Source organism: Trinickia dinghuensis, assembly GCF_003367175.1.
GTDB classification, from domain to species: Bacteria; Pseudomonadota; Gammaproteobacteria; order Burkholderiales; family Burkholderiaceae; genus Trinickia; species Trinickia dinghuensis.
Genome location: NZ_QRGA01000016.1, coordinates 115,344 through 172,561 on the forward strand (window position 1 = coordinate 115,344; position 57,218 = coordinate 172,561).

52 protein-coding genes (2 of these 52 cut by a window edge) are annotated in these 57,218 nt (G+C 61.8%); 31 read left to right on the forward strand and 21 right to left on the reverse strand.

The genetic code is table 11. The annotated features are described in order from the left end of the window. The 3 genes from DWV00_RS25495 to DWV00_RS25505 all read right to left on the reverse strand — a co-directional run. A protein-coding gene (locus DWV00_RS25495; protein ID WP_115536398.1) for a nucleotidyl transferase AbiEii/AbiGii toxin family protein crosses the window boundary here: on the reverse strand, positions 1-449 show its 5' portion. 625 nt of this gene lie to the left of the window's left edge; 449 of the gene's 1,074 nt are visible here — the first part of the coding sequence; it begins with the start codon at positions 447-449; its stop codon lies beyond the left edge, outside the window. Continuing rightward, on the reverse strand, positions 418-837 hold the full coding sequence (locus tag DWV00_RS25500; RefSeq protein ID WP_115536399.1) for a DUF6088 family protein: 420 nt from the start codon (positions 835-837) through the stop codon (positions 418-420). Before DWV00_RS25500 ends, DWV00_RS25495 begins: the two co-directional genes overlap by 32 nt. A gap of 130 nt (positions 838-967) precedes the next feature. Next, positions 968-1,834 carry a hydroxymethylpyrimidine/phosphomethylpyrimidine kinase gene (locus tag DWV00_RS25505; RefSeq protein ID WP_115536400.1) on the reverse strand — a complete coding sequence of 289 codons (867 nt, stop codon included), beginning with the start codon at positions 1,832-1,834 and terminating at the stop codon, positions 968-970. A 266-nt stretch (positions 1,835-2,100) separates the two neighbouring features. On the opposite strand from DWV00_RS25505, the gene DWV00_RS25510 reads away from it, so the two are divergent. From DWV00_RS25510 to DWV00_RS25545, 8 genes are all read left to right on the forward strand, one after another. Continuing rightward, positions 2,101-2,271: a rubredoxin gene (locus DWV00_RS25510; protein WP_102648300.1), complete on the forward strand. Its 171-nt coding sequence runs from the start codon at positions 2,101-2,103 to the stop codon at positions 2,269-2,271. 57 nt (positions 2,272-2,328) lie between these two features. Beyond that, complete coding sequence (locus tag DWV00_RS25515; protein WP_115536401.1) at positions 2,329-3,711, forward strand: hypothetical protein; 1,383 nt, start codon at positions 2,329-2,331, stop codon at positions 3,709-3,711. A gap of 304 nt (positions 3,712-4,015) precedes the next feature. Then, positions 4,016-4,594, forward strand: coding sequence for a YqgE/AlgH family protein (locus DWV00_RS25520; RefSeq protein WP_115536402.1), 579 nt, complete (start codon positions 4,016-4,018; stop codon positions 4,592-4,594). Next, entirely contained in the window at positions 4,591-5,025 is a 435-nt protein-coding gene (gene ruvX, locus DWV00_RS25525) for a Holliday junction resolvase RuvX (protein ID WP_115536403.1), read from the forward strand. The genes DWV00_RS25520 and ruvX overlap by 4 nt, the downstream gene beginning before the upstream one ends. Further along, positions 5,012-5,527 carry a bifunctional pyr operon transcriptional regulator/uracil phosphoribosyltransferase PyrR gene (gene pyrR / locus DWV00_RS25530; protein WP_115536404.1) on the forward strand — a complete coding sequence of 172 codons (516 nt, stop codon included), beginning with the start codon at positions 5,012-5,014 and terminating at the stop codon, positions 5,525-5,527. Before ruvX ends, pyrR begins: the two co-directional genes overlap by 14 nt. A 105-nt stretch (positions 5,528-5,632) precedes the next feature. Next, positions 5,633-6,664 (forward strand): aspartate carbamoyltransferase catalytic subunit, encoded by a 1,032-nt coding sequence (locus tag DWV00_RS25535; RefSeq protein WP_115536405.1) that lies wholly within the window; start codon positions 5,633-5,635, stop codon positions 6,662-6,664. A gap of 94 nt (positions 6,665-6,758) precedes the next feature. Continuing rightward, positions 6,759-8,036 carry a dihydroorotase gene (locus tag DWV00_RS25540; RefSeq protein ID WP_115536406.1) on the forward strand — a complete coding sequence of 426 codons (1,278 nt, stop codon included), beginning with the start codon at positions 6,759-6,761 and terminating at the stop codon, positions 8,034-8,036. A 60-nt stretch (positions 8,037-8,096) separates the two neighbouring features. Next, on the forward strand, positions 8,097-8,921 hold the full coding sequence (locus tag DWV00_RS25545) for a lysophospholipid acyltransferase family protein (RefSeq protein ID WP_115536407.1): 825 nt from the start codon (positions 8,097-8,099) through the stop codon (positions 8,919-8,921). On the opposite strand, the gene DWV00_RS25550 is transcribed toward DWV00_RS25545, so the two are convergent. After that, complete coding sequence (locus DWV00_RS25550) at positions 8,829-9,683, reverse strand: symmetrical bis(5'-nucleosyl)-tetraphosphatase (RefSeq protein WP_115536408.1); 855 nt, start codon at positions 9,681-9,683, stop codon at positions 8,829-8,831. The two genes, DWV00_RS25545 and DWV00_RS25550, sit on opposite strands and share 93 nt — an antisense overlap. 192 nt (positions 9,684-9,875) lie before the next feature. Here DWV00_RS25550 and rfbB point away from each other — a divergent pair, with 192 nt between their 5' ends. The 17 genes from rfbB to DWV00_RS25635 all read left to right on the forward strand — a co-directional run bounded on the left by rfbB (position 9,876) and on the right by DWV00_RS25635 (position 30,057). Beyond that, positions 9,876-10,937, forward strand: coding sequence for a dTDP-glucose 4,6-dehydratase (rfbB, locus tag DWV00_RS25555; protein ID WP_115536409.1), 1,062 nt, complete (start codon positions 9,876-9,878; stop codon positions 10,935-10,937). A 12-nt stretch (positions 10,938-10,949) separates the two neighbouring features. After that, positions 10,950-11,831 (forward strand): glucose-1-phosphate thymidylyltransferase RfbA, encoded by an 882-nt coding sequence (gene rfbA / locus DWV00_RS25560; RefSeq protein ID WP_115536410.1) that lies wholly within the window; start codon positions 10,950-10,952, stop codon positions 11,829-11,831. 1 nt (position 11,832) lies between these two features. Then, complete coding sequence (gene rfbC / locus DWV00_RS25565) at positions 11,833-12,381, forward strand: dTDP-4-dehydrorhamnose 3,5-epimerase (protein WP_115536411.1); 549 nt, start codon at positions 11,833-11,835, stop codon at positions 12,379-12,381. Then, entirely contained in the window at positions 12,378-13,292 is a 915-nt protein-coding gene (rfbD, locus tag DWV00_RS25570) for a dTDP-4-dehydrorhamnose reductase (protein WP_115536412.1), read from the forward strand. The genes rfbC and rfbD overlap by 4 nt, the downstream gene beginning before the upstream one ends. A 52-nt stretch (positions 13,293-13,344) precedes the next feature. Next, positions 13,345-13,932 carry an NUDIX hydrolase gene (locus DWV00_RS25575; protein ID WP_115536413.1) on the forward strand — a complete coding sequence of 196 codons (588 nt, stop codon included), beginning with the start codon at positions 13,345-13,347 and terminating at the stop codon, positions 13,930-13,932. A gap of 245 nt (positions 13,933-14,177) precedes the next feature. Beyond that, entirely contained in the window at positions 14,178-15,461 is a 1,284-nt protein-coding gene (locus DWV00_RS25580; RefSeq protein ID WP_115536414.1) for a nucleotide sugar dehydrogenase, read from the forward strand. 10 nt (positions 15,462-15,471) lie between these two features. Further along, positions 15,472-16,518: an SDR family oxidoreductase gene (locus DWV00_RS25585; protein ID WP_115536415.1), complete on the forward strand. Its 1,047-nt coding sequence runs from the start codon at positions 15,472-15,474 to the stop codon at positions 16,516-16,518. Between the two features lie 34 nt (positions 16,519-16,552). After that, on the forward strand, positions 16,553-17,845 hold the full coding sequence (locus tag DWV00_RS25590) for a lipid II flippase MurJ (protein ID WP_115536416.1): 1,293 nt from the start codon (positions 16,553-16,555) through the stop codon (positions 17,843-17,845). After that, complete coding sequence (locus DWV00_RS25595) at positions 17,842-18,894, forward strand: glycosyltransferase family 4 protein (RefSeq protein WP_115536417.1); 1,053 nt, start codon at positions 17,842-17,844, stop codon at positions 18,892-18,894. The genes DWV00_RS25590 and DWV00_RS25595 overlap by 4 nt, the downstream gene beginning before the upstream one ends. A 100-nt stretch (positions 18,895-18,994) precedes the next feature. Then, on the forward strand, positions 18,995-20,257 hold the full coding sequence (locus tag DWV00_RS25600; protein WP_115536418.1) for an O-antigen ligase family protein: 1,263 nt from the start codon (positions 18,995-18,997) through the stop codon (positions 20,255-20,257). An 85-nt stretch (positions 20,258-20,342) separates the two neighbouring features. Further along, the gene (gene asnB, locus DWV00_RS25605) at positions 20,343-22,205 is read left to right on the forward strand and encodes an asparagine synthase (glutamine-hydrolyzing) (protein ID WP_115536419.1); all 1,863 of its coding nucleotides are present in this window, start codon (positions 20,343-20,345) and stop codon (positions 22,203-22,205) included. A gap of 10 nt (positions 22,206-22,215) precedes the next feature. Beyond that, positions 22,216-23,328 carry a glycosyltransferase family 4 protein gene (locus tag DWV00_RS25610; protein ID WP_115536420.1) on the forward strand — a complete coding sequence of 371 codons (1,113 nt, stop codon included), beginning with the start codon at positions 22,216-22,218 and terminating at the stop codon, positions 23,326-23,328. 111 nt (positions 23,329-23,439) lie between these two features. Next, on the forward strand, positions 23,440-24,411 hold the full coding sequence (locus tag DWV00_RS25615; RefSeq protein WP_115536421.1) for a UDP-glucose 4-epimerase family protein: 972 nt from the start codon (positions 23,440-23,442) through the stop codon (positions 24,409-24,411). Positions 24,412-24,529: 118 nt separating this feature from the next. Further along, on the forward strand, positions 24,530-26,464 hold the full coding sequence (locus DWV00_RS25620; RefSeq protein WP_115536422.1) for a polysaccharide biosynthesis protein: 1,935 nt from the start codon (positions 24,530-24,532) through the stop codon (positions 26,462-26,464). 61 nt (positions 26,465-26,525) lie between these two features. Beyond that, entirely contained in the window at positions 26,526-27,398 is an 873-nt protein-coding gene (locus DWV00_RS25625; RefSeq protein ID WP_147297975.1) for a GumC domain-containing protein, read from the forward strand. A 378-nt stretch (positions 27,399-27,776) separates the two neighbouring features. Beyond that, positions 27,777-28,664 carry a GumC domain-containing protein gene (locus DWV00_RS25630; protein WP_115536424.1) on the forward strand — a complete coding sequence of 296 codons (888 nt, stop codon included), beginning with the start codon at positions 27,777-27,779 and terminating at the stop codon, positions 28,662-28,664. Between the two features lie 202 nt (positions 28,665-28,866). After that, entirely contained in the window at positions 28,867-30,057 is a 1,191-nt protein-coding gene (locus DWV00_RS25635; RefSeq protein WP_115536425.1) for an acyltransferase family protein, read from the forward strand. 74 nt (positions 30,058-30,131) lie between these two features. Here DWV00_RS25635 and DWV00_RS25640 read toward each other — a convergent pair whose 3' ends face one another. Genes DWV00_RS25640 through DWV00_RS25660 form a run of 5 tightly spaced genes read right to left on the reverse strand, consistent with a single transcriptional unit; the run spans position 30,132 to position 35,515 of the window. Beyond that, a complete protein-coding gene (locus tag DWV00_RS25640; RefSeq protein ID WP_115536426.1) occupies positions 30,132-31,235 on the reverse strand; it encodes an MraY family glycosyltransferase in 1,104 nt (367 codons plus the stop codon). A gap of 4 nt (positions 31,236-31,239) precedes the next feature. After that, the gene (gene wecB, locus DWV00_RS25645; protein WP_115536427.1) at positions 31,240-32,370 is read right to left on the reverse strand and encodes a non-hydrolyzing UDP-N-acetylglucosamine 2-epimerase; all 1,131 of its coding nucleotides are present in this window, start codon (positions 32,368-32,370) and stop codon (positions 31,240-31,242) included. Continuing rightward, positions 32,363-33,373, reverse strand: coding sequence for a polysaccharide biosynthesis protein (locus DWV00_RS25650; RefSeq protein WP_115536428.1), 1,011 nt, complete (start codon positions 33,371-33,373; stop codon positions 32,363-32,365). Before DWV00_RS25650 ends, wecB begins: the two co-directional genes overlap by 8 nt. A 17-nt stretch (positions 33,374-33,390) precedes the next feature. Next, the gene (locus DWV00_RS25655; RefSeq protein WP_115536429.1) at positions 33,391-34,245 is read right to left on the reverse strand and encodes a dTDP-4-dehydrorhamnose reductase family protein; all 855 of its coding nucleotides are present in this window, start codon (positions 34,243-34,245) and stop codon (positions 33,391-33,393) included. A gap of 52 nt (positions 34,246-34,297) precedes the next feature. Then, entirely contained in the window at positions 34,298-35,515 is a 1,218-nt protein-coding gene (locus tag DWV00_RS25660) for a glycosyltransferase family 4 protein (protein WP_115536430.1), read from the reverse strand. A gap of 447 nt (positions 35,516-35,962) precedes the next feature. On the opposite strand from DWV00_RS25660, the gene DWV00_RS25665 reads away from it, so the two are divergent. Together DWV00_RS25665 and DWV00_RS25670 are read left to right on the forward strand one after the other, a co-directional pair. Further along, on the forward strand, positions 35,963-36,523 hold the full coding sequence (locus tag DWV00_RS25665; RefSeq protein WP_115536431.1) for a sugar transferase: 561 nt from the start codon (positions 35,963-35,965) through the stop codon (positions 36,521-36,523). A gap of 82 nt (positions 36,524-36,605) precedes the next feature. Beyond that, positions 36,606-38,480 (forward strand): polysaccharide biosynthesis protein, encoded by a 1,875-nt coding sequence (locus DWV00_RS25670; RefSeq protein ID WP_115536525.1) that lies wholly within the window; start codon positions 36,606-36,608, stop codon positions 38,478-38,480. A gap of 78 nt (positions 38,481-38,558) precedes the next feature. Here DWV00_RS25670 and DWV00_RS25675 read toward each other — a convergent pair whose 3' ends face one another. From DWV00_RS25675 to DWV00_RS25700, 6 genes are all read right to left on the reverse strand, one after another. After that, complete coding sequence (locus tag DWV00_RS25675; protein ID WP_115536432.1) at positions 38,559-39,701, reverse strand: acyltransferase family protein; 1,143 nt, start codon at positions 39,699-39,701, stop codon at positions 38,559-38,561. Between the two features lie 86 nt (positions 39,702-39,787). Next, positions 39,788-41,539 (reverse strand): hypothetical protein, encoded by a 1,752-nt coding sequence (locus DWV00_RS25680; RefSeq protein WP_147297976.1) that lies wholly within the window; start codon positions 41,537-41,539, stop codon positions 39,788-39,790. A 182-nt stretch (positions 41,540-41,721) separates the two neighbouring features. Continuing rightward, the gene (galE, locus tag DWV00_RS25685) at positions 41,722-42,750 is read right to left on the reverse strand and encodes a UDP-glucose 4-epimerase GalE (RefSeq protein ID WP_115536434.1); all 1,029 of its coding nucleotides are present in this window, start codon (positions 42,748-42,750) and stop codon (positions 41,722-41,724) included. Then, a complete protein-coding gene (locus tag DWV00_RS25690) occupies positions 42,747-43,934 on the reverse strand; it encodes a glycosyltransferase family 4 protein (RefSeq protein ID WP_115536435.1) in 1,188 nt (395 codons plus the stop codon). Before DWV00_RS25690 ends, galE begins: the two co-directional genes overlap by 4 nt. Before the next feature lie 5 nt (positions 43,935-43,939). Continuing rightward, entirely contained in the window at positions 43,940-44,767 is an 828-nt protein-coding gene (locus DWV00_RS25695; protein ID WP_115536526.1) for a glycosyltransferase, read from the reverse strand. A 2-nt stretch (positions 44,768-44,769) separates the two neighbouring features. Continuing rightward, complete coding sequence (locus tag DWV00_RS25700) at positions 44,770-46,026, reverse strand: MATE family efflux transporter (RefSeq protein WP_115536527.1); 1,257 nt, start codon at positions 46,024-46,026, stop codon at positions 44,770-44,772. A gap of 203 nt (positions 46,027-46,229) precedes the next feature. Here DWV00_RS25700 and DWV00_RS25705 point away from each other — a divergent pair, with 203 nt between their 5' ends. Beyond that, a complete protein-coding gene (locus DWV00_RS25705) occupies positions 46,230-47,630 on the forward strand; it encodes a phosphomannomutase/phosphoglucomutase (protein ID WP_115536436.1) in 1,401 nt (466 codons plus the stop codon). A 60-nt stretch (positions 47,631-47,690) separates the two neighbouring features. Here DWV00_RS25705 and DWV00_RS25710 read toward each other — a convergent pair whose 3' ends face one another. Further along, entirely contained in the window at positions 47,691-48,620 is a 930-nt protein-coding gene (locus DWV00_RS25710; RefSeq protein ID WP_115536528.1) for a DUF2242 domain-containing protein, read from the reverse strand. Positions 48,621-48,878: 258 nt separating this feature from the next. On the opposite strand from DWV00_RS25710, the gene waaC reads away from it, so the two are divergent. The 3 genes from waaC (at position 48,879) to waaA (ending at position 52,187) form a co-directional block, all read left to right on the forward strand. Continuing rightward, the gene (waaC, locus tag DWV00_RS25715) at positions 48,879-49,874 is read left to right on the forward strand and encodes a lipopolysaccharide heptosyltransferase I (protein WP_115536529.1); all 996 of its coding nucleotides are present in this window, start codon (positions 48,879-48,881) and stop codon (positions 49,872-49,874) included. A 26-nt stretch (positions 49,875-49,900) separates the two neighbouring features. After that, positions 49,901-50,785: a Kdo hydroxylase KdoO gene (gene kdoO / locus DWV00_RS25720; protein ID WP_115536437.1), complete on the forward strand. Its 885-nt coding sequence runs from the start codon at positions 49,901-49,903 to the stop codon at positions 50,783-50,785. A gap of 88 nt (positions 50,786-50,873) precedes the next feature. Next, on the forward strand, positions 50,874-52,187 hold the full coding sequence (gene waaA / locus DWV00_RS25725; RefSeq protein ID WP_115536438.1) for a lipid IV(A) 3-deoxy-D-manno-octulosonic acid transferase: 1,314 nt from the start codon (positions 50,874-50,876) through the stop codon (positions 52,185-52,187). A gap of 22 nt (positions 52,188-52,209) precedes the next feature. On the opposite strand, the gene DWV00_RS25730 is transcribed toward waaA, so the two are convergent. The 5 genes from DWV00_RS25730 to ureC all read right to left on the reverse strand — a co-directional run. Continuing rightward, a complete protein-coding gene (locus DWV00_RS25730) occupies positions 52,210-53,457 on the reverse strand; it encodes a glycosyltransferase (protein WP_115536439.1) in 1,248 nt (415 codons plus the stop codon). Positions 53,458-53,624: 167 nt separating this feature from the next. Further along, positions 53,625-54,245, reverse strand: a complete 621-nt coding sequence (ureG, locus tag DWV00_RS25735; protein ID WP_115536440.1) for an urease accessory protein UreG — start codon at positions 54,243-54,245, stop codon at positions 53,625-53,627. 46 nt (positions 54,246-54,291) lie between these two features. Further along, complete coding sequence (locus tag DWV00_RS25740) at positions 54,292-54,972, reverse strand: urease accessory protein UreF (RefSeq protein ID WP_115536441.1); 681 nt, start codon at positions 54,970-54,972, stop codon at positions 54,292-54,294. 4 nt (positions 54,973-54,976) lie between these two features. Continuing rightward, entirely contained in the window at positions 54,977-55,642 is a 666-nt protein-coding gene (ureE, locus tag DWV00_RS25745; RefSeq protein WP_115536442.1) for an urease accessory protein UreE, read from the reverse strand. 55 nt (positions 55,643-55,697) lie between these two features. Next, on the reverse strand, positions 55,698-57,218 hold the 3' portion of the coding sequence (gene ureC, locus DWV00_RS25750) for an urease subunit alpha (RefSeq protein WP_115536443.1). It continues 186 nt past the right edge of the window; 1,521 of the gene's 1,707 nt are visible here — the last part of the coding sequence; the start codon falls outside the window, past its right edge; its stop codon occupies positions 55,698-55,700.

Genomic DNA, 57,218 nt, shown 5'->3' on the forward strand with positions numbered 1-57,218 from the left:
TCTCTGCACAAGGGGTTTTCGGAATTTTCGGTTTGCGCGAATTCGAAACCAGCTGATTTGAGGCGGCGCTCGACTTCATCATGAAGATCGCCGAGCCGTTTTCGGTTGGTTTGTCCCTGCGGCAGGGCATAGCCGTCTGGAACCGCATCGAGGACCACCTTGACGTCAATGTCCTCGGACATCCAATCGATCAGACCATGGGCCTTTGAGAGGCATGTCCCGCCAGCGAAGACCAGATGCGTTAGAACTTCGACCCGAGCAAGGCAGCAGTCCCCTCTCGCTCGATCCCGTTGGTGGGCGACATGCGCGAGTCGAACCCGCGAGAGCGGGAACAGCGCATCCGTAATGTGAATATCTTTCTCGGCCGCAGCCGGGGGCAGATTTCCCAGCATTCCTGCATTGGCTGCGTCTTCGATTTCAGCTTTGAGTGTTTCTGAGATGGTTCTCATAAATGACGGTGCGATTGCCGACCGTCACTTTTCGCGTAATGCGGCGACGTCCTGTGTTGACGATCGCACTCATCGGAACCTGCGTGCTGCATCCGTTGTTGAAGTCCGCCACGAGCGCACTCTGACCGACTTTGATCCCGAGCTTATCGAACAGCTCAGCGGAGATCGTTTCCAGCGTGCCGACAGGCGAGGGGCACCCCGTGAACTGATTGATGCGCGTCTTGGCGAACGCTCCTTTGCTCACGCGGACTAGCTTCCCGCTTTCCACAAGCCGAGCGAGCACGCGTCCGACCTGTGAGACGCTACCCATCTTGGCAAGCTCAGCACGCAGGACGACCATGCCCCTACGCTGAGCAATCGAGCGCGAAATGCGGTCTTCCAGGTTCATCGTGTCCTTCCGTGACGGTCAATGTCTCGGGAGAGACTCTATCATAGATATCTCGAAATTATCTTTTAAAACAATCGCTTATGAATCAAAATACAACTCATCGGAGAGCAGTTTTTGCTTATATGGCGAATCAAGCCCGCGACGGCTTGGGCCGCGCCGGATCCACGCCGATTGGCGCGGGGGCGGGTGCCTCTTCATCTTCGCGCGCCCAAAAGAAGCGATCCGGCAAATAGGCGCCCATCCCGGGGCGAAACGCTTGCCGCACCGCCTGATAAAGGTATTCCTGCGCTTCGCGCGCTGCTTCGGCGGGTTCTTGCCCATTCGCGAGCAACGCGGCGACGGCTGCGCCAAGCGTGTCCGTGATGCCCATGAGCCGGTGTTGCGGCCGGTCCCACATGTCTTGCCGAAGCTGGCCTTCCTCGCTAAAGAGCGTGTTGACGAGCCGATGCGTGCCCGTTTGCGTCGACAGCACGTATTCGGCACCCTGCGAGAGCAAGTGAGCGATCGCCCCGTCCAAGCTTGGCGCCTCCGCATCGCCGTCCGGTTGCGCGAGCGCGATGAGCGTCGCTTGATCGGCGATGAGGACGGTCGTTTGCGGGGCGAGCAGATCGGCGATCGATTCGCGCAACTCGTCGGCGGCCAAGACGTGCTCGTCGTCGACGGTGAAATCGGGCGCGAGGATCAGCGGAATATCGTCGTAATCGGATACGACCTCGGCGATCGCGCTGACGACTTCCGCGCGTGTTGCCGCGCCGATTTTGAAGGCGGCGATCGGCATGTCCTCGAGCAGCATGCGCGCTTGCGTGGCGACGACATCGGGGTCCAGCCCCGTTACTTCGTCGCAGCTGACCGAATCGCGCACCGTATAGCCGGTCAGAACCGATACGCCATGACACCCCATGCTGGCCAGCGTAAGCAGGTCGGCCTGCAGGCCGTAGCCGCCGGTGGGGTCGGCCAAGCCGAAAGTCAGGACGATCGGAGGAGCTGCATTTTGCATGGATTGGGACGTGTTCATATAGCCGAGAGTGGCGGGCCGGCCGGCTCGCCTGCGCGGTCAGCCCATTATGCGGCCGAATCCGGTTCGATGGCACTGCCGCGACACGCATTGTCGGCCCTTTCCGGCGTAATGGGGGCGGGGCCGGCGGGCAGCGCGCCGCTGGATGCGATGCCGCATGGGTTCGATTCGGACGCCTAGCCAGGCCCGCCCCAAAAACGGTACCATCATGGCTCTTTGTTCAACGGATCTTTCGACGCGATACCAGAATGGAATATAAACAGTGGATGTGCCTGATTTGCGGCTGGATCTACGACGAAGAGGCCGGTCTGCCTGAAGAAGGTATCGCTCCGGGTACGCGCTGGGAGGACGTTCCGATCAATTGGACGTGCCCGGAATGCGGCGCGCGCAAGGAAGACTTCGAGATGGTTCAGCTCTGATCCCAAGCGCGGCGGTGCGAGCCTGGGCTCTACACCGCCGTGCGTGCCCACGACGCCATGACATCTGTCGATTTGCCGAGCCTCGAGGCCTTGCCGAATCCGCGCGGCGGCGCGGTTCATGAAGCGGAGTCCGCGCTGGCCGAGGCGCGGCAGGCCAGCGAGGCGCGGATGGCCGTCGTCGGGCCGCTGCTGCGCGCGGCGCAGGTGCTGCGCCAGGCCGGCTGGCTCGCGTCGCAGCGTTTCGCCGATGCGCTCGTCCTGGTCTCGCCGTACGCAAACGGCGATTTCTTGCCGCAGTTCAACGGGGCGCTCGCCGATTTTCACGCGGCACTGACACGTCGCAATCTGCGTGAACTGGCTTGTTCGCCCACGCTGTTCGCCCACTATCGCGAGTTGAACGCGCAGGTCGCGCGCCATACGCAAGGCTATGCGATCGGGTTCGAGGATCTCGCCTTGGCGGGGCGGCCGGTCGCGCCGGCCACCTTGCGCGTGGCACCCGCGTCGACGCTGGCTGTCTTGCGTGCGCGCTACGAGCAGGCGCTGCTGCCCGTGTTGAAGGGGCACGAAGATGCAGGCGCGGCGCTCGACGAACTCGACGCGTGCGTTGCCGAACTTGCCGGCACGGATACCTACGACGTATGGCGCTTGGCGGGCGCGTGCGCGCGGGCATTGCGCGCGAACGGCCGGGCGTTAGCGGGCGATCCGGAGGCAAAGCGCTTCTATGCGCGCTGCAATCTGTTGCTGGCGGAGCAAGGACACGGTGAGCAGTTGGCGCCACGCTCGTTCGTGCGCGCAGCGCTTGCGTTGTTATGGCGCGATTACGCGCTGTACGGCGCGGCTGCCGAGGACGCCGACGCGGTGGCGCTGCTCAACGATTATGGGTTGACCGTCGACTGGCACGTCGCGGCGACGCAGGCCTCCGAGGCCGCTTGGGAACACGAGGCGGCGCAGGCCGAAGCTCAGGCGGGCGCCGCCGCCGTCGCGCGCGAACTCGGTGCGGTGTCCGTGAACGTCTATGCGTATGAGGACTTTCTGCAGACGGCCGATGCTTCGATGACGGCGCTCGCAGTGAGCAGCGACGCGGCGTTCGGCTCAGGGGCGCCCGATGCCGGCGCGGGCCATTCGGGGGATCCCTCGGCGGGCGAGCATGCGGCGCAGGCGGCCTACCGGGTCGGAGCCGCCGCGCAGGCGATGGGTCTGGGCCATGTCGCGCTGCTTGCCGATGCGCTCGGCTTGGCCTGGCGCCGGCATGCCTATGCGGTAAGCATCGGGTCGACGCAGTCGTCGCCGGGGCGGCGCCCGATCGAGCAGGCCGCCGAAGCGCTGCGCGCGATGCTGCTGCGCGTCGCGGCCGGCTTTGCTCCGCCCGATTCGGCCGTCCCGCTCGCCTTGCTGACGCAGGCGATCGAGCGTGCCGCTCCCACAGGCGGCGCGGCGTAAGCTGCGTCCGCTTCCTCCCTTTCTTAAGTACTGCAAGACTTCACGTTTTCGCGTTCTCTTCGTGCGTCTAGCCGACACGAATACAGCGACGGCCGCCGAAACGCTTTCGCCGCGCGGGGCCGAGCCCTGGCTCAAACGGCCAAAGCAGCGGGATGCGGCCGGCATGCATGATAGAGTGCGGGGAACATAAGGCCGATTCCGCGGCGGGCGCGAACGATGCTCCGCTTAAGGCTTGCGGCTAGCCTTGCGCGCCGGCGCTCACTCTCGGCGTCCAACGTGCACCGTCTTTGCTAAAATTCGAACTATGCCTAAGAGTAACGATCGCATCAATCTGACTAACCAGTTCCTGATCGCCATGCCCAATATGGCGGATCCCACTTTTTCAGGAACGGTGGTCTACCTTTGCGATCACAGCGAGCGCGGTGCGCTCGGCCTCGTCATCAACCGGCCGACCGATATCGACCTCGAATCGCTTTTCAGCCGCATCGATCTGAAGCTCGAGATCGAGCCGCTGCTCCATGTTCCCGTCTACTTCGGCGGCCCGGTGCAAACCGAGCGCGGCTTCGTGCTGCACGAGCCCGTCGAAGGCAGTGCCTATACGTCGTCCATGGCGGTCACGGGCGGGCTCGAGATGACGACGTCGAAGGACGTGCTCGAGGCCGTCGCGAGCGGCAAGGGGCCGCAGCGCTTCCTGCTCACGCTCGGCCATGCGGGCTGGGGCGCGGGGCAGCTCGAAGACGAAATCTCCCACAACGGCTGGCTGACCGTCGAGGCCGATCCGAAGATCGTGTTCGACGTCCCGGCCGAGAATCGTTTCGAGGCCGCGCTGGCACTGCTCGGCGTCACGCCGTCGATGCTCTCGGGCGACGCGGGTCACGCATGACCAAAGGCGTCGGGCGTGAGGCGACGCTGCTTGCGTTCGACTACGGCGAAAAGCGCATCGGTGTGGCGATCGGCAACGGGTTGACGGGGCAAGCCCGTGCGCTCGTCGTCGTGCCTAATCGCAACCGCGAATTTCGCTTCGAAGCCGTCGGCAAGCTCATCGGCGAGTGGAGACCCGATGCGCTCGTCGTCGGGCTGCCGTGCCACCCTGACGGAACGCCGCACGAAATGACACAGCTGGCCAAGCGCTTCGGCAATCAGTTGAACGGGCGTTTCAATCTGCCCGTCGCGTGGGTCGACGAGCGCTACAGTTCGGTCGCGGCCGATCTCGACATGCGCGAAAGCGGCATGGCCGGCGAGATGCGCGATGCCGAGGCGGCTCGAATCATTCTTCAACAGTACCTGGACGGGCTTTCCGATGAGTTGCATTGACGCCGAAGCGTCCTACGCGACGCTCCTCGCGCAAATCCGCGCGGCCTACGGCTCGTCGTTCGGCACCGCCGACGGCCCCGTTCTCGCGGGCATTCACAGCGGCGGCGCATGGCTGGCCGAGCGACTCGCGCGCGATCTCGGCGCGAACTTCTTTGGCGTCGTGAACGTCGCGCTGCATCGCGACGATTACGCGAAGAAAGGGCTGCACAGTCAAGCGAGCCCGACCTCGCTGCCGTTCGACGTCACCGATCGCCGCATCGTGCTCGTGGACGACGTCCTGCACACGGGCCGCACGATACGGGCTGCCATCAACGAGCTTTACGACTACGGGCGTCCCGCCGCGATCGAGCTTGCCGTGCTCGCCGAGCGCAGCGGCCGCGAGATGCCGATCGAGGCGCGTTTCGTCGGGGCACACGCGGAAGTTGCCGCCGATGCGACGCTCGTGCTCGAGCGCGCCGGCGAGACGCAATTCACGTTCCGTACCGAAGCGCGCGGCGATTGAATCGTGCCGCGCGCCTGCCGTCAATGAGCCATTGCTTTCCGGCGTTTCGTGCGGGTTTCATGCCGGCACGCTTCGCCCACCTACGTTTGAACTAGCAGACCGACCATGAATACCGCCACCCCTGGCCGTGCCGATCACGGCGGCGAGTCCGCCCCCGCCGAGCGTTTCCGCTACGGCTTCCTGAAGGGCAACCCGCAGCTCACGAAGAACGGCGAGCTCAAGCATCTGTTGACGATCGAAGGGCTGCCGCGCTCGATCGTCACGCACATCCTCGATACCGCCGAGCCGTTCGTGAGCGTGACCGATCGTGAGGTGAAGAAGGTGCCGCTTCTGCGCGGCAAATCGGTATTCAATCTCTTCTTCGAAAACTCGACGCGCACGCGCACCACGTTCGAGATCGCGGCCACGCGCTTGTCGGCCGACGTGCTCAATCTGAACATCAACGCGTCGTCCACGAGCAAGGGCGAATCGCTGCTCGACACGATCAACAATTTGTCGGCCATGCATGCCGACATGTTCGTCGTGCGCCATGCATCGAGCGGCGCGCCGTATCTGATCGCCGAGCACTGCGCGCCGCACGTGCACGTGATCAACGCGGGCGACGGGCGCCATGCGCACCCGACGCAGGGCCTGCTCGACATGTACACGATCCGCCACTACAAGCGCGATTTCACGAATCTGCGCGTGGCGATCGTCGGCGACATCCTGCACTCGCGCGTGGCGCGTTCGGATATCCACGCACTGACGACGCTCGGGGTGCCCGAGGTGCGCGCGATCGGCCCGCGCACGCTGCTGCCGGGCGGGCTCGAGGAACTCGGCGTGCGCGTCTATCACGACCTGGACGAAGGGCTGAAGGACGTCGACGTCATCATCATGCTGCGGCTGCAGAACGAGCGCATGAGCGGCGCGCTGCTGCCCTCCGCGCAGGAGTACTTCAAGAGCTGGGGGCTCACGCCCGAGCGGCTCGCGCGCGCCAAGCCCGATGCGATCGTCATGCACCCGGGCCCGATGAACCGCGGCGTGGAAATCGATTCGCAAGTGGCCGACGGCCCGCAATCGGTGATCCTGAATCAGGTGACGTTCGGCATTGCGGTCCGCATGGCCGTGATGAGCATCGTCGCCGGCAACAACGACTGAGACGATTGCGATTGCGACGAGTGAGCGTTCGGCTTGAGGCAAGCCGAACGGCGTCAAGTCAAGAAGAGCGACGGAAAGATACGAAAGGCAGCGCATGAAGATTCATATCGAAGGCGGCACGGCGATCGACCCGCAAGCGGGCACCGAGCAACGGGCGGACGTTTTCATTGCAGACGGCAAGATCGCCGCGATCGGCGCGGCGCCTGCCGAGTTCAAGGCGGATAAGACGATCGACGCGAAGGGGCTTTACGTCGCGCCGGGCTTCGTCGATTTGTCGGCGCGTTTGCGCGAGCCCGGCTACGAGCACAAGGCGACGCTCGAGTCCGAGATGGCGGCGGCTGTGGCCGGCGGCGTGACGACGCTGGCATGTCCCCCCGACACCGACCCGATTCTCGACGAGCCCGGCCTCGTCGAAATGCTCAAATTCCGCGCGAGCAAGCTCAATCGCGCGCATGTGCATCCGCTTGGCGCGCTGACGGTCGGCCTGAAGGGCGCCGTCATCACCGAGATGGTCGGATTGACCGAAGCCGGCTGCATCGGCTTCACGCAGGCCGACGTGCCGATCGTCGATACGCAGGTGCTGCTGCGCGCGCTGCAGTACGCGAGCACCTACGGCTATACGGTGTGGCTGCGGCCGCAAGACGCCTATCTCGCGAAGGGCGGTGTGGCGGCCAGCGGAGCCCTGGCCTCGCGCCTGGGGCTATCGGGCGTGTCGGTCGCGGCCGAGACGATCGCCCTGCATACGATCTTCGAGCTGATGCGCTCCACGGGCGCGCGCGTTCACCTCCAGCATTTGTCGTCGGCCGCGGGCGTGGCGCTCGTGCGCGAGGCGAAGGCCGAAGGGCTACCCGTGTCGTGCGACGTCAGCGCGAATCACATCCATCTGATCGACGTCGACATCGGCTACTTCGATTCGCAATTCCGCCTCGATCCGCCGCTGCGGACGCAGCGCGACCGCGAAGCGATTCGCGCGGGGCTGGCCGACGGCACGATCGACGCCATTTGCTCCGATCACACCCCCGTCGACGACGACGAAAAACTGTTGCCGTTCGCCGAGGCCACGCCCGGTGCGACGGGGCTCGAGTTGCTGCTGTCGCTGACGGTCAAGTGGGCCGACGAAGCGCGGCTTCCGCTCGCGCGCGCGCTCAGCCGCATCACGGCCGAGCCGGCGAAGGTCCTCAAGCTGCCCGTGGGCCGTATCGACGCGGGTGCGGCGGCGGACATCTGCGTCTTCGACCGCAACGCCTATTGGCGCGTCGAGCCGCGTGCGCTCAAGAGCCAAGGCCACAACACGCCGTTCCTCGGCTACGAGCTGCCGGCCCGCGTGCGCGCGACGATCGTGTCGGGGCGCGTGGCGTACGAGCACGGTTGACGACGAGAAACCGACAACCGAGCACCGACGCGCGAACAACGTAGCCAATGACCCACTTCGATGAAGCCTGCTCTCGCCAAATTCCGGCTCGTTGCGCATCTGCTGCATGGGATGTGGATCGTGGCCGTCCATTTTCCGCGCATGTCGGACGCCGCGAAGCTCGAGGCCAACCGGACCTGGTCGATCAAGATGCTGCGGCTTGCGGGCATTCGGCTCGTCGTGCATCACGACGACGAGCGGATCGATCACGGCGCGCTCGTGGTCGGCAATCATATTTCGTGGCTCGATATCTACGTCGTCAACGCATGGCGCCCCACGCCGTTCGTTTCGAAAGCCGAGGTGCGCCGCTGGCCCGTCGTCGGCTGGCTCGCGGAGCAGCTCGGGACGATTTTCATTCATCGCGAGAAGCGCAGGGACGCACATCGGACGATGCACGAGATCGTCGAGCGGTTGTCGTCGGGCGGATTGGTCTGCCTGTTTCCCGAAGGCACGACCTCGGACGGGCTCGAACTGCTGCCGTTCCATGCGAACCTGTTTCAGGCGGCCGTTTCCGCGCAGTGCCCCGTGCAGCCGATCTGCCTGCTCTACGAAGACAGCGAGGGGCGCCAGTCGACGGCGCCCGCTTACATCGGCGACGTGACGCTCGGGCAGTCGCTCGATGCGGTGCTGCGCGGCGGGAAGTTTACCGCGCACTTATACGTCGGCGCGCCGATCGCTCCGATGGCCGACCGGCGTGCGCTGTCGGCGAAGGCGCGGGAGGCGGTGGCGGCGGGGTTGCGCGAATTGCAGGGATCACTCTCCGCGTCCGCTGTCCACACATTCACGGCACTCGACCTGGACGACGGTGCGCTCGCTCGGATTCCCGGCGAGCTTGACGGCCGATAGACGATTTCCCCACACGCAGCCCGAATCGAGCGCGATGAGGTTGTCGCGCAACATGAGGCCAAGGGCCGCCCAGTGGCCGAACACGACGGTGACATCCGAGGTGCGGCGCTCAGGCGCGTCGAACCAAGGTATGTGCCCTGGCGGTGCGGAATCGGGCCCGCCGTTCGCCGCGAATTCCATCGTGCCGTCGGGCGTGCAAAAGCGGATGCGCGTAAAGGCGTTGAACGCGACGCGCATGCGGTCCTTTTTCTTCAGGTCGGGCGACCAGCGGCGCGGCTCGTTGCCGTAGAGGTCCCTTAGTGTTTCTTTCCAATCGGGGCTGCGTAAGCCGCGTTGCAGTTCGTCGGCGAGCTCGAGCGCAAGCTTCAGATCCCATTGCGGCAGCACGCCAGCATGCACCATCAGCATGCCGTTATCGAAATGCGCGAACGGACGGTGGCGGAGCCACACGAGCAGCGGTTCGGCATCGGGCGCTGCGAGGATGTCCGTGAGCGTGTCGCTTTCCTTCATCTTCCGGATGCCGGCGGAGACTGCCAGCAGATGCAGATCGTGATTGCCGAGGACCGCCTGCGCGCGCGTGCCGAATCCGGCCACTTCGCGCAGCGCGGCGAGGGAGTCGGGGCCGCGATTGACGAGATCGCCGGCGAACCACAGGGGCGTGTCGGGCTCGAGCGGGAGCGCGGCGAGCAGGCGTTGGAAGGGGGCGTGGCAGCCTTGCAGGTCGCCGAAGGCGAAGGGGGAAGAAAGACGCAGTGAAGTCATCGCGATAGTTCCGGCTGTGCCGACGTTGGTGCTCGCAGGGGCCGGTATAATTGCACGTTTTGGGCTTGTGTCCCGAACGGGCGCCGGGCTGGGCGCTTGAATGCCGAGATGCCGCTACGGGAAGCGGCTCACGCTTCGTGATTTTACGGAAAGCTGCATCGCGGCCGGCTACAAGTTTTACAAGGGAATTCTATGATCCTCGTTACGGGCGGCGCCGGTTTCATCGGCGCGAACTTCGTCCTCGATTGGCTGCGCGGCTGCGACGAGCCGATTCTCAATGTCGATAAACTCACATACGCGGGCAATCTGCGGACGCTGGAGCCCGTGCTTCACGATCCCAAGCATGTTTTCGCCCGTGTCGACATTTGCGATGCCGCTGCGCTCGATGCCTTGTTCGCCGAGCATCGTCCACGCGCCGTCGTTCATTTTGCCGCCGAAAGTCATGTAGATCGCTCGATCCACGGCCCCGCGGATTTCGTCCAAACGAACGTCGTCGGCACGTTTACGCTGCTCGAGGCCGCACGCGCCTATTGGAGCAAACTCGATGCCGGCGAGCGCGCCGCATTTCGCTTCCTGCATGTGTCCACGGACGAAGTGTTCGGGTCTCTGTCCGCCACGGATCCGCAGTTCTCCGAAACGACCCCTTACGCGCCGAACAGCCCGTATTCGGCAACGAAGGCCGGGTCGGACCATCTGGTGCGCGCTTACCACCACACCTACGGACTACCGACGCTCACGACGAACTGTTCCAATAACTACGGCCCGTATCAGTTTCCCGAGAAGCTGATTCCGCTGGTGATCGCGAATGCGATCGCGGGCAAGTCGCTGCCGGTCTACGGCGATGGCCAGAACGTACGCGATTGGCTTTACGTCGGCGATCATTGCGCGGCGATTCGCGAGGTGCTCGGGTGTGGCGAGCCGGGTGAAACGTACAACATCGGCGGGTGGAACGAGAAAACGAACATCGAGGTCGTGCATACGATTTGTGATCTTCTCGACGCAGCGCGCCCGAAAGCGAACGGCTCCTATCGCGACCAAATTACTTTCGTCAAGGATCGCCCCGGACACGATCGCCGGTATGCCATCGACGCCCGCAAGCTCGAGGGCAAGCTGGGCTGGAAGCCCGCGGAAACGTTCGAAACGGGGCTTGCGAAGACCGTGCGGTGGTATCTGGAGAACCAGGCGTGGGTTGGCGAAGTGGCCTCGGGCGACTATCGAAAATGGGTTGAAACGAACTACACAGAGCGCGGCTGAGGAGACGCAAACATGGCGCGTAAAGGGATTGTTCTCGCAGGCGGCTCGGGCACGCGGCTCTACCCGATCACGCATGTCGTATCGAAGCAGTTGCTGCCAGTCTACGACAAGCCGATGATCTACTACCCGTTGTCGACGTTGATGATTGCGGGCATCCGCGACGTACTGATCATCTCCACGCCCCAAGACACGCCCCGGTTCGCCGCGATGCTCGGCGACGGGAGCCAATGGGGCATGAACATTCAGTATGCCGTGCAGCCTTCGCCGGATGGGCTCGCTCAGGCATTCATCATCGGCCGCGACTTCGTTGCGAACGATCCGTCGGCATTGATCTTGGGCGACAACATTTTCTACGGCCATGATCTTGCCGGCCAGTTGGATCGCGCGAACGCGCGCGACTCCGGGGCGACGGTCTTCGCCTATCACGTGAACGATCCGGAACGGTACGGCGTGGTCGAGTTCGATAGCGCGTTTCGTGCGCTTTCGATCGAAGAGAAGCCGGCGCAACCTCGCTCGAATTACGCCGTGACCGGGCTCTACTTTTACGACAACCGCGTTTGCGACGTCGCGGCCGACATCAAGCCGTCGCCTCGCGGCGAACTCGAAATTACCGACGTCAATTCGCGCTACCTGAACGACGGCGCGTTGAACGTCGAGATCATGGGCCGCGGCTACGCTTGGCTCGATACCGGCACGCACGATTCGCTCATCGAGGCCGCTTCGTTCATTGCGACGCTGCAGAAACGGCAGGGGCTCGTGGTGGCCTGCCCCGAGGAGATCGCATTTCGCCGCAGGTGGATCTCCGCGGAGCAACTGGAGCGCCTCGCCGCGCCGCTCAAAAAGAACGCTTACGGGCAATACCTGCGCAATCTTCTTTCGGATCCCGTTGCCTAACATGAAAGTCATCGCAACCTCGCTGCCCGACGTCAAGATTATCGAACCGCGCGTGTTCGAAGACCCGCGCGGCTTCTTTTACGAAAGCTTCAACGCCCGCAACTTCACCGAGCACGTCGATCCCACCGTGCAGTTCGTGCAGGACAACCACTCCAAGTCGGCAAAGGGCGTGCTGCGCGGCCTTCATTACCAAATACTGCATCCGCAGGGCAAGCTCGTGCGCGTGGTGCACGGCGAGGTGTTCGACGTTGCCGTGGACATTCGGCGCAGTTCGCCGACGTTCGGTCAATGGACGGGCGTGGTGCTTTCGGCAGCGAACAAACGTCAGCTGTGGGTGCCTCCGGGTTTCGCTCACGGCTTTTACGTCACCTCGGAAAGCGCCGAGTTTCTCTACAAGACGACCGATTACTGGTATCAGGAACACGAGCGCAGCCTGCTTTGGAACGATCCCTCACTCGGCATCGAGTGGCCGCTCGACGGTGCCGCGCCTCAGGTCGCCGCGAAAGATGTCGCGGGTCGCGTACTTGCCGACGCCGAGGTGTTCGCATGAGGCTCATGGTGACGGGTTGCCGCGGGCAGGTGGGCTGGGAGTTGACGCGCTCGCTGGCGGTTCTGGGCGAGGTTATCGCCTGCGATCGAAATGAGGCCGATTTGACGCACCCGGCGTCGCTCAAAGCCGTGGTCGACCGCATCCGGCCGGACGTGATCGTCAACGCTGCGGCCTATACCATGGTCGACAAAGCAGAGGACGAGGAGGCGCTCGCCGTCACGATCAACGCCGAAGCAGTGCGCGCGCTGGCGCAAGCCTCGCGTGACGTCGGCGCACTCTTCGTGCATTACTCCACAGAGTATGTGTTTGATGGCATGAAGTCGGGCGCGTACGTCGAAACGGACGCGCCGAATCCTATCAACGCCTATGGAAGAAGCAAATTGACCGGGGAGCAAGCGGTTGCCGATGCCGCCGGCGATTGGCTGGTGTTCCGTACTTCGTGGGTTTATGCGGCCCGAGGCAAAAATTTTTTGCGCACGATGCTGCGTTTGGCGTCGGAACGCGAGACCTTGCGCGTGGTCGCGGATCAGGTCGGGGCGCCGACGTCCGCCAGAATGATCGCGGAGCTTACCGCGCATGCCATCCGTCAGGCGATGGGCGAGCGCGCGAGCGGCCGCTTCGAGTCCGGCCTGTTTCATCTCACAGCAAGTGGCTCGACCACTTGGCGTGGCTTTGCTTCGCGCATCGTCGATGCGGCCCGCGCATTGCTGCCGCCGGATGCCGTCGCAACCCGCGCCATCGAAGCCATCGCGACGAGCGAGTATCCGACGCCGGCGCGGCGGCAAGCCAATTCGGTACTCGACAATGGGAAGTTCGAGCGACGTTTTGGCCTGCGACGCGCGCCGTGGGACGAGTCGATGCAGCGTGTGCTCGAGGAAATCGTCGAGCAGGGCGGGACACGTACATTTTGAGCGCGGCGATGGCTGAGGTTTGTCGCCGAGCGAACTTGACCGAGGGGTGAGCATGCACGGGGACGCACGCATCAATGTCACGCACACGGAGGTGTTATCCGACGATTGGAATCGCCTCGAGAAGGTCTCCTTCGATTACACCCGCGTCGACGGTGCGACACAATCGCTGACGAGAGAGGTATACCACGTCGACGACGGGGCGACCGCACTGCTGTATGACTCGGTGAGGCGCACAGTCGTGCTGGTGCGGCAGTTCCGTCTTCCATCTCATTTGAGGGGCAAGCCCGCGTATCTGCTGGAAGCGCCCGCGGGGCTGCTGGACGGATCGAGTGCCGAGGCGCGAATCAAAGACGAGATCGAGGAGGAGGCGGGCTACCGAGTGAAATCGGTCGAGCGCGTTTTCGAGGCAGTGATGATGCCGGGGTCCACGGGGCATCGCGTGCATTTTTTCGTGGCGCCATACTCCCCAGCCGACAAGGTGTCGGATGGGGGCGGCCTGCGGCATGAGGGAGAGGACATCGAGGTCGTGGAGATGGGCTTCGACGACGCGCTCGCGATGGTGAACCGAGGCGAGATCGTCGATGCAAAGACGATGCTCCTGCTTCAGTACGCGCGGATACACCTGCTGCCGGCTCGATGAATATCGAGCGCTGGAGAAAGTTCCCCTGGCTCGGCGAAAGGGTGTCTCTGAAGAAATATTTCGCGTGCTACAATCTCCGGCTGGCAAAATCTGGCGATGAAAGGAAATAATCTCATTTCTTTTGGCCGGCTTGCCTGCGCGGTTAATCGTGCCGGTTGGCATCTGTCGCTTCGATACCCCCGCTGGGCGGGAGCGCTAGGGAGACAGTCGGTCGTCGCCGCATAAGAGTTTGGGATAGAAGGCTCATGCACGGTAGAAAAATCTCGGTTGTCGGGCTCGGCTATGTCGGGTTGCCGGTCGCTATTGCGTTTGGTAAGCACGCATCCACCATCGGCTTCGATATCAATGAAGAGCGGCTCGCGGAGCTGCGCATCGGGCACGATCGGACAAAAGAGGTCGCGAGTAGTGATCTGTCCGAAGCCAATATCGTTTTCACTTCCGATGTAGCGGAACTTGCTTCTGCCGATTTTCATATCGTTGCGGTTCCGACCCCGGTTGACGATACGCATCAACCCGATCTCACGCCGGTCGTTCGCGCCTCCGAAACGGTCGCCCGCGCCCTGAAGAAGGGCGATATCGTCGTCTATGAGTCGACGGTTTATCCGGGGGTCACCGAGGAGATTTGCGTCCCGATTCTCGAGCGTTTGTCCGGCTTGCGGTTCGGAGACGATTTCGCGGTCGGATACAGCCCTGAACGCATCAATCCGGGCGACAAGGAACATACCTTTACGAAAATTCTGAAGGTCGTGTCCGCGTCGGATCCGCAGGCGCTCGACGTGGTGGCCGCGGTGTACGGCTCGGTCGTGACGGCCGGCGTTCATCGCGCATCGTCGATCAAGGTCGCCGAAGCGGCCAAGGTGATCGAAAACACGCAGCGCGATCTCAATATCGCGTTGATGAACGAATTGTCGATCGTCTTCGATCGTATGAACCTCGATACGCTGGATGTATTGGAAGCGGCGGGCACGAAGTGGAACTTTCTGAAGTTCCGCCCCGGCCTGGTCGGAGGGCATTGCATCGGTGTCGATCCATACTATTTGACGCATAAGGCGGAGAAGCTGGGGTACATCCCCCAGGTCATCTTGTCCGGGCGCCGGATTAACGATGGGATGGGCAGCTTCGTCGCGCAGCGTGCGATCAAGGAAATGATTCGTGCCGGCCATCACGTCGCTACGTCAAAGGTGACCATCCTTGGTTTGACGTTCAAGGAAAACTGTCCGGATCTGCGCAATTCGCGCGTGATCGATGTCATTCGCGAGTTCGAATCTTTCGGCGTCGAAGTTCAAGTCTGCGATCCGGAAGCCGATCGCGACGAGGCCAAGCATGAGTACGGCATCGATCTGGTGCCGCAGGAGGCACTGACGCCGGCCACGGCCGTCGTGGTGGCCGTGGCGCACGAAGCGTTCTGTCACTTCGATGTGCAGGATTATCAGGCTTTGCTCGGCGAAAATCCGGTCGTCATCGACGTCAAGGGCGCGTGCGATCGCGATCGCTTGACGCAGGCGGGCATTCGCGTCTGGCGTCTGTGAGCGATCTTCGATGAGTCAATATCTCTCTGTTCAAACCGTGCTGCGCGGTTCCGCGCGCCGTTGGCTAATTACCGGCGTAGCGGGGTTCATCGGTTCGAACCTGCTCGAAACGCTCTTGAAGCTGGATCAAGAGGTTGTCGGACTCGATAACTTTGCGACGGGCCATCGCAAGAACCTCGAACTCGTCAAGGCACTGGTCACGCCCGAGCAATGGGCTCGCTTCCGGTTCGTCGAAGGTGATATCACGAATCTCGACGCATGCCGTGAAGCCGTTGCCGGTGCGGAGTTCGTGCTTCATCAAGCCGCGCTCGGCAGCGTGCCGCGTTCGCTGGAGAATCCGCTTCGAACGAACGAGACCAACATCACGGGCTTCCTCAATATGCTCGTCGCGAGCCGCGATGCAGGCGTGCGCCGGTTCGTTTACGCAGCATCGAGTTCGACGTACGGCGATCACCCGGGCTTGCCGAAGATCGAGGATCGCATCGGCAAGCCGTTGTCGCCCTATGCAGTGACGAAATACGTCAACGAACTCTACGCGGATGTCTTTGGACGCTGTTACGGTCTTGAGACGATTGGTCTGCGCTATTTCAACGTGTTCGGGCCGCGCCAAGATCCCGACGGCGCGTACGCCGCGGTGATCCCCAAATGGTTCAGCACGCTGTTGCGCGGCGACACGCTGTTCATCAACGGCGACGGCAGCACGAGCCGCGATTTCTGTTTTGTCGCCAATACGGTTCAGGCCAATATTTTGGCGGCGACCGCGGAACGTCCCGATGCCGCCAATCAGGTGTACAACGTGGCGCTCGGCGATCGCACGACGTTGAACGAGTTGTTCGAGCACATTCGCTCGATGGTCGCGCTCGCCAGGCCTGATGCCGCCAATGCGCAACCTGTCTATCGTGACTTCCGCGCCGGCGACGTGCGCCACTCTCAAGCCGACGTTTCGAAGGCGCGCCAGTTACTTGGCTATGAGCCTACGCATCGCGTTCTGGAAGGATTGCGCGTGGCGAGCGACTGGTACGTCAGCCTGAGCCAAAAGGCGGAGCGCGGCGGTTAGCCATGCCTTCGTCTTTCACCCGTAGGTTGCCCCGATGAAGCGCGCGTTCGTCCTGATGGCGATTTCAGGACTCAATATCATCGCGCTGTTCGTCTATCAGTGGTATGTCGTCGTTAGATTGGGCGCAGGTGCGGAAAGTGACGCCGTGTTTGCGAGCATGGTATTGCCGCAGGTCATTCTCAATGTGGTCAGCGGTTCGCTGTCGTACGTTCTGGTACCGATTTTGGCCACGGTCGAGGGCGACGAGTTCGCCACGAATGTATCGAACTGCCTTGGTGCACTGGGCGCGCTTTTCGGCATCATCGGCATCTTGCTTTATCTGACCGTGCATCTGTGGGTGCCGCTGACCGTGCCCGGGTTTTCTCCCAGCGGGAAGGCGCTGACCGAATCGCTTGCCCGTATTCAGATTCTCGGGATGTTCTTCACGGGATGGGGTGCGGTGGGCACGGCCGCCTATCAGGCGCGCCATCAATTCGTCTATTCGGCGGCTGCAACGATGGCCGCTTCGGTGCTCGCACTCGTGTTTCTCGTCGTTGCGCTGCCGCGCATCGGTGTCTCCGCCGCAGCATGGGGTCTATCGCTGAGAGCGCTATTGCAGTTTGCGTTTCAGATTCCGGGCGTATTGCCCGTGCGCTGGCCTAACTGGCGCGACGAGCGATTCCGGCTGGTGCTTGCAAAGCTTCGGCCCCTTATCTTGGGCACGAGCTACTACAAGACCGACCAATTGGTCGATCGTCTGTTGATCTCGCTCGCACCCGCAGGTGAGTTGTCGCTGCTGCATTTGTCGCAGCAAATGTATGCCGCAGCTAACCAAGTTCTCGTGATTGCCATCGCTTCGCCGGCTGTACCGGTCCTCGCCGCGCAAGCGAGCCGGCAGGAATGGCAAGCATTCGAGCGAAAAATGATGCGCACGCTCGGTATTCTGATGGTGCTGGGTGCTGCAATCTACGCGTTGATCGCATTTCCCGGGTACTACGTGCTTTTGTTCGTGTTCGGGCATGGCAAGCTGGCGCACTCGGAAATCCGATTGTTGTGGCTCATCATGCTGGCCTATGTGGGCTTCTGGATGACAGGGTTGTCGGGGCAGATCCTTTCGACCAGTTTCTTCGCCATGCACGACACCAAGACGCCGACGACGATCGGTGTCGTCGGCTTTACGATCGGCGTGGCGCTCAAGATTGGCGGCTTCTTGCTTTACGGCGTTTGGGGCATCGCCATCGGTACCGGGGCGTACATGACGCTCAACTCTGTCGCGATGTATTGGATCCTTCGCAAGCGGCTGCGTGTAGCGATGCCGGTTGCCTGTCCAGACGGATCCCTGTCATGAAGGTCACCGCTTTAACGAGTGGACATAACACGCCATCGGCTCGATTTCGTGTCCGGCAGTATTTGCCGCGTTTGAAATCGCTTGGCATCGACGTCACTGACTATTGTCCGGCTGTGTCGAACAGCGCGCAGTTGCCTGGGCCGCTCAGGAAGATCCGCAGACGGTATCTGCCGCCTATCATGGTTGCCCAATCGCTGCTGAATATCGCGCTGCGCGTACCGGGCGTCTCGGGTAGCCTTCGCGGTGATGTGACGTGGTTGGAGCGTAATTTCGCGCCTGGGTTGGACGACCTTGCATTCGTGTTGAAGCGGCCACTTGTGGTCGATATCGACGACGCGATCTGGCTCTACAATCCATTCGGAGCCGGCATGATACGGCGGCTCGTTTCACGCGCGGACGCTGTGTTCGCGGGAAACCAGTACCTCGCAGATTGGTGCCGTCCGTTTTGCCGCGACATCCATGTCATTCCGACAGCGATCGACACGGAGCGTTTTCGCCCAGTAGCTGCGCCGCGCGAGCATGGTGACCGTTTCGTCGTCGGTTGGACCGGTACTGCGGGGAATTTCCGGTTTTTGCGCAACATCGAGCCTCCGCTCGCCGCATTTTTGCGGAAGAATTCGGACGCCACCTTCTTGGTGGTGGCGGACGAGCGACCGAGTCTACCGTCCTTGCCGCAAGAGCAGCTTCAGTTCGTGCGCTGGACGGCATCGATCGAGCATGAGATTTTGGCGGGGATGGACGTCGGCATCATGCCCATCGACGACTCGGACCTCTCGCGAGGCAAGTGCAGCTTCAAGATGTTGCAATACATGGCGGCAGGCATACCGGTCGTTGTCTCGCCGTATGGGATGAACGCGGAGTTGCTGGCGCTCGATCGCATCGGCGTAGGCGCGGTGTCGTCCGATGATTGGGTCGACGCGCTGCAACTGTTGCACGGCGATCAAGCCTTGCGTGAACGGTTGGGTGCCGCTGGCAGGGCCGTCGCCGAAACTGACTTTTCGACTGCATCGGTCGCGAACAAAATCGCCAAGGCGTTTGGCGCGATGTGAAGCCCGGAGTCGATGGATTCCCGGCCGAATAGGTTAGGTTAATGAACTCATATGAGCAGGCGGTGACGATGCCGGTCCGCTCTCGTTCCGAGGCTGTAAGATGTCGAAATTGGATCTCGAAAAGCTGACCTTATGGTCGCTGGCGCTAGGTTTTGCGCTTTACGTTTACCGACTCGACCTGGCGGGTGTCAACCTGTCCGTGCTGCGCGTCGTAGGCGCGGTGCTCATCGTTCGGTGTGTCCTCGTTGTCGCCATGCGAATCTTCGGCAATTGGGCGCTACGGTGGCCGGCCGTCGTGATGCTCGTCAGCACGTTTTTCGTGTTTGCCTTGAACCTGCTCGACTACGCGCAGCTTGCCCCGCTTCCGGGCCTGCGCACGCCGATCGCGGCGCACTTGTTCAATATCGTCCTGTTCATCGCCGTTTTCGCCTACCTCGATACGGAACGGAAGTTTGTTCTCTCCTTGAAGACTTACGTCTGGGCATCCTGCGCCGCGCTGTTTATCGGCTACTACGCCTATTTTTTCGGCGACATTCCGTTCTCGTTTCTTTTGCACGCGTATGGTTCCTCTTTCGCACGTGACCTGAACTATCTGAACGTCAACGATGGCGTGGTCCGCCTCACGGGACCTTTCTACGATCCCAACTTCTACGGCATCTATCTGCTTTCCGTTGCGATCGCTTGCGCGTGGCTTTACAAACATTTCGAGCGATCCCCGCTGTACGTCGCGGTGATGGTGGTGAGCGTATTTTCGATTTTTTTGACGGAATCGCGAACCGCATTGATGGGGCTCGGCGTCGCGTACCTGTGTTACATCGGTCTCGAATCCAGGAATAAAAGCTTCCACCTGAGGACACTCTATATTCTGGGGTTGATCGGGATCATCGTTTTCGTCTCGGGCGTATCGTCCGGCCGTCTCTTCGATATGGACAGCGTCTCGGATCGTTTTCGCTTCTATGAAACGGCTTGGAGAGCGTTCTCCGACAACGTATTTTTCGGAGGCGGTTCGGCGGCGGTGCTCGAGCAGGAGTCAGGCGTGTCGACCGCACACATGGTTTATTTGTCGTTGTTGGGCAAGTACGGTCTGTTTGGCACGGCGATCTACCTCGTGTTTATCTTTTGCCCGCTTGCCTATGCGTATCTGGTGCGTCACGCGCTGCAGGAGCGCTACCGCAACCTGGTCGTATACCTCTTCGTTCCGCTTGCGGCCATGTACGTTTCATACGACTTCATGACTTTTCTCGAATTCGAATATTTTCTGTTCGCGATCGGATATGCGGCGGTGACGTACGATTTCGCAGCCGCATACGGGACGGCGGCGCCGAGCGTTGCAGTGAGTGGCGAACCGTTCGGTGCGGTGTAGGAAGCGTCGAACGCGATACTTTAGATAGTTGTGCCGCGGCGACCTCGCGGTTCGTCGGTGGTAGTTTTTCACTAAAGGTGAGTCGATGTGTGGAATATGGGGTGTGTTCGGCACGGACCTCCCGTCCGATCGAGGAGAGCGGGCGATGCGCTCGCTCTACAAGCGTGGGCCTGACCTTCAGGCAAGCTACGTCGAGCCGGGGCTGACGCTCGGACATTTGCGGCTCGCGATTATCGACTTGTCTGAAAACGGCTCGCAGCCGATGCATTCGGCCTGCGGTCGCTATGTCATCGTGTACAACGGTGAGGTCTACAATTTCGAAGCGCTGCGCGAGGAGATCGGTGACGCTTACCCCTGGCGATCGCATTCGGATACGGAAGTTATCTTGGCGGCGTATCTTCGGTGGGGGGAGCAGTGCCTCCAACGGTTTCACGGCATGTTCGCCTTTGCGCTTTGGGACAAGCAAACACGGTCGATCTTCGTCGGGAGAGATAGGCTCGGCGTCAAGCCCTTGTTCTTTCACGCGGCGAAGTCGAGCTTTGCTTTCGCGTCGCGGCCGCGAGTACTGTTCGATCTATTGCCCTCGTTACCGAGGGAGCTCGACAGGCAAGCGCTGCGGTACTACTACGAGAGCGGCTACATTCCCGCGCCGTATTCCGTCTATCAATCGGTAAGCAAGCTTGAGCCGGGGCACTATCTGGTCGTCAACGAGCAAGGGGTGACGAAACACCAGTACTGGGATCTTGCTCAAGTGGAAACCGACGAGCGGCTCGAGCGAGCGGACGAGGGAACGTTGCTCGACGAATTGGATGAACTCATCGATCGATCTGTTCGCCGGCGGCTCGTGAGCAATGTGCCGGTCGGCGCCTTTTTGTCGGGCGGGATCGACAGTTCCCTTGTAACGGCCCTGATGGTGCGTCATGCCGGAGGTCCGGTCAAAACGTTTACGATCGGGCTCGGCGGCGACCGTCGTTTCGACGAAAGCCAACACGCGCAGGCAGTTGCGACGCATCTCGGCACCGATCATCGATGCGAGCATTTGGAGCCTGATAATCTGCTCGCCCTCATGCCCGACTATCTCGAGCAATATGACGAGCCGTTTTTCGATTATTCGGCGTTCCCGGTTATGGCGGTATCCCGCATGGCACGACGCGAAGTCAAGGTTTGCTTGTCCGGCGATGGTGGAGATGAGGCGTTCGGTGGCTATCACTACTATCGTTTGGTTCGGGACATCGCGCCGGCCTTCGGTATGCCATCGAGCTTGCGAAGGGGAATCGGGGCGATCTTGCAGCGGGTGCCGAAGCATCAGCTACGCTTGCTCGGTGGTGCGCTGCAGGCGAACGGGCCGATCGGAGCCTTCGCGTTCATGCGCAGCATCGTCAAGGATGCGGTGGATATTCAAAGTCCGGCGCTGCGGGGCTCGACGCGCTCCATGGCGCAACTTTTCGAGGCGTATTCCGAGGCTCTGCCGAGATCGCTCGGAATGGTCGAGCGTTCGATGCGAATCGACAGTGCCTACACGTTACCCGATGACTATTTACAAAAGGTCGACGTCGGAAGCATGGCCTTCTCGATCGAAGCTCGCGATCCGTTGCTCGATCATTCGATTTTCGAATGGGCCGCGAGGTTGCCGTTGAAATGGAAGCTTAGGGGAGGGGTCAACAAGTATCTGTTGCGCAAGCTCGCCTACCGGTACGTGCCGCGCGAGATCCTTGACCGCCCGAAGATGGGGTTCGGCGTGCCGATGGCCCGTTGGCTTCGGACGTCGTTGCGGGAATGGGCAGAGGAGTTGTTGCACGGCAGCGCTGATTTCGACTCGCTGGGCCTTGACCGCACGAAGGTTCACGAACTGTGGGATGCGCACTTGGCCGGCCGTCGTGAGGCACATACTTGTCTATGGTCCGTGCTTGTCATGCTCCAATTTCAGAACGGCATTGCAGTAGGGTGATCGAGAATCCATGAACATTCTTATCAATGCGCATTCGGCTCGCCTTGGGGGCGGGCAGACGTATCTGATCAACCTGCTCAAGCATCTGCCGGACGAGAATGAGTTCAAGCTTTTCGTCTACGCACCGGCTTCCTTGGAATTGCCGGCCGACCCGCGAATCGAGCGTCTGACAACCGCATGGCCTACGACCAACCCGCTGACTCGATTTGTGTGGGAGCGCTTCGTATTGCCCGGTGTTCTGCGCAAGCTCGACATTGACGTCCTGTTCTGCCCGGGCGGAGTCATCGGCACGACACCTCCCACGGGGTGCCGTACCGTCACGATGTTTCGCAACATGATCCCCTTCGACATGCGTGTTCGCCGGGCGGTGCCATATGGTTTGCAGCGCGTTCGCAACTGGCTGCTCGAGCGGGTCATGCTGCGCAGCATGGCCGGTGCGGATCTTGTCATTTTCATATCCGACTTCGCTCGCGGCGTGATCGAATCCCGCATCACCGTGCGGCAGCACGCGACGATTCCTCACGGCGTGCCCGATCTGTTCAAAGCGGGCACGGGTGCGCAACCGCGTCCGTTGTTCGTGCCGCAGGACGAGTATCTCCTTTACGTGTCGCGATTCGACGTCTACAAGCATCACTACGAGGTAGTCAGCGGCTATGCCCGCTTGCCGCAACCGCTACGAGAACGCTACAAATTGGTATTGGTAGGCGAGGCCGATTCACCGGAGGCAGGACGTGTGCAAGCGCTAATCGACACGCTTCAACTGAATGACCGTGTCGTGGTCGCCGGGGCGGCCAAGTATCAGGAGCTACCCGCAGCCTATCGGCACGCGGCGCTGATTTTGTTTGCATCGTCGTGCGAAAATTGCCCGAACATCTTGCTCGAGGCCCTCGGCGCGGGACGCCCAGTCTTGTCCTCATCGGTTGATCCCATGCCGGAGTTCGGCGCCGACGCTGTCGCGTATTTTGATCCGCGCGACCCCGACCAAATCTCTGAAACGATGCAAAAAGTGCTCACTTCTCCCGATAGAGGCGAAGAACTGGGGCGCAAGGCGGCTGCTCGCAGCCGGCGGTACGACTGGAAGGTAACGGCCGCATCGACTTGGCGGCGAATCTTGGCGCTATAAGGGCCGCATTGGGGAGATGAGCGAAATGTACGGGATCACTCACGGGTGTCAAGTCCTCGATAGCTGCGCAACGCCGCGATGCGGCGTGCGGATCGACGCGAGCGTACTGCGATGAAGGTTCTTGTAACCGGAGCGAACGGTTTCGTCGGCAGTGCACTTTGCGACGAGTTGCGGCGGCGTGAAATCGATTGGCGGGGGGCAATGAGGCATCCACAGCCTGGGGCCGATGCACGTGTGGTACAGATGCCGAGCCTCGCGCCCGATGCCGATTGGATGCAGGTGTTGGACGGCGTCGATGTGGTGATCCACACGGCTGCCCGTGTGCACGTCATGCACGACAAGGCTCTTGACCCCATTTCGGAGTTCCGGCGTACCAATACCGAGGGGACGATTGGACTGGCTCGGCAGGCGGCGCGTGCTGGTGTCAGGCGTTTCGTCTTCGTCAGTTCCATTAAAGTGAACGGAGAACAGACCCTGCCGGGGCAGCCCTTTGTACCGGAGGTGACCCGGACGCCGAGCGACCCCTATGGATTGTCGAAATATGAAGCGGAGGAGGGGCTCAAGGCACTAGCGACCGAGACGGGCATCGAAATCGCGATCGTTCGGCCGCCGCTCGTCTATGGGCCGGGCGTCGGTGCGAACTTTCTCAGCATGATGCGCTGGATTGCCCGCGGCGTACCCCTGCCGCTTGGCGCCATCGACAATCGTCGCAGTCTGGTCGCTCTGGACAATCTGGTCGATCTGCTCTTGATGTGCTCTACACATCCGTCTGCCGCAAATCGCGCGTTTCTTGTGTCCGATGGCGAGGACCTTTCGACGACCCATTTGCTACAGCGTCTCGGTAGGGCGATGGGCAAGCCGGCTCGCTTGATTCCCGTCCCAGCCGCGGCGTTGCGCTGGGGAAGCGCCGTGCTGGGGCGCGGTGACATCGGCCGTCGTCTCTGTGGCTCGCTGCAAGTTGATGCAAGCGGAACTTCGCGCGTGCTGGGCTGGAACCCTGTGATTGGCGTCGATGCGGCGCTTGTCAAGGTCGCTTCAGCATTTTTGAGAAATGATCGTAAAAAACAGGAATTCAGCCACTAATTTTCGGTAACATGGCGCGCAGCGTGGCTGTGCCGAGATGCTTCTCAAACTTGCACATGAAACGGCCATTTGAAGTTTCTGTGGGTGCTTATGCTCGCAATCCTTGTAAGAAATTGAAATGTTGAAGCGTATTGCGAATCTGCCGCGTGTCTTCAAAAGCCTTGTGATTTTGGCTGCGGATGCCGTACTGCTGCCGCTGGCACTATGGACTGCCGTTGGTTTGCGTTTGGGCGCGTGGTCGTTTCCGCAGATGCATCCTGGCTGGATCTATCTGTTGTTTCCGCTCATCAGTATTCCGATCTTTATTCGGGTCGGACTCTACCGGGCCGTGATTCGTCATATCGAGGAGCGGGCGCTGATCGCGGTTGCGGTTGCAGTGACCATCTCGGTGTGGCTTTACGCGGGATTGCTCGCGCTGTTGCAGTTGCCTGCCATCCCGCGTGGAGCACTCGTGATCGTTTGGCTCATCGCGGTCATTTATATCGGCGCTAGCCGCTTCCTCGCGCGTGCCGCTTTGCGCAATATCGTGTCTTCGGAATCGCGCCGTAAGATTCCTGTCGTCATCTACGGCGCCGGCAGCGCCGGCCGCGCGTTGGCCGTTGCTTTGCGAGCGGGCCCGCAGTACAGACCCGTGGCTTTCGTCGATGACAATGCAGCTCTGCGCGGCCTCCAGATCCTGGGGCTAAGAGTCTACGAGACCGATCGGCTGCCCGGGCTCATCGACCAATTCGGGGTGCGCGAAGTTTTGCTGGCGATGCCGTCCGTCGGTCGAGGCCGACGTATCGAGATCATCGATCGCTTGGAATCCCTACACGTCGAAGTTCGCGTCATCCCCGGTATGACGGAACTGATCGGCGGAGACGTGAAGATTTCCGACGTGCGTGAGATAGAGATTGACGAACTGCTCGGCCGCGACTCAGTACCGCCGGATCATCAACTGCTGGATGCCGATATCAAGGGCAAGCGCGTCATGATAACCGGGGCCGGCGGTTCGATCGGTTCCGAATTGTGTCGGCAGATTTTGCTTCAGCGGCCGCAGTTGTTGGTGTTGTACGAGCAGTCGGAATTTGCGCTGTATTCGATCGAACAGGAAATTCTGCAAATCGTCCGTGCATTGCCGCATCCGGTGACCGTCCTGCCGGTGCTGGGGTCGGTGCAGGACGAAGCGCGTGCGTTCAGTATCATGGCGCGCTACCGAATCCAGACTGTCTACCATGCGGCTGCCTACAAGCACGTGCCCATCGTCGAGTTCAACATCACCGAGGGCGTGCTGAACAATACGTTCGGCACCTATGCGACAGCGTCGGCGGCAATCAAGGCGGGGGTCGATGCCTTCGTCTTGATTTCCACCGATAAAGCGGTACGCCCGACGAACGTGATGGGTGCGACAAAACGCATGGCGGAACTCGTGCTTCAAGCGTTCGCGCAACGGACGAATGTTCGGACGCGATTTTCGATGGTCCGGTTTGGCAACGTGCTCGGATCGTCGGGGTCCGTCGTTCCGCTGTTCCGTAAACAGATAGCAGCCGGTGGCCCCATCTCCGTTACCCATCCCGACATCACGCGCTACTTCATGACAATTCCGGAGGCGGCCCAGCTTGTCATTCAGGCCGGCGCCATGGGCGGACGCGGCGAAGTATTCGTGCTCGACATGGGAGCGCCGGTGAAAGTACTGGATCTTGCCCGCCGAATGGTGCACTTGAGCGGTTTTAGCGCGCGGGAGGAGGGATTCTCCGACGGCGAGATCGAAATTCGTTTCACTGGATTGCGGCCGGGTGAAAAGCTGTACGAAGAATTGTTGATCGGCGATAACGTTTCAAAGACGCGGCATTCGAAAATCATGATGGCGAACGAAGTCTGTCTGTCGCCGGAGGCGATGGAGATCGAGTTGCAAAAGCTGCGCCGCGCGTGTGCTACGAACGATCATGCCGCCATCCTTCAGGTCCTGGGTGCGAGCGTGTCGGGTTTTTGCCCGGACGATGAAATCAAGGATCATTTGTTTCACGCGCCTGAGCTCAGGGAGTCCCCTGTCGCTCATCCGACACTTCACTGATCGCAGCCGGCCTGGTCGCACGCTCGACACGCGGCGAATCACTTAATAGTTGGAGAAGAAAATGTATCTCGGGGAAGCACGGCAAGCGTTGGGCGCCGACATCGGTCATACGTCATCGTCTTGGGACGTTGCCCGTTTTTTGCGTCAGCAGTATATGTACGTTATTGCTGGCGTAGGACTTGGTGTGATTGCCGGGTTTGGCTTTTCTTACACACAGCCGTTGGTGTGGGAGGCGACGTCGATCGTCGAAATCGGCCAGGTCGACGAAGGCGGTGTCAGGCCCGTCGATCCGCTGGTCCAAGCCGCGCTGCGCGTTCAAACCGAGTCGTTCCGCGATGACGTGCTGCGGAGCCTAAAGCTCCCGCTTGACGACGATGCAAGTGCGCAAACGTCGTTGATTCGGCATTCTCTTCTGGCATCTGGGATTCCCGGAACGAATCTCTTTTCGATGTCGGTTCGTGGCCTCTCGCAGGAAGAAGCGAAGACAACGTTGGAAGTTGCCCAGAACCAGCTTATTGCGACCCATGCCGAAGTTGTAGATGCGGTCCGCGGGCGGTTGCAAAACCAGCTGAAAACCGTCGACACCAATATTTCAAAGCTGCAAGCTGCGCAGGACGCCCAACTGCAAACGCTAAAACGTGTGTCGGCGTCCAAGGACACTGGCAATGGGGCGGTTCAAGCACTGCTCAGCGATATGGTCGACGCAACCACCGTCGCGCAGTTGCAAATGGCACAACAACGTCGAGCTCAACTTGTTGGACAACTCGGGGCGGACCGTACGTACAACACGCGGGTAATCGGTGATACGACGGTCTCGCGCAGGCCGATCACGCCGAAGCGTCCTGTGTTCGCGGGCGTGGGCGCGTTGCTCGGTCTTTTCGCCGGACTTCTGATCGCCGGCCGACGCTATGTCGGGGCAAAGCGAACGGCATAAGACGGATTGGGGGCTGAGCGGATGCGTCGCGCGCCGGCCGCTGGCGGTTCGCCAACCTTGCGCCCTCAACGGAACTGAAGATCTTCCGGCATTCCATCGATCCGATGGGCAAAGCCGATCGGGCAGCGCGGACACCGCAAGTGACGAGTTGACGACGACCGTCCTGGCAGTGACGTCCGCTTACCTTTTGTAACAGAGCAAACGCCCGTCTTTGCCCATAATTCTTGATTAGCTTACGCTCTGCAAGGCCATGTCGTTTGTCGTTTCTCATTATTATTGCGATGCCGACCGGCCCTGCGGGCGGGGTGCAAATTGACTGGGTAGCTTTGTCGGCTTATCCGCTTGCGTGAGCAAACGACGGTCAACGTTGGAGAGCGAATGGCAACTGAGCAGCAAATCGTGGCACAAGGCCGGATGTGGCGTATGGATGGAAAAATCGCGTCGGGCGATGTCGCCTGGTTCATCCGCACCCAATGGTGGCGGGTCGTGGCGTTCACTGCCATAGCAGCAGCTATCGGGGGTGGGCTGTCGTTTTTGCGGCCTCGGGTGTGGGAAGCCACGTCTGTTTTGCAGATCGGGCAAGTGGACGAATCTCAAAGTATGGTTGTGGAGCCACCTGCGCAGGTGGTCACGCGACTCAAGTCCGACTCGTTCGCCAACGGCGTAATGGCCCGCGTTCCTCTTTCCGGCGACAAAGATCAGGCTACGCTGGCCGAACTCGTACGTCGAACGTTGCGCGCTGAAGCGTTCCCCGGCACCGATTTCGTCCAAATCACAGTTCGCGCGTTCTCGCCTAAGGATGCCTCGGCCGTTCTTCAGGAAACCCAGAATCAGCTGATCGCTATTCACAACGGGCTCGAAACGGGCGCGGTGGAGCGCTTGCACGCTCGGCTGGCTGAACTCGATCAGGATATTGCTTCCGCCACGGCCAGGCACGATCGGCTTGATGCGCGCCTGACCTCGATGGCAGGTAGCGCCCAAGGTGGGCAAAAGGTGGTCGATGCGTTGTTGAACGACATGATGTCGTCCACGGCTCGCGAGCAGTTGCTCAAACTCGAGGCCGAACGTTCGGACATCTTGATGCGATTGAGCCCGGACCACACCTACAACACGAAGCCGGTAGGGACAATTATTGTTTCTCACAATCCTGTAGCGCCCAAACGAACGCTATATGTCGTATTCGGCGCGCTCGTGGGGTTGCTGGCGGCGTTGCTGATCGGCGTCCATAACGGGGGAGCGGGCGCGCCGCGCGCCGACGCACGCTAGTACGGCGATTCGTCTCGACGCGAATGGGGGGCGCGTTTGTGGCCGCCCGCGTATGAGGTCCGAAGTTGCGTCAGTTGTGTCGCGGACACGCATCGCGCCCGGGGACGGATGATCCACGAAATAGTCAGCACATACGGGCCATAAAGCAGTTAAGCTTGCGCCTTGCCGGTGCGATACGCCACCGGACCAAGACGTCAACAATATGGACCAACTGCTCCCTTATTTCCTAATTCTTGCCGTCGTTACGGCACTGTTTTCTTTGCCATGCTGGAGCTTCATCGACGACCCGAAGTCCAGTCGCGGCCAGCGTGTTGGGTCGCTCGACGGCATGCGCGGCTATCTGGCGTTGAGCGTCATGTTTCATCACGCTTTCGTTGCCCGGAACTGGCTGGAAACCGGCGTTTGGACCTTGCCCCCCAACCCCTTCTATGCCCAGTTGGGTAGCATGGCGGTCAGTCTCTTTTTCATGATCACCGGCTACTTGTTCTGGGGCAAGCTTGCCGCTAAGGGTGGGCGAGTGAACTGGATTTCGCTCTACGTCGGCCGATTGTTCCGCATTGGGCCTGTCTACCTGCTAGCGCTCAGCGGGCTCCTGCTCGTTGTGATGGTTCGCTCGCAATGGCAGCTTCATGAACCGGCGAACCTCGTTGCGCGGGAATTGATGCCATGGCTGACGCTCGGCCTGTTGACCGGGTCGGATATCAACGGTGTTGCGCATACCGGTCTGATTCTCGCTGGGGTGGTTTGGTCGTTGAGCTTTGAATGGCTGTTCTACATCGCTCTTCTGCCGCTTTCGCTTGTGGCGCGCCGTCGTTGGCATTTGGTCTCCGCCGCCGTGCTCTTGTGCGTATCCATTTTCGAGTCGGTACGGAGCACGCACGCCATTTGGCATTTCGTGTTGCTGTTCTCGGTCGGGATGGTGACGTCTTCACTTCATGCGATGGGCTGGAAGGTCAAAGCGGACGGCATCCTATCGTCGGTCGCTGCGCTTGCCGCTTTGGTTGCTACTTTGGCCATTCACGCCGGGCCGTACACGATTGGGCAGTCGTTGCCCCTCGCGCTATTCTTTTTCCTCGTGTGCAACGGCGCTTCGCTGTTCGGGCTTTTCGGGACGCTACCGGCCATTCGCCTCGGACACGTCAGCTATTCGATCTACCTGCTGCAGGGCTTCGTTTTTTCGATCGGTTTCAATAACGCATCGATGCGTGGCATTTTGACGTCGGGGCACACGCTCTTTTTCTGGTTCGCTACCGCCGCGGGTGCGATTATCCTTTGCACAGTCGCATCGGCCGTCTATGCGCTGCTGGAACGTCCTTGTATCGAACTCGGTCGGCGCGTGGGGGGGAACCTGTCCATGCGCGGTGGCAAATTGATGGCAGTGTTCGGCAGCTAAAGTCGAATTGCCGCGCAGGCGATGTCCGATCTGTCCTGCCGCGCGTTACGCGCGGCAGGAGTGGAGCGCTAGGTTCATTTGTTTCGGGCTCTGCGTACTACCAACCATCGCGGCGATCTGAACCGCACGATGCTCACGTAGAGCCACACGTACGTCACGGCGAATACAACGACAAAGCAAAACAAGTGCAGTGTGTGCTGCCAAAACAAAGTCGCTGGAATGACGCCGATCAAGCAGAGTAACCACAAGTACGGCGAGGTAAACGAGTTTCGCCTCGTGATCTCGCGCGCGGTTTTGGCGCCTACGACCCACCGCATGAGTCGCTTGTACACGAGCATATGCAGGTGGACCCCGTCGGGAATGCCGGGCGACATCCCGCGCACGAACTTCTTGCGATAGATGGAAAAGCAAGTTTCGAAGATCGGATAGACGAACAGCAATACGGGGTACCACGCCGACACTTCGCGGTGCCGCATGACGAGTGCAATTGCGAGTTCACCCAGCATGAAGCCGATGAAGTACGCTCCGCCGTCACCCAAGAAGATGAGGCCGGCCGGAAAATTCCAAATGAAGAAGCCGAGCACCGCACCCATCATGATGAGCGACGTCGAGAGCACGACGGGGTCCGATAGCCGAAACGCGACGTAGGCCAACGATGCGAACATCATCAACGCAACCATCGACGCTAGCCCGTTGAACCCGTCGATGATATTGACGGCGTTGGCCAACGCGGCCACGGCCAGCACGGTGACGATGAACGATATGGCCGCGTACGACAACAGGAAATCGAGCGGCGGCACGCTGATGCGCGTGACGGCGATGCCTATCGCGAAGTAAGCGATTGCCGCAGCGCTCATTGTCGCGACGAGCCTCGCGGACGGTTTGACTCGTTTCGTCAGATCCTCGATTAACCCTGAACCAAAGGCCGGTATGCCACACGCCACGAGAGCGAGAATGCCGCGTGCGACAGCTGGATAGGGGCCGAGCAATTGCACGGTTGCGCCGACAAGTCCGATCACGATCCCGACGCCGCCGATCCTCGGTACCGGGCGAACGTGAAATTTCTGTACGCCCGCTAGATCGCTATCGACCGAGAATTTCTCATGCAAATGCGCATAACGAACGATCAGCAGCGTAACTGAAAGCGATATCAAAAAGCCGAGCGCGAAACTGAGCATGGTTCTATGGAGTCTTTCGCCACACGGTGCGGTTGACGTAGTCGGTGTAACTGAGAACGATGCGCGCGATTTGGGTCGACACATGCGGGTTCTCATAGTCTCCGACCGGCAATACGGGGCGCTCGCCCGTGTCGGATTGGCTCACGACCATGCGCACCGCGTCGATCACACGTTCCTTCTTCAGCCCGCACATGACTAGCGTGCCCACATCCATCCCTTCCGGGCGTTCATGCGCATTGCGGATCGTCACCGCGCGCAGGTTCAGTAGCGACGTCTCCTCCGTGATCGTGCCGCTATCGGATAAGACGCAGAACGCCTCCTTTTGGAGCTTGATGTAGTCGACAAACCCGAAAGGCTTGGCGAACTCGATCCGATCCTCCGGCAGCTTCCGATCGAGAGCCGTCAAGCGCGCCCGCGTACGCGGATGTGTCGAAACCAGAACGCGGTGACCGAACTCGTGCACGAGCGCCTCGAGCGTGTCGAGCAGGTCGTGCAGCGCCTCAGGCGAGTCGACGTTTTCTTCACGATGAGCGCTGACGATGAAATATTCTCGAGGCTTGAGGCCGAGGCGCTCTACGACATTTGCAGCGTTGATCTTCGGTGCGTAGTAATCGAGCACCTCGCGCATGTGCGAGCCGGTACGAAAGATCGTTTCCGGACGAATGCCCTCATCGAGCAGATAACGGCGCGAGTTCTCGGTCAACACGAGATTGATATCGGACAAGTGATCCAGCACTTTCCGATTCAGTTCTTCCGGCACGCGCTCATCGAAGCAGCGATTCCCCGCTTCCATGTGGAAGACCGGTACTTTTCTCCGTTTGGCGGGGATGACGGCGAGGCAAGAGTTCGTATCGCCGTACAGCAACAAAGCATCGGGGCGCTCTGTCTCGATGATCTTGTCGGCGCGCTCGATGACGCGCGCTATCGTTTCGGCGGGCGAGCCAGCAGCGACCTCGAGAAAATGGTCTGGGCGCCGGATTTCCAAGTCGTCGAAGAAGACTTGATTGAGTTCGTAGTCGAAGTTTTGCCCGGTGTGGACCAGCACGTGGTGCGTGTGGCGTTCGAGCTCCGCGATTACGCGGCTCATTTTGATCAATTCGGGCCGCGTGCCGACGATCGTCATCACCTTAAGCACGGAGCGCCTCCTGGACGTAGTCGAGCTTGAGGAGCAGGTCTTTGATCTGCTTCACATCCAGTCGCTCCGTATTGTGCGACGTGTAGTCCTCCGACTGGGAGATGCTTGTTTCTCCCTGGACGAAGTACTTGTTGTAGTTGAGGTCGCGGTCATCGGACGGAATGCGGTAATAGCGGCCCATATCTTCCGCGCGTGCCATTTCCTCTCGCGATACCAACGATTCATACAATTTTTCGCCGTGGCGCGTACCGATCACGCGGACCTTGCTCTTGCCGTCGAACAGCTCCGACAGTGCCTGAGCTAGATCGCCCACGGTCGAGGCTGGCGCCTTCTGCACAAAAATATCCCCCTGTTTGCCGTGCTCGAACGCATGCAGCACCAGGTCTACCGAATCGTCGAGAGACATCAGAAAACGCGTCATCGAAGGATCCGTGACGGTGATGTCCTTGCCTTCCTTGATCTGATTGATGAACAACGGGATCACCGATCCGCGCGATGCCATGACGTTCCCATAGCGCGTGGCCGACATCACGGGGTCGCCCTGCCGCTGAATGCGGGATTTCGCAACCATGAGTTTTTCCATCATCGCTTTGGAGATGCCCATCGCGTTGATCGGATAAACTGCCTTGTCCGTGCTGAGTACGACGACGCGGTCAACTCCGCTCGCGCTTGCCGCGTCGAGCACGTTTTCCGCGCCGATCACGTTGGTGCGAACCGCTTCCATAGGGTAGAACTCGCACGAGGGGACCTGTTTGAGTGCCGCGGCGTGGAATACGTAGTCGACCCCTTTCATCGCATCACGCACGCTGGATGCGTCGCGCACGTCGCCGATATAGAACTTCAGTTTCGGATGGGAGAGCGCGATCCGCATGTCCTCTTGCTTCTTCTCGTCCCGGCTGAAGATGCGAATTTCCTGCACATTGGTGTTGAGAAAACGCTTCAGTACGGCGTTGCCGAACGAACCGGTGCCCCCTGTGATCATCAATACTTTTTCGTCGAACATTACTTACTCCTCAGCATTCATTTGAACTGGTGCATCGTATCGATCAGTGCATGCCATTCCGGTGCTGAATAGCCGGTTGCTTCATGAAAGCGCGTGGCATTCAAGGATCGATCGATTGCGAGCGCGTCATCCGCGACGATTTCGATGGTCTTGCCGTACTCGCGCGCAACCAGCGTCAACAAATCGAACTTGGCGATCGGTTTGGCCGCGACATGATATAGGCCCCGTAGCTCAGGGTGGGGCAAGACAAAATCTTTCATGACGCGTGCCAACTCGACGGTCGGCACGCCCGAAAACACGGCTTTTCGGAAGCCTTTGACGGACTGCGTTTGACTCAGGAACCAATCGACCAGTGCCGTCGTACGCCCGAACTCGTGTCCGATGATCGAGGTGCGAAGCGTGATGGCGTGCGGGTAATCCACCTCGCCGAGCAGCTTGCTGCGTCCGTATAGGTCGGTTGCATCGGGAAGATCGGACTCGAGATAGTTGCCTTGGCGGCCGGAAAACACGCAATCGGTGCTGACGTGAATCATCCGTGCGCCCACGAGCGAGGCCATCCTCGCGACGCGATGGGGCAGCAACGCGTTGATCGGCAATGCTTCAAGCGGGTCGTTCGCGGTTTCCAACTGCTTGATCAGGCCCACGCAATTGACGACCACATCGGGTTTGGCCGACTCGAACGCGCGTGCCAGCCAGTCAGGGTTGAGCACGTCTACGCCGCATAGGAGGTGCCGATGCAGGCGCGGCTCGAAGTGGCGCAGCGCGGCATGCTGCCTGACCGTACCGTACGTCCGATAGTCGGCGTCGCCGGAGAAGTACCGAAAGACGGCGTTTCCGAGCATGCCGGAGGCGCCGAGGACGAGAACGTTCATAGTATGTGCGGTTGTGATGAATGGATTGGGTTGCGTCCAAGAGTGGTCGGACTCAGGGTCGGTTGAGCGCCCCAATGTGTTGGGTCAGCCAGTCATTCAAGACGCTCTGGTCGTAGTGCTTCTTGAAGAAGGCCTTGCCGTTTCTACCGAGCGTGTCGCGCTCCTGCGCCGACATGCGATAAAGCCTCAGGATCCGGTCCGCCAACATCGACGCGTTTTCACTCGGGCAACTCAAACCCGCTTGCGCCGCGTCGACGACGCGCGCGCCTTCGCCGTTCAACGCCGCGATGATGGGGCGTCCGACCGCCAGGTATGCCTGTATCTTGCTTGGTACCGTGTAACGGCCGAGCGCGGCGTCCTTGAGCGTGACCAGCAAGGCCGACGCCCTCGCGAGGATCGCCGGCATTTGCTCGATCGGAAAATGTCCGGCCATGATTACGTTCTTCAGATCCCGACGCACTATCTCTTCTCGCAATTGTTGCGCGAGTGCGCCGGTGCCGACCAGGAAGATCCGCAGATCGGTATGCTCACGCAACAGTTCTGCCGCGTCGAGTACGGTGGGTAAGGCCTGCACTGTGCCCAAGTTGCCGGCGAATACGATGTTGAATCCTTCGTCGAGGCTCGAGATTGGGCATGGGTCGGCCAAGCCGTCGCGTAGAAACACGGCTTCGGCGCTGTTCGGGAACACGGCGATTTTGTCGCGTGGGCAGAGACGGGCAACCGGTTCGACGAAACCGTCCGATTGCACGAGCACGGAATCCGAGAGGCGATAGATATATTTGACGACCACCGCGGTGGCGTCCAGCAGGAACCGATTTTTGACGAAGCCGGTTTCTTTTAGCGCATCAGGCCATAGGTCCTGCACCCAGACGATAAGCTTCGCTCGCTTGATCCATTTGAGCCAAATGGCAGGCAAAGCTTGAAGCAGCGGCGAAATCGCGTAGACGAAGATGGCGTCGAAGCGCTGCCTGCGCAGCATCCAAGGCGCGAAGAGGATGCCGGCTACGACGAAGCTCAGGTAGTTCAACGCAAGATGCACCGCGGCGCCGTTTTTACGCGGATACAGCGGTATGCGAATGATTTCGACGTTGCCGAGTCTTTCACGCCGAAACGACCAGGCGCGATACCCGTCCGCGATTTGCCCGCTCGGGTAGTTCGGTTGGCCCGTCAATACCGTGACGCTGTCGCCGCGCTCGGCGAGGTCTTGGGACAACGTGGTGATCCGGAACGACTCGGGATGGAAGTACTGGCTGACAATGAGAAGCTTCATTGAGTATCGTGTTCGGTAAGCCCGAGTATGTCTGGTGCCCAATCGACCGGCTCCGCTTGGTCGCACACGCCCGAGGTCAGACTCTCAAACAGCCGCATACGGTTTGGCGCGGCGTGCGGACGGCACTCATGGGCCAATTTCCAGTGGCCGAGCGCGGTCTCCGATATCGTTTGTGCTGACAGCCGACGGGCCGCCCTTGCCGTGCGCTGTAGTTCGGGCCCCCGCTTTCTCGCGACGTGAGCCGTTCCGGCGTGTGGGGGGGCATTATACTATGCGCGGTTTCACGGAGGCGCGACGCGACAACTATCATTGATTGCACTGCCCAGCTCTCTCGCCGCGCTCCGCTGTTGCGCTTCGGCCGTCGACGGGACGCGATCGTTGACATGTCGCCTCGCGCGCGGGCTCCGAGGATTTTCCGGGTTCCTTGTTCAAATACGAAACAAATCGATGAAGCGTTTTTTTGACCTCTTGTTGGCTACCGTCGTGGGCGTGATCTTGCTCGTGCCAATCATCGTGGTGGCGCTGGCCGTGCGTTTGACCTCGCCTGGCCCGGCCCTGTATTGGTCCGATCGGGTGGGTAGGAACAACAGGATTTTTCGGATGCCGAAATTTAGGAGTATGCGGGTCGGAACGCCTGCCGTCGCGACGCATCTGCTCTCGAAACCCGACGCTTATCTGACGCCTATCGGTAGCTTTCTGCGAAAGAGCAGCCTTGACGAGCTGCCGCAGCTGTGGAGCATCTTTAAAGGCGACATGAGCTTCGTCGGCCCGAGACCGGCACTCTTCAATCAGTATGACCTAATCGAGCTACGCACGAATGCGGGCGTCGACCGGCTGGTGCCGGGGCTGACAGGTTGGGCGCAAATCAACGGTCGCGACGAGCTGCCCATTCCCGCGAAGGTTGCTCTCGACGTGGAATATTTGCAGCGCTGCTCCGTAGCCTGGGATGTCCGGATCCTGTGGCTAACCTTCGTGAAGGTCGCGAGGCGCGAGGGAGTGACTCACTGACACGCTTGTTGACGGGCGTAGCCTCGCTTCCCTGCTGCCAGTTCGCCAGACAAACCTATGCAACCCGTTCAGGATGATCCCCATGTTTCGACAAAAGGCAGCGTGGCTATCGCTCTGTGCATTCGCGTTCGATTTGTGCGCGGTGGTCGGTACCTGGTTCGCCGCTTATTTGATCAGGTTTAACGGAAGCGTCCCGGCCGATTTTCTAGCGAGTGCATCGCGGTCGCTGGTGTGGCTCCTGCCCATATACGCCGTGATGTTTCGGGCTTTTGGCCTGTATCGGGGCATGTGGGGCTTTGCGAGCTTGCCCGATCTTCTGCGTATTTCGAAGGCGGTGACGGCCGGAGCGCTCCTAGTCGTCGTGGGCGCGGTCATGCTGCGGCCCAGTCCGGTCATTCCGCGCTCGGTGTTGGCAGTCGCGCCTCCTCTCTTGTTTCTCCTCATGGGGGGCGCACGTGCGCTTTATCGCTCCGGGAAGGAGTTCTATCTGTATGGTGCGCTGATCGCTCAGGGAAAACCGGTCATCGTTCTCGGGGCTGGCGGTGCCGGGGCCAGTTTGGCGCGCGAGCTGTCGCGCTCCGGCGAGTGGCGTCTGGTCGGCCTTCTCGATGACGACCCGGCTAAGCAAGGCCGGGAAATCTATGGCTACAAGGTGCTGGGGCCGCTTGGCGAGTTAGGGCATTGGGCAGCGACGCTCGGCGCGGAGCATGCGATCGTCGCGATTCCGTCCGCATCGGCCGAGGCGCAACGCCGCGCCGCGATGCTGTGTGTTCGGGCTGGTGTCAAGTCGATGGTCTTGCCCGCGCTAACGTCGCTGGCGCAAGGAGACGCGTTTCTGTCGCACGTGCGAGAGATCGATCTTGAAGATTTGCTCGGCCGCGAGGCCGTCAAAATCGACATGCCGCACGTCGAGGCACTGTTGCACGGCCGAGTGGTCATGGTGACCGGGGCCGGCGGCTCGATCGGTTCGGAGTTGTGCAGGCAGATTCAGCGGTTTGCTCCGGCCCAGTTGGTCGCAGTGGATTCGTCGGAGTACGCAATGTACCGGCTGATCGAGGAACTTCACGACCGCTTTCCCGAGTTGGCTGTCGTTCCCATCATCGGTGACGTGAAAGACTCGCTTTTGATCGATCAGGTGCTGGCGAAATATACGCCGCATATTCTCTTCCACGCGGCAGCGTACAAGCACGTGCCGCTCATGGAAGAACTCAATGCGTGGCAAGCCCTCCGCAACAACGTGCTCGGTACCTATCGCGTCGCACGGGCGGCGATTCGTCATGACGTGAAACGCTTTGTTCTGGTTTCGACGGATAAGGCAGTGAATCCGACCAATGTGATGGGGGCCAGCAAACGTCTAGCTGAAATGACGTGCCAGGCGCTTCAGCAGACGAGCAACGGCACGCAGTTCGAGACGGTTCGGTTCGGCAACGTGCTAGGTAGCGCGGGGAGCGTGATTCCGAAGTTCGAGCAGCAGATCAAGAAGGGGGGGCCGCTGACTGTCACACATCCGGAAATCACGCGGTTTTTCATGACGATTCCCGAAGCGTCGCAATTGGTTTTGCAGGCGTCGAGCATGGGGCATGGTGGCGAGATTTTCATCCTCGACATGGGGCAGCCCGTCAAGATCGTGGATTTGGCGCGCGATTTGATTCGATTGTACGGCTACACGGAGGATCATATCGGCATCGACTTCACGGGACTGCGTCCGGGGGAAAAGCTCTACGAGGAGTTGCTCGCCGACGACGAAACGACGACGCGCACGCCGCATCCGAAGCTGCGTATAGCACGAGCTCGCGAAGTGTCGAGCCACTTCCTCGACGAATTACTGCCGTGGCTCACTCAGCGTCGGGTGCTCTCCGACGACGAGGTACGCCGTGATTTGAGGCGCTGGGTGCCGGAGTATCAATCTCCTGTCGTGCCGACACTGAAGGCGGTGAAGTCGGAAGCCGCGAGCTGAGGTGCTCTGGTTGTGACCCGCGAGGATGGCACGTTCGGGGGCTGCGCCTCTGCGCTCCCCCGCCGTGTGCGACAACCGTTACTGACTCTCTACGGCCTCAGGCGGCGCGACTGCGGGTTGTTTCTCGATGTACCGCTTCCGGAGGTTGAGGAACGGTTCCTCGATCGTGCTATACGTCAGAGCCGACAGGGCCAGCGTCACGGGCAATAGCAGCACGGCGGTACTGACGATTGCGGATAGCCCAGGACGACCGACGGATATCGTGACGTTATGCTTGACGAGAATAGTCAGCAGGACGAAATGCAGCAAATAGATCGAAAAGCTTCGCTCGCCGATTTTGCAAAGGATCCAGGACACTAGCGCGGGCATGCGCAAACTAGCGCCCACGTAAGATGCCACGAGCAGGGCCCACATCCCGCCCTCGATGGTCGGCCAAACGATTTTCCACGGATCGGCGAGCGGGAAGCCGCCGAGGCGATGAAAGCCGTACAGAATCGCGATGACGGACGCAGCCGCGGGCGCCAGCAGCCAGCGGCATCGCGCAGGTGTCAGTAGACCCTTGCGCAGTGCAAATGCGGCCAGCATGCCGAGCACGAACTGATCGATTCGGCCATTGATGTACGAATAGGAGATGATGTTCGGCCGCCCGCCCGACAAGATGATCAGCATGCGAAACGCGATGGCGACGGCAACGAGTTGAACTAGGAATCCGATCCCGCGCTTTCTCGTAACGAAAATAAGAACGGGAAAAATCAGATAGAACTGAAATTCAACTGAAATCGACCAAAAAATATTCGAGTACTCGTGCACATCCAGCGCACCGGGAAAATTGGCAAACAGGAAAAGCGTTTGCAGTAGACCCAGGAACGAGAAGTTGCTCGGATAGACAACGATTCCGGCAAGAATCAAGGCGACGAAAAGTGGATAAATTCTCAGAACCCGATTGACCAAGAACAATCGAGTCGAGAACGGCGCGTCGTAGGTACCGTAAGTGAAGATAAAACCGGTCAGCACCATGAACAGCGCGACAGCGGTATGCCCTTCGACGATGACCGCAAGCAGTGGGTTTGTCGTGTGGACCCACTGGCTAATGTTCGGATCGGCGTTGTACGCGATTTTGGCGAGGAAGAGCTGGAAGCCATGGAAGAACACGATCAGCACCGCGGCAAGCGCGCGCAAGTGGTCGACCTCGGGCAGGTATTTGATGTTTGCGCTTCGCATGGCAAGGGCGTTTTTGCGACAATACGCCTAAAAAAGGCGTGATTGTAGCATCGCGCTGTGAGCGTTTCGCCTACGGCCGAGGCACTTTAGGGCACGAGCCGAAGCGTACGTGCGTCGCGTATTGCCGAAGCATCGTCCGGCGGCGCGCGAAATGCCGCCTCAGGCGAAACCACCGGGCCGGGCTTCGGGTCGTCCGACCCGCTAACCGTGACGATTTGACGATCGGGGCGCCCGCCCAGCAGGCGGTTGTCTGTCAGCACCCGCAGATACGAGAACCCGTTGCGTACGAAGTCGAAATAAGTCGCCGAACCCGCAATATACTGCTCGTTGTCCCACAGGGGGCCGGTGCGCCCCGGGCCGATGCCTTTCAAGGGGTGAAGATCCGCTCGAGCGCCGCTGCGCGCGAGATCGAGCGCTTCGGCCGGAGCCAGGGGCGAGTCGTGCTGCGAAGCGCGCAGTTCTTCGTTGAACGTTGGGTCGCTGTATACCCATCCCTCGTTGGGAATGAACACGGCGGCGGGGTCATGGCCGTTGACTGAAAGCGCCACGCTCGCAAAACCGGCTGCTGCCCACAACACTTGGAGGACGGCAACCTGATAAGTGCAAAACGGATACTTGAAGGTTCGAATATCGCGTATGCGAAAGCGGCCCGGCTCGATTTGCTCCATCAAACCGTTGTTTTCGCGCCGGCTAGACGCCCGGTCGAGCGTGCCTAGCAGTGCGTCGAGCATTGCATATCCGTCGTAATGGAATTTCTCCCAAAACGTCTGGTCCGCCTCGATCTTGTTCCACGTCAAGATTGCGTTCACATCTTCCCAGGACGTGCTGGCTGGCAAGACCGCTGCGTCTGCGACGCTGCCGTTCGGGTGAAATCGTGACTCCGGATGAACCATCGTGCGCGCAACCCAATCTCGCACCGCTCGAGTTTGCTCGAGCGGTGGCGAATCCGCATCGATGCCGTAGCTCGCGTAGATGCTTGCAATGAGCGGCTTCAACGCGACCAGCTTCGGATCGGTGAGGAGCATGCTCCGCAATTGCGGGCGATACACTTGGAACGCTGCTTTACCTACCTCGCCTGTCAGGTCGGCCGTCAAAATCGTGACCGTGTTCCAACCTGGCGCCAGAGACACGATACCGGCAAAATCGTTGTGCTTGACGTTTAGCGGAGCGGGGGCGGCGTGACCGATGACGCCGGTTGCCGCGTCGAGTCGTCCTCGTCGTGCCGAGCCCCTTACGCGATAATGTCCGTCCGTGTCGATCTGCGTGAAGTCGGCTATGATGCCGGCCGGATCCTTCGAGTCGCGGAAGCGAAGTTGCTGCGGGCTGCTTTGCTGGAAGCCGGCCCCGTCGGATCCTCTTGCAGTTGCCGAACGATCGTCCATGGATTGTGCGGCCGGTGCCGAGCGCTCCTCCAATAGGACCGGCTCTTGAAATCGAGTGCGGCACGAGTGCGGGCCATTACATAGTTCGACTGCAACGACGTTCTTTCCGAAATGTAACGTTACATTTGTTATAAACGTGTCATCGCTTTTAAGCAATAACGGAATATAACTGCTGCCGTTCACGCTGAAATAGAGCTCGGATAGATTGGAGCGTGCCGTTTGGGAAACTTTGCCCGAAAGAGTGTAAACAGGGTCCGCCGTTATAGCGGGTGAAGATAACGAAATAGCGTTTTGAACCGAAGAGGGCGCCCACGGGCCTGCTCGGACGAGCCCACCGGAAGCAAGTGCGAGCGTGCCGGCTGTAATGCCTATAGCCTTCAAGCGGGAGGGGATCGAAAAGATCGGCGATAATTTCTTTGCGTCTCTTTGTTCTGATAATTGCAGGGGCTTTCGCATGCGTCACCGTAGTAACCGGATAATCACCAGCGCGAACCCGTGGTGTTGGATCCGGCACCGGCGATGGCCGATTTACTCTAGCTAGGAGAGCCAGGCGAATCAACGCTACATCATGCGTTATTTCTTTCGATTTATTACTTACTGCTCTGTCGCTGACGACGGTTGACATCTAACTACGCGCTTTACTCGTACCCCTGCGGATTCATCGCCTGCCACCGCCAGTGGTCCTCGCACATCCGTTCGAGCCCATACTGCGCGCGCCAGCCGAGCAAGCGCTCGGCCGCTTGCGTGCTCGCGAAGCACGCGGCGACATCGCCCGTGCGGCGCGCGACGATTTCGTACGGTACGGCACGGCCCGAGGCCGCCTCGAACGCGCGCACGACTTCGAGCACCGAGTAGCCGCGCCCCGTCCCGAGGTTGACGACGAGGCTGCCGTGGGCATCGAGCGCGTCGAGCGCCGCGATATGTCCGCGCGCGAGATCGACTACGTGGATGTAGTCGCGCACGCCCGTGCCGTCGGGGGTATCGTAATCGCCGCCGAAGATGCGCAGCTTCTCGAGTTTGCCGACGGCCACCTGTGCAACATACGGCATCAGATTGTTCGGGATGCCTGCCGGGTCTTCGCCGATGAGCCCGCTCTCGTGCGCGCCCACCGGGTTGAAGTAGCGCAGCGTCGCGATGCGCCAGTTCGGATCGGCGCGTTCGATGTCGCGCAGTATCTGCTCGGCGATGATCTTCGATTGCCCATAGGGGTTCGTCGCCGACAGCGGGAACGATTCGTCGACGGGCGAGCGCTCGGGCATTCCATACACCGTTGCCGACGAGCTGAACACGAGCCGCTTGACGTTGCGCGCGCGCAGCGTGTCGAGCAGCACGAGTAGGCTGTCCACGTTGTTGCGGTAGTACTCGATCGGTTTGGCGACCGACTCGCCGACGGCCTTGAGCGCGGCGAAATGAATGGCCCCCGCAATCGGGTGGTCGTCGAAAACTTTCGCTAGCGAGGCGCCATCGCACGCATCGACTTCATAGAAAGGCACCGGGCGTCCGACGATACGCTCGATGCGGTTCACGGCCTCGCGCTTGCTGTTGACGAGGTTGTCCACGACCACGACGTCATAGCCGCTCGATATCAACTCGACGGCCGTATGCGAACCGATGAAGCCGGCTCCCCCGGTAACGAGTATGGCGCCTCGCGGCGCGTGCGATGTCATCGTTGTACTCCGTATGTACTCTGAAATACGTTCTCGCCGGTCAATGCGTGCAGCGTTTGCCGATAGCGTTCGATGACGAGTGCTTCGTCGAATTCGGCCGCTACTTTGTCTCGTCCGCGCAGCCCCATCTCGCGGCGCGCGGGTTCGTCCATGTTCAAAATCCGCTCGAGTTTGGCCGCCAAACTTTGCGCATTCTTGACTTCGCAGAGCAACCCCGTGACGCCGTCGTCGACGACTTCGCGGCAGCCCGGCACGTCCGTGGCGACGATGGGCCGCCCCATCGCGGAAGCTTCCATCAACGTACGCGGCACCCCTTCCCGGTACGACGGCAGCACGACGCAATCGGCCTGTGCGATGAAGGGGCGCACGTCGTGCGCTTCGCCGAGATACTCGACGAGGCCTTCGCCGGTCCAGCCGTCAATGTCGGCCTGCGCGATGGCGCTCGGATTGTCGACGCCCACCGGACCGAGCAGTTGAAACCTCGCCTGCGGGTGGCGCGCACGGAGGATGCGGGCCGCCTCGACGTACTCGCCGACACCTTTGTCCCAGAGCAGGCGTCCGATCAGCACGAACGTGACGTGCTCGCTTCGCGGCAGCGGCGTCAGGCCGAAATGATCGATGTCCACGCCTTCGCCGTGGAGCAGCTTCGCGCGCTCGGGGTGCGCGAGCAACCGCTCGTCGAGGAATGCCGTGTGATCGTCGCGATTGAGAAACCACACCTCCCTCGGAAAGCGGAACGCAAACCGATAGAGCGCTTTGGCGACGCTCGCGGCCCGGCTCTTTTGAATGAACACGTAGCCTAAACCGGTCGTCACGGCGATCGACGGCACGCGCGCGAGCCAAGCGGCGACGGACCCGTAAATATTAGCTTTGATCGTGTAATGGAACACGACGTCGGGCCGAATTGTCCGATAGTGCCTATAGAGCGCCGCGAGCGTGTGCAGATCGCGGAGCGGATTGGTGCCCTTCGATGCGACCGGCAGGTCGATGCATTGACAACCCATCTGCTCGAGCAAGGCAAACGTGCGGTCGCGCGGCGCGAGCACGATCACGCGCACGCCCTTGGCAACAAGCATGCGAATGACGCCTTGCCGATACGTATAGATCGCAAAGCCCGTATTGCAGACGAGGCAGACGGTCAGCGGCGCGGCTTGCGCGGAAGCGGTGGACGTTGAAGGCTTCATGCGGGTCAGTTTGCGGATGCGGCGAACAGCGCGCGCTTCATCTTTTTCAAAGCCGTATAGGGCGTTACGAAATGGAGCAGGTTTTTTCCGAGCCCGAGCCAGTCGTAGAGATTGGCCGCGTCGAAGTAGCGACATTGCAGTCTCAGCGTCGACACGATTTGCCGGCGCCGTTTCGTCGCGCTGATCCCGCCTTCGTTCAACTCGTAGTAAAGCCCGAGTTCGGGCAGATTCGCGCAGTCGTAGCGCTCCATCAGCCGCAAGAACAGATCGAGATCCTCGGCTGCGCGGTAGGCGACGCGGTAGTTGCCGACTTCGCGCACGGCATCGACGCGCAGCATCATCGCCGGATGGATCAGCGAGGTGCGAAAAAACCGCAGGCGGCGCACGCCGGCGGGCTCGGCCGCCGGACGAAGCACGAACAGCGGCGCACCTTCGCGCGAGACGACTTGCGTCCACATGCCGAGGCCGGCCACGTTGGGATGTGCTTCGAGGTACGCGCGCTGCTTGGCGAGCCGTCCGGGCGCGGCGAGATCTCCGGCATCGATTCTGGCCGCGTAGCGGTAGCCGCGTGCGGCCAGCGCCTCGATGCCCGCTTGCAGCGCGCGCTCGATGCCGCCGTTTTGCGGCATGCGCACGATCTCGACGTCCATGTTCGGCAGCGTCGGCGCGACGATCGGCGGGTTGCTGCCGTCGTCGACGATCAGGACGCGCACGAGCGCGCTTTCGGCGAACGAGGCGAGCGTGCGCTCGACGTCGGCTTGACCGTTGTAGGCCGGCATCAGCACGGCGACGTCGGAAAGCGGGTCCGGCGATGCGGAACTGGAGGAGGGCATCGTCATGGGCGCAACTTGTAGCGGATGTAATAGACGTTGACGGCCACCGCCGCACCGTAGCCGGCGGCCAGCCCGGCGAGCGCGCCGTAGGCGCCGATGCGCGCGATGGCGACGAGGTTCACCGCGAACGCGACGGCCAGCGCGAGCAGCCATTTCGTCAGGAGGACGAACTTTGCCTGGTACTTGAGCAGCACGAGATTGCCGATCGCCTCGATGCCGGCCGGGACCGAGAGCCAGACGCACCAGCGAAAGATCGGGATCGCACCTGCGTAATTCGGGCCGAACACGCGTGTGATAACGAGCGGCGCCAGCGCATCGAGCACGAGTGCGCCCGAGATCATCACTGTCGCAGCGAGCAGCATCAGGCGGATGACGTTGCGCAACACGTGCGCGCGGTCCTGCACACGGTAGACGAATGCCGGCGCGATCGTCTGCGCGAGCATCAGCGCGAGCGCGATCCAGTTCTCGTTGATTTGCTGCGCGGCCGAGTAGCGGCCCAGATCGGCGAACGAAATCGTGTGCTCGAGCATGAGCCGGTCGAGCTTCAAGAACAGGTACATGCAGACGAGCCCGACCCAAAACACCGTACCCGCACTCGCGAAATGGCGCAAAAGGCCGGGTTCGACGCGCCAGCCGAGCTTGCCGCCGTGGCGGTGCGCATAGTAGGCGAGCAGTACGACGCCGATCACGGCGGATTCGAGCGCCCACAGCCACGAGAAGCGCGGCGCGCCGACGGCCATGCGGACGAACGCATAGACGAGCGCGAGCTTGGCGATGGCCGTGGCCATGCTCGTCACGAGCTGCGGCTTGCTGTAGGTCATGCTTTGCAGCCACGAGTTCACGACGCCGATGAACGGCTCGCGAAACAGCATCGTGACGGCGAAGCCCGCGAGCATCGCACCGACGACAGGGTCGAACAGGCCGGCGGCGATGCCTGCCCACGTGCCCGCCAGCGCGAGCGCGGAAACCGAGAAACGTAAGACGAAAGCGCTGCCGAGCACCGTACCGAGGTCGGCTTCGCCGCGGTGCACGATCGTCGGCACCAGAATTTCAGCGCCGCAGACCCATGTAATCGGCGCGAGCACGAGCAGCAGCGTGTTCGCGTATTGCCATTTGCCGAAGACGTCCGGCCCGAAATAACGGGCGAGCAGGCCGGCAATGGCGATGGCCACGACGATCTGCGTCAGTCGCTCGAGGCCGAGCCAAACGATGTTCGCCGCGGCTTTCGCGACGTCCGGGTGGGCAATGCGCCTCAGCATGAGATAAAAGGCAGGAATTTTGCTGGCCGTGCGTGCGCCGGCATGGAAATAGCGCACTTTTCGGCCGTGATCTCGTACGGCAGGTTAGCGAAGGGGCCTATGCGCATTAAAATGGGCGCCACGCGCCGATCGAAAAACCGCAATTATAAGTGGGTTGCCGGCGCCAGCATCTTTCCCATCATAGCCAAAAGAGAGAGCCATCAATGATCTCGCAATCCATCTTCAAGGCGTATGACATCCGAGGTGTCGTCGGCAAAACTCTCGATGAAGACGTCGCACGGCTGATCGGCCGCGCGTTCGGCAGCGAAGTGCGCGCACAAGGCGGCGATGCCGTCGTGGTCGCGCGCGACGGCCGCCTGTCCGGTCCCTCGCTGATCAAAGCGCTGGCCGACGGGCTGCGCGCGGCCGGCGTCGACGTGGTCGACATCGGCATGGTGCCCACGCCGGTCGGCTATTTCGCCGCGAGCGTGCCGCTTGCGCTCGAAGGCGGCGAGCGCCGCGTCGATTCGTGCATCGTCGTGACGGGCAGCCACAATCCGCCCGACTACAACGGTTTCAAGATGGTGCTGCGCGGCGCCGCCATCTACGGCGAGCAGATCCAGGCGCTGTACCACCGCATCCAAAAGGACGACTTCGCGAAAGGCGAAGGCAAGGGCGGCTACGAGCAGTACGACATCGCCGACAAGTACATTGAGCGCATCGTGAGCGACGTGAAGCTCGCACGGCCGATGAAAATCGTCGTCGACGCCGGCAACGGCGTTGCCGGCGAGCTGGGGCCGCGTTTGTTCAAAGCGCTCGGCTGCGAGCTCGTCGAGCTGTTCACCGAAATCGACGGCAATTTCCCGAATCACCATCCCGATCCGGCCCATCCCGAGAACTTGCAGGACGTCATTCGCGCATTGAAGGAGACCGACGCCGAGATCGGCTACGCGTTCGACGGCGACGGCGATCGTCTAGGCGTCGTGACGAAGGACGGGCAGATCATCTATCCCGATCGCCAACTGATGCTGCTCGCGCAGGAAGTGCTGTCGCGCAACCCGGGGGCGCAGATCATCTATGACGTCAAATGCACGCGCAATCTGGCGAAGTGGGTGCGGGCGAAGGGCGGCGATCCGGTCATGTGGAAGACGGGCCACTCGCTCGTCAAGGCGAAGCTGCGCGAGACGGGCGCTCCGCTCGCGGGCGAGATGAGCGGCCACGTGTTCTTCAAGGACCGCTGGTACGGCTTCGACGACGGGCTCTACACGGGCGCGCGCATGCTCGAATTGCTCTCGCGCGAAAAGGATCCGAGCAAGGTGCTCAACGATCTGCCCAACTCGGAATCGACGCCGGAGCTCCAGCTCAAGCTCGAGGAAGGCGAGAATTTCGCGCTGATCGGCCGCCTGCAGAAGGAAGCGAAGTTCACCGGGGCCGACGAGGTCATCACGATCGACGGCTTGCGCGTCGAGTATCCGGACGGCTTCGGGCTCGCGCGCTCGTCGAACACGACGCCCGTTGTCGTGATGCGTTTCGAGGCGGACAACGCCGCTGCGCTCGCGCGCATTCAGAGCGACTTCCGCCGGGTGATCCTGGCGGCCAAGCCGGACGCCAAGCTGCCGTTCTGATCGCGTTCCTGCGCTATAAACGGATTAAGGGCCGCGTGAGCGGCCCTTGAGCGTCATGGGTTACTGCTGCGTAGGCGTGGCCGGGGCCGACGCGCCTTGTGGCGCCGCCGGCGCCGATGTATCGGGCGGCGTGGCATTGGCGGGTTTGGCGCCCTGGGATACCGGTGGCGTAACGGGCGGGGAGAGCGGTGCCGAAGCCGATACGGCCACTGCGGCCGCCGCCGCCGGTGCAACCGGAGCAAGGACCGAGGCCGCCGGCGTCACGATCGAGGTGGGCGCCGGTGCAGCCGGCGCAGCCTGGGACGTGGGCGTGGGCGAGGGCACCGACGAGGCGGCCGGCAGCGATGTCGCCGACGGCGTCGCTGCCGCGGGTGCGATCGGCGGCATCAACACCGGCGCCGGGCTGGAGAGCGTCGTCGACGTCACGGTGCCGGCCGGGACGGGCGCCGTTTTGATCAGCGTGACCACATAGTGGCTGACCGAATCGAAAAAGCCGTTGTAGAAGGCGGTCGATTGGATCGTTTCGCTCGACACCTTCACCATCGCGTCGCTATTGGAGCGGATCGGCAGCGAGACCGATCCGAGCAGGCTCAAGCCGACGCTGGCCGACGTGTCGCTCTTCTTCAGCGCATAGCCGCTTTGAATCGCATTCGCGTACATGATGCTCGAACCGTCGGCGTCCACGCCCGGCGTGCAGACGACGTGAACGTCCACGGAGATGTGCGAGTCGCCGTTCGGCTGGAAATCCTTCGTCGCATCGATGCGATCGGGCTGCGTGAGCGTCGTCAGGTAGCCCTGATTGAGCAGCGCGCGGCGCGCGGCCTCGCACGCATCGGCGCTGCCGACGTTGAACGTGCGTGAGAACGGGCTCGTTCCCGCATCGAACAGCTCTTGCTGGAATTTCGGCTGCGGTGTGCTCGAGCACGCGGCGAAAGCCGTGAATGCCGCGCACGATAAGGCCGCGCGGACTAGGCGGAACGAACTGGGCATGATGCTTGTCAGGTGCTGCGCTCGGCATGCGCGTGATTCGAAGACGAGCATTGTAGTGCCTTCCGGCGATCGGTATGTCGGGGCCAGGGTCGATGATGCGACATGGCGACAGTGCCGCATCGGCTGCTTTGGCCGCACCCCTGCCATCAACGAGGCTCGGGCGCGGTAGAATCCCAGCCCTTCAGGCAGCGCTCGGCGAACGAGGCGTCTCGTGCCCCGCCGCGCCTGCGATGCCGCACCTTTCTTTTTTCTTTCAGCGTGCAAAAGATACTGCTCGTTCGCGTGTCCTCGCTCGGCGACGTCGTTCACAACATGCCGGCCGTCGCGGACATACAGCGCGTCTATCCCGACGCGCAAATCGATTGGCTCGTCGAAGAAAGCTTCGCCGATCTCGTCACGCTCGTGCAGGGCGTGCGCCGCCCGATTCCTTTTTCGCTGCGGCGCTGGCGCAAGCGGCTTTTCTCCGCGTCGACGTGGCGCGAAATCAGGGTATTTCGGCGGGCACTGGCGGCCGAACGCTACGACCTCGTCATCGACTGCCAGGGCCTGATCAAGACGGCCTGGGTCGCGAGCTGGGCGCGCGGGCCGCTCGCCGGGCTTGGCAATCGCACCGACGGGGCGGGCTACGAGTGGCCCGTGCGCTTCTTCTACGATCGGCGCGTGCCGATCGAGCCGCGCACGCACGTGGTCGAGCGCACGCGGCAGCTGGTGGCGCAGGCGATCGGCGCACCGCGGCCCGAACCGACCGACGACATCGAGTTCGGACTCGATACGTCGCGTGCCGCGCGCGCGCTGGCGGAGGTGGGACTGAACCTGCCCGTGCCTTACGTGGTGCTGGTTCACGCCACGTCCCGTGCCGACAAGCAATGGCCCGACGCCGCGTGGATCGAGCTCGGCCGCGGGCTCGTGACTCGTGGCGCCTCGCTGGTGCTGCCGTGGGGAAGCGAAGCCGAGCGAGCCACGAGCGAGCGGCTGGCCAAGGAGTTCGGTGCCGCCGCGATCGTGCCGCCGCGCTTGTCGCTGCCGGCCGTGGTCGGGCTGCTCGATGGGGCGGCCGCGACGGTTGGCGTCGATACCGGCTTGGTGCATATTGCCGCGGCGCTGAAGCGGCCCACGGTCGAGTTGTACAATTTCGCGACCGCATGGCGCACGGGCGGCTATTGGTCGCCTTGCGTCGTCAATCTCGGCACCGCCGGCAGCCCGCCGACGCTGCAGCAGGTCAAGGCGGCGCTGGCCGGATTCGGCCTGCTGTAACCGCTCGCGCTCAGCTCAACCGGACCATGAACGAATCGCAAATCCTCGAAGTGAACTGTACGGACTGGTCGGGCTCCGACCTGTCCGTCACGCGCGATACGCTGCGTGTCGCGCTCGAAACGGGCAAGGTCCTGTATTTTCCGAATCTGCGCTTCGCGATTGAAGGCGGAGAGACGGCGCTGCTCGATCCCGCGCTGGCCGATCCGAAGCGCAAGAACATCAGCCTCGATCCGCGCGGCGGCGCGTTGCACGGCGTGGCGGGCGACGGCGTCACGCAATCGGCCGTGCGGGCGCTCGTCGCACGCTATCAAACGCAGGCGCGCTCGCTCGTCGATCATTTGTTTCCCGAGTACACCGACGCGCTGCGGCCCGCGCCTACGAGCCTGCGCCTCAAGCGCGTGGAAACGCGCCACACGTCCTGGCGCAAGGACGACAGCCGGCTGCACGTCGATGCGTTCCCGTCCCGGCCGAATCGCGGCGAGCGCATCATGCGCGTGTTCGCCAACGTCAATCCGCACGGCGAGCCGCGCGTATGGCGGGTCGGCGAGCCGTTCGAGCAGGCAGCCCGGCGCTTCTTGCCGAAGATCAAGCGGCAGGCTCCCGGCTCGGCCTGGCTGCTCAATGCGCTTCACATCACGAAGTCGCCGCGGAGCGCCTACGATCACTTGATGCTCAACCTGCACGACGGCATGAAGGCGGACCTCGACTATCAAAAGGCTTGCCCGCAACAGACGATTCCTTTTCCGCCGGGCAGCACGTGGATCTGCTTCTCCGATCAGACGTCGCATGCGGCGATGTCCGGGCAGTACATGCTCGAGCAGACGTTTTTCCTGCCGGTGCGCGCGATGGTCCAGCCCGAGTGCGCGCCGCTCGGCATTCTCGAGCGGCTCGAAGGCCGCGCGCTGGTTTGATGCCGATGCGTCGCGGCACATGTGATCCGCGCGCGGGGGGAGCGGCTGCTTCGCGCGGGCGACGTTCGGCATTCGCGGGAGGGCCGGCATGTTGAGGGCCGTCTATCGCGCGCTATGGTGGATCGTCGCGCCGCTGGCCGTCTTGCGCCTGCTGATTCGCTCGCGCCGCGAGCGCGGCTATCGGGAACATATCGGCGAGCGCTTCGGCTTTGCGCGCGGCCGGGTACCCGAGGACGCTGCTCCGTTGATCTGGGTTCACGCCGTGTCCGTCGGCGAGACGCGCGCGGCGCAGCCGCTCATCGCGGCGTTGCTGGAGGCGCGGCCCGATGCGCGCGTGCTTGTCACGCACATGACGCCGAGCGGGCGCGCCACGAGCGTGCAGCTGTTCGGCGATCGCGTTCTGCGCTGCTACTTGCCGTACGACCTGCCGCACACCGTGCGCCGGTTCCTGCGTGCCTGGCGGCCGTCGCTCGGTATCGTCATGGAAACGGAAGTGTGGCCGACGCTGATCGACGAATGCCGCGCGGCTGACGTCCCGCTCGTCCTGACGAACGCGCGCATGTCGGCGCGCTCGTTCAAGCGTGCTGTCCGCTTCGGGGCGGCCGCGCGCGAAGTCTTCGGCGGCTTTACGCGCGTGCTCGCGCAAAGCCCGTCCGATGCGGAGCGGCTCACGGCGCTCGGCGCGCGCAATCTGGCCGTGCTCGGCAATTTGAAATTCGACATGGCGACACCGCCCGAGATCGTCGCCCGCGGACGCGCCTGGCGCGCCGCGATCGGTGCGCGGCCGGTTTGGGTCGCCGCGAGCACGCGCGAGGGCGAGGAAGCGCTCGTGCTCGACGCGTTCGCGGCCTTGGCGCTCGATGACGCGCTGCTGATCCTCGTGCCGCGTCATCCGCAGCGTTTCGATGAGGTTGCGGCGCTCGTTGAGCGGCGAGGATTGCGTGCGATGCGGCGTTCAACCTGGGGTGGGGCGGCGCAGGCCGCGGCCGCGGCGTCTGCCGCCGGCGAGCCGTTGCCCCGCGACGTGAAGGTGCTGCTCGGCGATTCGATGGGGGAACTGGGTGCCTACTACGCGGCCTCGGACATCGCCTTCATCGGCGGAAGCTTGTTGCCGCTTGGTGGCCAAAACCTCATCGAAGCGTGCGCAGTGGGGGTGCCGGTATCGATCGGCCCTCACGTGTTCAACTTCTCGCAGGCGACAGCCGATGCGGTGGCCGCCGGCGCCGCCGTGCAAGTGGCCGATCCGGCCGACCTGGCCCGCGTGCTGGGCGAATTGTTTGCCGACAAATCGCGACGGGTGGCGATGGGGGCCGCTGCGGCGGCATTCGCAGCGCGCCATCGCGGCGCGACGGGCCGAACGGTAGCGGTGCTCGAAGCGTTGCTGCCTCAGGCGGGGGCTTAGCCGGCCGCGAACGCCTCAGTGTTCAGGTAGAGACGGCTTCGAGCGCGAGTGCGGCTTTCGGGTGGTGGCGGGCCTTCAAGACGTTGCCTACACAAAGCGCGAGTCGTTCCTTGCTCGCCTCAATGCCATAGTGCTGCGCACGAGCGAGGGCCTTTGCACTCATCTCTTCGCGCAGTTGCGCGTTGGACAGGATTCGTCCCATGGCGTCGGCCATCGTCTGGATGTCGCCGACGGGCAGGAGGATGCCGGCGCGCCCGTGATCCAGAATGTCACGCGGACCGGTCGGGCAGTCGGTCGAAACGACCGGCTTGCCGTGCGCGAGCGCTTCGAGCAGCCCCATCGGTTGGCCCTCGTTACGAGAACTGAGGATGAACAAGCTGGCACCCGCGATCAGCGCATGAGGGTTGTCGACGTGCCCGACGAAATGTGTGCGTTCGGCAATACCGAGCGATGCCGCGCATGCTTCGAGTTCTTGTCGGAAGGCGCCGTCGCCGACAAGAACGAGGTGTTCGACGATGGGTTTGTCTTGCAAAAGCCGAGCGTAGGCATGGAGCAAGGTCCGATGGTCCTTCTGCAGTTCGTCGAGGCGCGCCACCGATACGATATAGGGCGCAGCCACCGGGCTGCGTGGCGCGGCGGGTTCATTTGCGCGCGCGCGGATAGCGTCGACGTCGATCGCGTTCGGCAGCAGAAACGGCCGCGGCAGTTCGTTGCCGAACAGGATGGGCGCCTCATCGGCCATTTGCTGGTTCAGCGCGATCACGCGATCGTAGTCGCGTAATTGGTGCGACAAGCGGCGCACTTTGCGCGGGCGATGGCCGAAGCGGGCGTTGAAACTGAAATGACTCACCGCCACCGACGCAATGTCGAAACTGCGTACCCATCGGCGCAGCGACATATCGAAGTCGATCAGCACGTCATGCTGGCGAGCCAGGGTTGCGAGGCGCTTGCGGACATAGGGGTGGACCGCCGCGGTATTGAATACGTCGCGGCACACGCGCCCGAACTTGCCGAGACGGCCGGCGTAGCGGCGCGCTTCGAGCCGGGTGAGCCACGCACGATCGGCTAATACTTCCACTTTGACGTCGGCGGGTACCCGAGCGCGAAAATGCTGCTCGAACGCGGGCGATGAAAACATGACGGAAAGCGTGACGTCGAAGCGGGAACGGTCGAAAATCCGCAGCCACTGCATGAGTGCCGATTCGATGCCACCCTTACCGAAGCCGACGATATGTAAAAGAACAGCGACGCGCCCCTGCGAATTGCCCATGGTCCGATATACGAGATCTTGCGCTGCCCACCGCCGTAGTGACGGGTGGCGCTGTTGATTTGCGCAGGATCTTAGCATTGCGCATCGGAATGGGCCAACGTGCGAGCACACGCGGATGATGTTGCGTGCTCCCAGTTAGAGCGCTGATATCGCCGCGAAACCGCCATCTAGCCGGCGAACAACCCCTTGCGCTCGATGAAGGCAATCACTTCCGCCAGCCCGCTTTGCGTCTTCAGATTGCACATGACGAACGGTCGCTCGCCGCGCATCGTCTTGGCATCGGCGGCCATGATGTCGATGTTCGCGCCGACATGCGGTGCCAGGTCGATCTTGTTGATGACGAGCAGATCGGACTTCGTAATGCCGGGGCCGCCTTTGCGCGGAATCTTCTCGCCGCCGGCCACGTCGATGACGTAGATCGTCAAATCGGACAGCTCGGGGCTGAACGTGGCCGCGAGGTTGTCGCCGCCCGATTCGATGAAGACGATATCGGCGTCGGGAAAGCGCGTGAGCATCCGGTCCACCGCTTCGAGGTTGATCGAGGCGTCTTCTCGTATCGCCGTATGCGGGCAGCCGCCCGTTTCGACACCCATGATCCGTTCGGGCTCGAGCGCGCCGGCAACCGTCAGCAGCCGCTGATCTTCCTTCGTGTAGATGTCGTTCGTGATGGCAACGAGATCGTAGCGATCGCGCATGGCCTTGCAGAGCATTTCGAGCAGCGTCGTCTTGCCCGAACCCACCGGGCCGCCCACGCCGACTCGCAGCGGCGGCAGTTTCTTGGTTCTCATTGTCGATGCCCCTTTCAATCTTTCGGAATCTCTCGGAATTGCTCGGTCAAGAGCGGAAAAGACGCGAATACTGCGTCTCGTGCCGTGCCGACAACACGCCGAGCATCGGCGAGAAGGTGTTGATGCGGTCGGGCGGCGTGTCCAGCGCGCGCGCAACGGCTTCGTCGATCACCGCCCGCGCGGCCACCAAAATGCGCTGGCCGGCGAGTTGGCCGAGCGGGACGGCTTTGATGGCCGCCGACACTTGGTTTTCGGCCCAGGCGAACGCGTATGCCGCCAGCGCAGCGTCCGCCGCCACTTCGTGCGCCGCCGCGGCGAATGCGAACGCTGTCGGCTGAGACAGCGGTGTCAATGCTTCGAGCGTCGTACGCCGCGCTTGATCGCCCCATTCGAGCGATAGCGCGAGTTGCTTCAGCGACCATCCCATCTGCTCGGTCTCGCGCCGCAGTTCGGCGGCTTCGCGGCTTGCTAGGAACTGCTTGTCGGCTGTGGCCAATGCGTCGGCGTCATGCCGCTGCCAGCGCCCGAGCTGATGGGCAATGAACGGTAACTCGCCGCGGGCAAGAACGTGCAGCAAGCCGTCTTCGACCCACGCGCGGGCCGTTTCGCCGTCCCCGATCCATTGTGCTTCGACGGCGGCTTCGAGCCCCTGGGAATAACTGAATGCCCCGATCGGCAGCGCCGGCGAGGCAAGGTGCAGCACGGCGGTCAGTTCGGCCAGGCGCATGGTTTCAGTGCTCGTGACCATGATGGTCGTGCCCGCAGTTGCCGCAGCCGTCGTGGCTGTGATCGTGGGCATGATCGTGCGTGTGCCCGTGCTCATGCTCGTGTTCATGCGGGTGCGCGTGTCCGTTCCCATGCCCATGTCCATCATCATGCCCATGGCGCTGAGCGAACACCTGTTGCGCAAGCGCATAGTCTTCGGCAAACGTCGCGTCGTGGCCGTGACGATGTCCGCCGCCATACGCGCCGGCCTCGGGATGGAACGCCTGCGCCTCGCGCTCGACGCGCGCACCCAAACGCGTCAGCATCGCTTCGAGCACCGGGTCCGCCTCGAGCTTCAGATAATCGACCCCGATTTCCACGGGCGTATGCCGATTGCCGAGATGATAGGCCGCGCGTGTAAGAGTCAGTGTATCGGACGCCCGAACCACGAGCACCGCTTCGGGCGCCGCGATCACGCGCACGAGCGCGCCGTCGTCGGCCACGAGTACGTCGCCGTCGGCCAGCACGGTGCCGCGCGGCATGACGAGTGCAACTTCTTCGCCCGTGTCGAGCGTGGCGGCGAGCCGGCTCTTGCAGCGCGCGTCGTAAGCGAGCGTCAGCGTGGGCGCGCGGGAGACGAGCGAGGCCGCGAGCTTCGCGGGCGGGGCAATCCGTTTGTCGATCGTACGCATCGGAAAATGGTCAGGGCATGTCAGGGCACCTAAGCGCCCGCAAAAATAACGTCTGTCAGAACAAGAAATACCGCTGTGCCATCGGCAAGACGGTGGCGGGCTCGCAGGTCAGCAATTGGCCATCGGCGACTACCTCGTATGTTTCCGGATCGACGCTGATCGAAGGCTGCCAGGCGTTGTGGATCATGTCCGTCTTCGATACTGTGCGGCATCCGCGCACGGGCACGATGCGCTTTTGCAGGCCGTAGCGCTTGGCAACACCGGCGTCCGCGGCCATCTGCGAGACGAAGGTCAGCGACGTCCGTGCCAGCGCGGCCCCACGCGTCGCGAACATCTCGCGGTAGTGCACGGGCTGCGGCGTAGGAATCGAGGCGTTCGGATCGCCCATCTGCGCGAGCGCGATCATGCCACCCTTCAGAATGAGCGTGGGCTTCACGCCGAAGAACGCGGGCTCCCAAAACACGAGGTCGGCCCATTTGCCTGCTTCGATCGAACCGACTTCATGCGCGATGCCGTGCGTGAGCGCCGGATTGATCGTGTATTTCGCGACGTAGCGCTTGGCCCGAAAGTTGTCGTTGCGCGAGCTGTCTTGCGGTAGCGCACCGCGTTGCACCTTCATCTTGTGCGCCGTCTGCCACGTGCGGATGATGACTTCGCCCACACGCCCCATCGCTTGCGAATCGGACGACAGCATCGACAGTGCGCCGAGGTCGTGCAGGATGTCTTCGGCCGCGATCGTCTCGCGCCGAATGCGCGACTCGGCGAAGGCGAGGTCTTCCGCGATCGACGGATCGAGGTGATGGCACACCATCAACATGTCGAGATGCTCGTCGAGCGTGTTGATGGTGTAGGGGCGGGTCGGATTCGTCGAGGACGGCAGCACGTTCGCCTCGCCGCACACCTTGATGATGTCGGGGGCATGGCCGCCGCCGGCGCCTTCGGTGTGGTACGTGTGGATCGTGCGCCCTTTGAATGCCGCGACGGTGGCTTCGACGAAACCCGCTTCGTTCAGCGTATCGGTGTGGATGGCCACCTGCGTGTCGGTGTCGTCAGCGACGCAGAGGCAGTTGTCGATCGCGGCGGGCGTCGAGCCCCAGTCCTCGTGCAGCTTCAGACCGATGGCGCCGGCGGCGATTTGCTCGACGAGCGGGCCGGGCAGGCTCGTGTTGCCTTTGCCTAGGAAGCCGAGATTCATCGGCCAGCCGTCGGCCGCCTGCAGCATGCGTTCGAGATGCCACGGGCCCGGCGTGCAGGTGGTCGCGTTCGTGCCCGTCGCGGGCCCCGTGCCACCGCCGAGCATCGTCGTCACGCCGGAGGCGAGCGCTTCCTCGATCTGTTGCGGGCAAATGAAGTGGATGTGCGTATCGATCCCGCCGGCCGTCACGATCAATCCTTCGCCCGCGATGATCTCCGTGGCCGCGCCGATGGCAATGGTGACGCCCGGTTGAATATCGGGGTTGCCGGCCTTGCCGATCGCCGCGATACGTCCGTTCTTGATCGCGATGTCGGCCTTGACGATGCCCCAGTGATCGAGAATCACGGCGTTCGTCACCACGGTATCGGCCACCTCGGATGC

Bases quoted from the DNA above. Each gene is read 5' to 3' on its own strand.
- DWV00_RS25500 (WP_115536399.1), bottom strand. From the start codon at position 837: ATGAACCTGGAAGACCGCATTTCGCGCTCGATTGCTCAGCGTAGGGGC.
- DWV00_RS25505 (WP_115536400.1), bottom strand. From the start codon at position 1,834: ATGCAAAATGCAGCTCCTCCGATCGTCCTGACTTTCGGCTTGGCCGAC.
- DWV00_RS25510 (WP_102648300.1), top strand. From the start codon at position 2,101: ATGGAATATAAACAGTGGATGTGCCTGATTTGCGGCTGGATCTACGAC.
- DWV00_RS25515 (WP_115536401.1), top strand. From the start codon at position 2,329: ATGACATCTGTCGATTTGCCGAGCCTCGAGGCCTTGCCGAATCCGCGC.
- DWV00_RS25520 (WP_115536402.1), top strand. From the start codon at position 4,016: ATGCCTAAGAGTAACGATCGCATCAATCTGACTAACCAGTTCCTGATC.
- ruvX (WP_115536403.1), top strand. From the start codon at position 4,591: ATGACCAAAGGCGTCGGGCGTGAGGCGACGCTGCTTGCGTTCGACTAC.
- pyrR (WP_115536404.1), top strand. From the start codon at position 5,012: ATGAGTTGCATTGACGCCGAAGCGTCCTACGCGACGCTCCTCGCGCAA.
- DWV00_RS25535 (WP_115536405.1), top strand. From the start codon at position 5,633: ATGAATACCGCCACCCCTGGCCGTGCCGATCACGGCGGCGAGTCCGCC.
- DWV00_RS25540 (WP_115536406.1), top strand. From the start codon at position 6,759: ATGAAGATTCATATCGAAGGCGGCACGGCGATCGACCCGCAAGCGGGC.
- DWV00_RS25545 (WP_115536407.1), top strand. From the start codon at position 8,097: ATGAAGCCTGCTCTCGCCAAATTCCGGCTCGTTGCGCATCTGCTGCAT.
- DWV00_RS25550 (WP_115536408.1), bottom strand. From the start codon at position 9,683: ATGACTTCACTGCGTCTTTCTTCCCCCTTCGCCTTCGGCGACCTGCAA.
- rfbB (WP_115536409.1), top strand. From the start codon at position 9,876: ATGATCCTCGTTACGGGCGGCGCCGGTTTCATCGGCGCGAACTTCGTC.
- rfbA (WP_115536410.1), top strand. From the start codon at position 10,950: ATGGCGCGTAAAGGGATTGTTCTCGCAGGCGGCTCGGGCACGCGGCTC.
- rfbC (WP_115536411.1), top strand. From the start codon at position 11,833: ATGAAAGTCATCGCAACCTCGCTGCCCGACGTCAAGATTATCGAACCG.
- rfbD (WP_115536412.1), top strand. From the start codon at position 12,378: ATGAGGCTCATGGTGACGGGTTGCCGCGGGCAGGTGGGCTGGGAGTTG.
- DWV00_RS25575 (WP_115536413.1), top strand. From the start codon at position 13,345: ATGCACGGGGACGCACGCATCAATGTCACGCACACGGAGGTGTTATCC.
- DWV00_RS25580 (WP_115536414.1), top strand. From the start codon at position 14,178: ATGCACGGTAGAAAAATCTCGGTTGTCGGGCTCGGCTATGTCGGGTTG.
- DWV00_RS25585 (WP_115536415.1), top strand. From the start codon at position 15,472: ATGAGTCAATATCTCTCTGTTCAAACCGTGCTGCGCGGTTCCGCGCGC.
- DWV00_RS25590 (WP_115536416.1), top strand. From the start codon at position 16,553: ATGAAGCGCGCGTTCGTCCTGATGGCGATTTCAGGACTCAATATCATC.
- DWV00_RS25595 (WP_115536417.1), top strand. From the start codon at position 17,842: ATGAAGGTCACCGCTTTAACGAGTGGACATAACACGCCATCGGCTCGA.
- DWV00_RS25600 (WP_115536418.1), top strand. From the start codon at position 18,995: ATGTCGAAATTGGATCTCGAAAAGCTGACCTTATGGTCGCTGGCGCTA.
- asnB (WP_115536419.1), top strand. From the start codon at position 20,343: ATGTGTGGAATATGGGGTGTGTTCGGCACGGACCTCCCGTCCGATCGA.
- DWV00_RS25610 (WP_115536420.1), top strand. From the start codon at position 22,216: ATGAACATTCTTATCAATGCGCATTCGGCTCGCCTTGGGGGCGGGCAG.
- DWV00_RS25615 (WP_115536421.1), top strand. From the start codon at position 23,440: ATGAAGGTTCTTGTAACCGGAGCGAACGGTTTCGTCGGCAGTGCACTT.
- DWV00_RS25620 (WP_115536422.1), top strand. From the start codon at position 24,530: ATGTTGAAGCGTATTGCGAATCTGCCGCGTGTCTTCAAAAGCCTTGTG.
- DWV00_RS25625 (WP_147297975.1), top strand. From the start codon at position 26,526: ATGTATCTCGGGGAAGCACGGCAAGCGTTGGGCGCCGACATCGGTCAT.
- DWV00_RS25630 (WP_115536424.1), top strand. From the start codon at position 27,777: ATGGCAACTGAGCAGCAAATCGTGGCACAAGGCCGGATGTGGCGTATG.
- DWV00_RS25635 (WP_115536425.1), top strand. From the start codon at position 28,867: ATGGACCAACTGCTCCCTTATTTCCTAATTCTTGCCGTCGTTACGGCA.
- DWV00_RS25640 (WP_115536426.1), bottom strand. From the start codon at position 31,235: ATGCTCAGTTTCGCGCTCGGCTTTTTGATATCGCTTTCAGTTACGCTG.
- DWV00_RS25650 (WP_115536428.1), bottom strand. From the start codon at position 33,373: ATGTTCGACGAAAAAGTATTGATGATCACAGGGGGCACCGGTTCGTTC.
- DWV00_RS25655 (WP_115536429.1), bottom strand. From the start codon at position 34,245: ATGAACGTTCTCGTCCTCGGCGCCTCCGGCATGCTCGGAAACGCCGTC.
- DWV00_RS25660 (WP_115536430.1), bottom strand. From the start codon at position 35,515: ATGAAGCTTCTCATTGTCAGCCAGTACTTCCATCCCGAGTCGTTCCGG.
- DWV00_RS25665 (WP_115536431.1), top strand. From the start codon at position 35,963: ATGAAGCGTTTTTTTGACCTCTTGTTGGCTACCGTCGTGGGCGTGATC.
- DWV00_RS25670 (WP_115536525.1), top strand. From the start codon at position 36,606: ATGTTTCGACAAAAGGCAGCGTGGCTATCGCTCTGTGCATTCGCGTTC.
- DWV00_RS25675 (WP_115536432.1), bottom strand. From the start codon at position 39,701: ATGCGAAGCGCAAACATCAAATACCTGCCCGAGGTCGACCACTTGCGC.
- DWV00_RS25680 (WP_147297976.1), bottom strand. From the start codon at position 41,539: ATGCGAAAGCCCCTGCAATTATCAGAACAAAGAGACGCAAAGAAATTA.
- galE (WP_115536434.1), bottom strand. From the start codon at position 42,750: ATGACATCGCACGCGCCGCGAGGCGCCATACTCGTTACCGGGGGAGCC.
- DWV00_RS25690 (WP_115536435.1), bottom strand. From the start codon at position 43,934: ATGAAGCCTTCAACGTCCACCGCTTCCGCGCAAGCCGCGCCGCTGACC.
- DWV00_RS25695 (WP_115536526.1), bottom strand. From the start codon at position 44,767: ATGCCCTCCTCCAGTTCCGCATCGCCGGACCCGCTTTCCGACGTCGCC.
- DWV00_RS25700 (WP_115536527.1), bottom strand. From the start codon at position 46,026: ATGCTGAGGCGCATTGCCCACCCGGACGTCGCGAAAGCCGCGGCGAAC.
- DWV00_RS25705 (WP_115536436.1), top strand. From the start codon at position 46,230: ATGATCTCGCAATCCATCTTCAAGGCGTATGACATCCGAGGTGTCGTC.
- DWV00_RS25710 (WP_115536528.1), bottom strand. From the start codon at position 48,620: ATGCCCAGTTCGTTCCGCCTAGTCCGCGCGGCCTTATCGTGCGCGGCA.
- kdoO (WP_115536437.1), top strand. From the start codon at position 49,901: ATGAACGAATCGCAAATCCTCGAAGTGAACTGTACGGACTGGTCGGGC.
- waaA (WP_115536438.1), top strand. From the start codon at position 50,874: ATGTTGAGGGCCGTCTATCGCGCGCTATGGTGGATCGTCGCGCCGCTG.
- DWV00_RS25730 (WP_115536439.1), bottom strand. From the start codon at position 53,457: ATGGGCAATTCGCAGGGGCGCGTCGCTGTTCTTTTACATATCGTCGGC.
- ureG (WP_115536440.1), bottom strand. From the start codon at position 54,245: ATGAGAACCAAGAAACTGCCGCCGCTGCGAGTCGGCGTGGGCGGCCCG.
- DWV00_RS25740 (WP_115536441.1), bottom strand. From the start codon at position 54,972: ATGCGCCTGGCCGAACTGACCGCCGTGCTGCACCTTGCCTCGCCGGCG.
- ureE (WP_115536442.1), bottom strand. From the start codon at position 55,642: ATGCGTACGATCGACAAACGGATTGCCCCGCCCGCGAAGCTCGCGGCC.